Annotated in this window: 48 protein-coding genes (1 of these 48 running past the window's edge); 18 read left to right on the top strand and 30 right to left on the bottom strand. The window is 39.5% G+C overall.

The window, feature by feature from the left end:
* The 4 genes from I6F54_RS12870 to I6F54_RS12855 form a co-directional block, all read right to left on the bottom strand.
* Window positions 1–664 carry the 5' portion of a hypothetical protein gene (locus I6F54_RS12870; protein WP_197141666.1) on the bottom strand. Its footprint begins 155 nt before the window's first position, so 664 of the gene's 819 nt are visible here — the first part of the coding sequence; the start codon lies at window positions 662–664; the stop codon falls past the left edge of the window.
* Between the two features lie 127 nt (window positions 665–791).
* Window positions 792–1,295, bottom strand: coding sequence for a hypothetical protein (locus I6F54_RS12865; protein WP_197141664.1), 504 nt, complete (start codon window positions 1,293–1,295; stop codon window positions 792–794).
* A 22-nt stretch (window positions 1,296–1,317) separates the two neighbouring features.
* Window positions 1,318–4,470, bottom strand: a complete 3,153-nt coding sequence (locus I6F54_RS12860; RefSeq protein ID WP_197141662.1) for a DUF3427 domain-containing protein — start codon at window positions 4,468–4,470, stop codon at window positions 1,318–1,320.
* Between the two features lie 882 nt (window positions 4,471–5,352).
* Complete coding sequence (locus I6F54_RS12855) at window positions 5,353–5,703, bottom strand: hypothetical protein (RefSeq protein WP_165728779.1); 351 nt, start codon at window positions 5,701–5,703, stop codon at window positions 5,353–5,355.
* A gap of 487 nt (window positions 5,704–6,190) precedes the next feature.
* Here I6F54_RS12855 and I6F54_RS12850 point away from each other — a divergent pair, with 487 nt between their 5' ends.
* Both I6F54_RS12850 and I6F54_RS12845 read left to right on the top strand, forming a co-directional pair.
* A complete protein-coding gene (locus tag I6F54_RS12850) occupies window positions 6,191–7,066 on the top strand; it encodes a nuclease-related domain-containing protein (RefSeq protein WP_197141660.1) in 876 nt (291 codons plus the stop codon).
* 296 nt (window positions 7,067–7,362) lie between these two features.
* Entirely contained in the window at window positions 7,363–8,457 is a 1,095-nt protein-coding gene (locus I6F54_RS12845; RefSeq protein WP_197141658.1) for a Fic family protein, read from the top strand.
* Between the two features lie 292 nt (window positions 8,458–8,749).
* Here the strand turns inward: I6F54_RS12845 and I6F54_RS12840 are convergent, their stop codons facing one another.
* The 3 genes from I6F54_RS12840 to I6F54_RS12830 form a co-directional block, all read right to left on the bottom strand.
* Complete coding sequence (locus I6F54_RS12840; RefSeq protein ID WP_197141655.1) at window positions 8,750–10,249, bottom strand: phospholipase effector Tle1 domain-containing protein; 1,500 nt, start codon at window positions 10,247–10,249, stop codon at window positions 8,750–8,752.
* A gap of 110 nt (window positions 10,250–10,359) precedes the next feature.
* Window positions 10,360–12,456 (bottom strand): cupric reductase, encoded by a 2,097-nt coding sequence (locus I6F54_RS12835; protein WP_197119824.1) that lies wholly within the window; start codon window positions 12,454–12,456, stop codon window positions 10,360–10,362.
* 131 nt (window positions 12,457–12,587) lie between these two features.
* Complete coding sequence (locus I6F54_RS12830; RefSeq protein ID WP_165741260.1) at window positions 12,588–13,892, bottom strand: NAD(P)/FAD-dependent oxidoreductase; 1,305 nt, start codon at window positions 13,890–13,892, stop codon at window positions 12,588–12,590.
* A 274-nt stretch (window positions 13,893–14,166) separates the two neighbouring features.
* Between I6F54_RS12830 and I6F54_RS12825 the strand changes: the two genes are divergently transcribed.
* On the top strand, window positions 14,167–16,095 hold the full coding sequence (locus I6F54_RS12825) for a RecQ family ATP-dependent DNA helicase (RefSeq protein ID WP_197141653.1): 1,929 nt from the start codon (window positions 14,167–14,169) through the stop codon (window positions 16,093–16,095).
* Between the two features lie 45 nt (window positions 16,096–16,140).
* Window positions 16,141–16,449 (top strand): YkgJ family cysteine cluster protein, encoded by a 309-nt coding sequence (locus tag I6F54_RS12820; protein WP_010554993.1) that lies wholly within the window; start codon window positions 16,141–16,143, stop codon window positions 16,447–16,449.
* Between the two features lie 71 nt (window positions 16,450–16,520).
* Here the strand turns inward: I6F54_RS12820 and I6F54_RS12815 are convergent, their stop codons facing one another.
* The 4 genes from I6F54_RS12815 to I6F54_RS12800 all read right to left on the bottom strand — a co-directional run bounded on the left by I6F54_RS12815 (window position 16,521) and on the right by I6F54_RS12800 (window position 20,758).
* Complete coding sequence (locus I6F54_RS12815) at window positions 16,521–18,140, bottom strand: methyl-accepting chemotaxis protein (protein ID WP_197141651.1); 1,620 nt, start codon at window positions 18,138–18,140, stop codon at window positions 16,521–16,523.
* A gap of 239 nt (window positions 18,141–18,379) precedes the next feature.
* On the bottom strand, window positions 18,380–18,997 hold the full coding sequence (locus I6F54_RS12810; protein ID WP_010554991.1) for a glutathione S-transferase family protein: 618 nt from the start codon (window positions 18,995–18,997) through the stop codon (window positions 18,380–18,382).
* 50 nt (window positions 18,998–19,047) lie between these two features.
* Window positions 19,048–20,076: an NADP-dependent oxidoreductase gene (locus I6F54_RS12805; protein WP_165741712.1), complete on the bottom strand. Its 1,029-nt coding sequence runs from the start codon at window positions 20,074–20,076 to the stop codon at window positions 19,048–19,050.
* A 181-nt stretch (window positions 20,077–20,257) separates the two neighbouring features.
* Window positions 20,258–20,758 (bottom strand): GNAT family N-acetyltransferase, encoded by a 501-nt coding sequence (locus I6F54_RS12800; protein ID WP_007583462.1) that lies wholly within the window; start codon window positions 20,756–20,758, stop codon window positions 20,258–20,260.
* 149 nt (window positions 20,759–20,907) lie between these two features.
* On the opposite strand from I6F54_RS12800, the gene I6F54_RS12795 reads away from it, so the two are divergent.
* Complete coding sequence (locus tag I6F54_RS12795) at window positions 20,908–22,113, top strand: anhydro-N-acetylmuramic acid kinase (RefSeq protein ID WP_197141649.1); 1,206 nt, start codon at window positions 20,908–20,910, stop codon at window positions 22,111–22,113.
* 41 nt (window positions 22,114–22,154) lie between these two features.
* Here I6F54_RS12795 and I6F54_RS12790 read toward each other — a convergent pair whose 3' ends face one another.
* Window positions 22,155–22,640, bottom strand: a complete 486-nt coding sequence (locus tag I6F54_RS12790; RefSeq protein WP_165728771.1) for a hypothetical protein — start codon at window positions 22,638–22,640, stop codon at window positions 22,155–22,157.
* A 491-nt stretch (window positions 22,641–23,131) separates the two neighbouring features.
* Between I6F54_RS12790 and I6F54_RS12785 the strand changes: the two genes are divergently transcribed.
* Window positions 23,132–23,779 carry an Abi family protein gene (locus I6F54_RS12785; protein WP_197141647.1) on the top strand — a complete coding sequence of 216 codons (648 nt, stop codon included), beginning with the start codon at window positions 23,132–23,134 and terminating at the stop codon, window positions 23,777–23,779.
* A 397-nt stretch (window positions 23,780–24,176) separates the two neighbouring features.
* On the opposite strand, the gene I6F54_RS12780 is transcribed toward I6F54_RS12785, so the two are convergent.
* A complete protein-coding gene (locus I6F54_RS12780) occupies window positions 24,177–25,304 on the bottom strand; it encodes a zinc-binding dehydrogenase (protein WP_166377571.1) in 1,128 nt (375 codons plus the stop codon).
* A gap of 84 nt (window positions 25,305–25,388) precedes the next feature.
* Complete coding sequence (locus I6F54_RS12775; RefSeq protein ID WP_197141645.1) at window positions 25,389–26,066, bottom strand: glutathione S-transferase family protein; 678 nt, start codon at window positions 26,064–26,066, stop codon at window positions 25,389–25,391.
* A gap of 173 nt (window positions 26,067–26,239) precedes the next feature.
* On the opposite strand from I6F54_RS12775, the gene I6F54_RS12770 reads away from it, so the two are divergent.
* The 4 genes from I6F54_RS12770 to I6F54_RS12755 all read left to right on the top strand — a co-directional run bounded on the left by I6F54_RS12770 (window position 26,240) and on the right by I6F54_RS12755 (window position 30,444).
* Window positions 26,240–27,166: a LysR family transcriptional regulator gene (locus tag I6F54_RS12770; protein WP_197141642.1), complete on the top strand. Its 927-nt coding sequence runs from the start codon at window positions 26,240–26,242 to the stop codon at window positions 27,164–27,166.
* Between the two features lie 119 nt (window positions 27,167–27,285).
* Entirely contained in the window at window positions 27,286–29,253 is a 1,968-nt protein-coding gene (locus tag I6F54_RS12765) for a hypothetical protein (protein WP_197141641.1), read from the top strand.
* Window positions 29,254–29,383: 130 nt separating this feature from the next.
* Window positions 29,384–29,842 carry a TlpA family protein disulfide reductase gene (locus tag I6F54_RS12760; protein ID WP_197141639.1) on the top strand — a complete coding sequence of 153 codons (459 nt, stop codon included), beginning with the start codon at window positions 29,384–29,386 and terminating at the stop codon, window positions 29,840–29,842.
* A 215-nt stretch (window positions 29,843–30,057) separates the two neighbouring features.
* A complete protein-coding gene (locus I6F54_RS12755) occupies window positions 30,058–30,444 on the top strand; it encodes a hypothetical protein (RefSeq protein WP_165728764.1) in 387 nt (128 codons plus the stop codon).
* A 65-nt stretch (window positions 30,445–30,509) separates the two neighbouring features.
* Here the strand turns inward: I6F54_RS12755 and I6F54_RS12750 are convergent, their stop codons facing one another.
* Window positions 30,510–31,388 (bottom strand): LysR family transcriptional regulator, encoded by an 879-nt coding sequence (locus I6F54_RS12750; RefSeq protein WP_197141637.1) that lies wholly within the window; start codon window positions 31,386–31,388, stop codon window positions 30,510–30,512.
* A gap of 121 nt (window positions 31,389–31,509) precedes the next feature.
* Between I6F54_RS12750 and I6F54_RS12745 the strand changes: the two genes are divergently transcribed.
* A complete protein-coding gene (locus I6F54_RS12745) occupies window positions 31,510–32,586 on the top strand; it encodes a YeiH family protein (RefSeq protein WP_197141635.1) in 1,077 nt (358 codons plus the stop codon).
* A gap of 26 nt (window positions 32,587–32,612) precedes the next feature.
* Here the strand turns inward: I6F54_RS12745 and I6F54_RS12740 are convergent, their stop codons facing one another.
* Together I6F54_RS12740 and I6F54_RS12735 are read right to left on the bottom strand one after the other, a co-directional pair.
* Complete coding sequence (locus I6F54_RS12740; protein ID WP_165740661.1) at window positions 32,613–33,932, bottom strand: DASH family cryptochrome; 1,320 nt, start codon at window positions 33,930–33,932, stop codon at window positions 32,613–32,615.
* A gap of 132 nt (window positions 33,933–34,064) precedes the next feature.
* Complete coding sequence (locus I6F54_RS12735) at window positions 34,065–35,792, bottom strand: DUF885 domain-containing protein (RefSeq protein WP_165740662.1); 1,728 nt, start codon at window positions 35,790–35,792, stop codon at window positions 34,065–34,067.
* A gap of 228 nt (window positions 35,793–36,020) precedes the next feature.
* Between I6F54_RS12735 and I6F54_RS12730 the strand changes: the two genes are divergently transcribed.
* Window positions 36,021–36,608, top strand: a complete 588-nt coding sequence (locus tag I6F54_RS12730) for a DUF4202 domain-containing protein (protein WP_165740663.1) — start codon at window positions 36,021–36,023, stop codon at window positions 36,606–36,608.
* 35 nt (window positions 36,609–36,643) lie between these two features.
* Complete coding sequence (locus I6F54_RS12725; RefSeq protein ID WP_197141633.1) at window positions 36,644–37,147, top strand: TFIIB-type zinc ribbon-containing protein; 504 nt, start codon at window positions 36,644–36,646, stop codon at window positions 37,145–37,147.
* A gap of 80 nt (window positions 37,148–37,227) precedes the next feature.
* Here the strand turns inward: I6F54_RS12725 and der are convergent, their stop codons facing one another.
* The 9 genes from der to ndk all read right to left on the bottom strand — a co-directional run bounded on the left by der (window position 37,228) and on the right by ndk (window position 47,961).
* Entirely contained in the window at window positions 37,228–38,694 is a 1,467-nt protein-coding gene (gene der, locus I6F54_RS12720; protein ID WP_024592997.1) for a ribosome biogenesis GTPase Der, read from the bottom strand.
* Between the two features lie 74 nt (window positions 38,695–38,768).
* Window positions 38,769–39,947, bottom strand: coding sequence for an outer membrane protein assembly factor BamB (gene bamB, locus I6F54_RS12715; protein WP_197141631.1), 1,179 nt, complete (start codon window positions 39,945–39,947; stop codon window positions 38,769–38,771).
* 10 nt (window positions 39,948–39,957) lie between these two features.
* A complete protein-coding gene (locus I6F54_RS12710; protein ID WP_165740736.1) occupies window positions 39,958–40,578 on the bottom strand; it encodes a YfgM family protein in 621 nt (206 codons plus the stop codon).
* Window positions 40,579–40,597: 19 nt separating this feature from the next.
* On the bottom strand, window positions 40,598–41,878 hold the full coding sequence (gene hisS, locus I6F54_RS12705; RefSeq protein WP_007583429.1) for a histidine--tRNA ligase: 1,281 nt from the start codon (window positions 41,876–41,878) through the stop codon (window positions 40,598–40,600).
* 398 nt (window positions 41,879–42,276) lie between these two features.
* Window positions 42,277–43,395 carry a flavodoxin-dependent (E)-4-hydroxy-3-methylbut-2-enyl-diphosphate synthase gene (gene ispG, locus I6F54_RS12700; RefSeq protein WP_007583427.1) on the bottom strand — a complete coding sequence of 373 codons (1,119 nt, stop codon included), beginning with the start codon at window positions 43,393–43,395 and terminating at the stop codon, window positions 42,277–42,279.
* 5 nt (window positions 43,396–43,400) lie between these two features.
* On the bottom strand, window positions 43,401–44,270 hold the full coding sequence (locus tag I6F54_RS12695; RefSeq protein ID WP_007583424.1) for a RodZ domain-containing protein: 870 nt from the start codon (window positions 44,268–44,270) through the stop codon (window positions 43,401–43,403).
* Window positions 44,267–46,105, bottom strand: a complete 1,839-nt coding sequence (gene pilW, locus I6F54_RS12690) for a type IV pilus biogenesis/stability protein PilW (RefSeq protein WP_197141629.1) — start codon at window positions 46,103–46,105, stop codon at window positions 44,267–44,269. Before pilW ends, I6F54_RS12695 begins: the two co-directional genes overlap by 4 nt.
* Window positions 46,106–46,231: 126 nt before the next feature.
* On the bottom strand, window positions 46,232–47,362 hold the full coding sequence (locus tag I6F54_RS12685; RefSeq protein WP_007583420.1) for a bifunctional tRNA (adenosine(37)-C2)-methyltransferase TrmG/ribosomal RNA large subunit methyltransferase RlmN: 1,131 nt from the start codon (window positions 47,360–47,362) through the stop codon (window positions 46,232–46,234).
* A 167-nt stretch (window positions 47,363–47,529) separates the two neighbouring features.
* Complete coding sequence (gene ndk / locus I6F54_RS12680) at window positions 47,530–47,961, bottom strand: nucleoside-diphosphate kinase (protein ID WP_007377442.1); 432 nt, start codon at window positions 47,959–47,961, stop codon at window positions 47,530–47,532.
* Between the two features lie 279 nt (window positions 47,962–48,240).
* On the opposite strand from ndk, the gene trhP reads away from it, so the two are divergent.
* Entirely contained in the window at window positions 48,241–49,626 is a 1,386-nt protein-coding gene (gene trhP / locus I6F54_RS12675; RefSeq protein ID WP_197141627.1) for a prephenate-dependent tRNA uridine(34) hydroxylase TrhP, read from the top strand.
* Between the two features lie 244 nt (window positions 49,627–49,870).
* Here trhP and I6F54_RS12670 read toward each other — a convergent pair whose 3' ends face one another.
* Window positions 49,871–50,251: a GreA/GreB family elongation factor gene (locus I6F54_RS12670; RefSeq protein ID WP_197141625.1), complete on the bottom strand. Its 381-nt coding sequence runs from the start codon at window positions 50,249–50,251 to the stop codon at window positions 49,871–49,873.
* A gap of 630 nt (window positions 50,252–50,881) precedes the next feature.
* Here I6F54_RS12670 and I6F54_RS12665 point away from each other — a divergent pair.
* Window positions 50,882–51,754: a DMT family transporter gene (locus I6F54_RS12665; RefSeq protein ID WP_024591184.1), complete on the top strand. Its 873-nt coding sequence runs from the start codon at window positions 50,882–50,884 to the stop codon at window positions 51,752–51,754.
* A 44-nt stretch (window positions 51,755–51,798) separates the two neighbouring features.
* Here I6F54_RS12665 and I6F54_RS12660 read toward each other — a convergent pair whose 3' ends face one another.
* Both I6F54_RS12660 and I6F54_RS20510 read right to left on the bottom strand, forming a co-directional pair.
* Window positions 51,799–52,692 carry a LysR family transcriptional regulator gene (locus I6F54_RS12660; RefSeq protein WP_197141623.1) on the bottom strand — a complete coding sequence of 298 codons (894 nt, stop codon included), beginning with the start codon at window positions 52,690–52,692 and terminating at the stop codon, window positions 51,799–51,801.
* 587 nt (window positions 52,693–53,279) lie between these two features.
* A complete protein-coding gene (locus tag I6F54_RS20510) occupies window positions 53,280–53,447 on the bottom strand; it encodes a helix-turn-helix domain-containing protein (protein ID WP_007583405.1) in 168 nt (55 codons plus the stop codon).
* 537 nt (window positions 53,448–53,984) lie between these two features.
* Between I6F54_RS20510 and I6F54_RS12650 the strand changes: the two genes are divergently transcribed.
* Both I6F54_RS12650 and I6F54_RS12645 read left to right on the top strand, forming a co-directional pair.
* Window positions 53,985–54,377, top strand: a complete 393-nt coding sequence (locus I6F54_RS12650) for a hypothetical protein (protein WP_197141621.1) — start codon at window positions 53,985–53,987, stop codon at window positions 54,375–54,377.
* Between the two features lie 198 nt (window positions 54,378–54,575).
* Window positions 54,576–55,043, top strand: coding sequence for a hypothetical protein (locus I6F54_RS12645; protein ID WP_231609705.1), 468 nt, complete (start codon window positions 54,576–54,578; stop codon window positions 55,041–55,043).
* A gap of 293 nt (window positions 55,044–55,336) precedes the next feature.
* On the opposite strand, the gene I6F54_RS12640 is transcribed toward I6F54_RS12645, so the two are convergent.
* Window positions 55,337–56,212, bottom strand: a complete 876-nt coding sequence (locus I6F54_RS12640; protein WP_197141619.1) for a hypothetical protein — start codon at window positions 56,210–56,212, stop codon at window positions 55,337–55,339.
* 818 nt (window positions 56,213–57,030) lie between these two features.
* On the opposite strand from I6F54_RS12640, the gene I6F54_RS12635 reads away from it, so the two are divergent.
* Window positions 57,031–57,240, top strand: coding sequence for a hypothetical protein (locus I6F54_RS12635; RefSeq protein ID WP_197141617.1), 210 nt, complete (start codon window positions 57,031–57,033; stop codon window positions 57,238–57,240).
* Window positions 57,241–57,671 lie beyond the last annotated feature (431 nt).

Here is a 57,671-nt window from a genome sequence, read left to right as displayed (position 1 = left end):
CATAACTTTTGAGATGTTGCATTTTGAAGGTTAAGCACTCACTCCAATAATCGTTTTTATCACCACAAAGATTACTTTTATAGTGCTCAATTCTAGACTCGGCGACACTTTTGCCATGTTCAAAACCAATCATTGGAAAATAAACCCAAATAAATAAGAAAATCGGGAGGAAAAGTAAAAAAACTAAAAAGAAATAAGAAGCGAAGAAAGCTATCAACGATTGCTCTTTTAAAATTAACCAGCGGATTGGAATATAGACCGAGTAAAATATAAGTTTATGCTTTACTTTGTAATGATATATTTTCTTAAATAGTTTAATGTTATTTTTTTTCCTAGCCTTTAACTGGTTATTAACTTTCTTTTTTGAAGTCTCCACCCAGATTCTAGATAGTAAATACACACTACCAAATAAAATTAAAAGTATTTGAAGTTTAAAATTAGTTATCACTTCTATAGAGCTTGCACCCAATTCTCTACTTGCATAATAAGTCCAAAAAAGAACCTCGGTACTGGGTAAGGGAAAAAAATCATACTCAAACCCTAGTCTATTTATATAGCCTTCATAATAAGCTAGCCCATGTATATATAGTGCGTTACTTAATAAACCAGAGCCAATGATAACAAGTAACAACTTCTTTAAAACTCTTAGTAATGAGTCTTCCATTTATTATGTAGTCCTTTAAATTAGTAATTAGCGTAGTGGATTTTATTTTGTGGATGGATAGCACCAGCAAGGTAAGTTATAACTCACCATTATTGACTTTAGTCCATAATCCGCCATTTATAATAGCTCACCTGTCAGATTCTAAATCATCTAGTATTTTGAATACTTGCTCTGCAAGCTTTTCGAGAACCAAGTTAAGAGTCCACTTTTTATTTCGTTCTTTTCCTTTTAATACTAGATCTATTTCACAGCCTGCAGGAACAAAATCTCTTGGATAAATGAGTTTTTCTACTGAGTCAGCATGTATTATCTTGTCGCATACTTGTTTGAGGGTGGCAGGGAGTTCTACTAAAGGTGATGCGTCGTCATAATAGATTGTCGCACCCTCCTTAAGTTTAAAGTGGGTGCTGCTTATATTTGATTGATAAATGTTAACTCTTATTGCGATGGCTAAGTTTAATAAGTTACTCGAAAGTAAGAGCTGCAATGAGTTTTCAAGGTTTTCAGATAAAACTGTTTTTGCCTCACCTTTAGAAAATGAGCTTGTTGTGAGGCCTAAGCCATGGCATGTGAGAGCTAAGCGTCTAATCTCGTTAAAATCTACTTTATGATTTGATATTAAAGGTTTCATCAATTTCCTTATTTTAAAATTATCACCCAATCGCCAATTTCCCCGCCTCATGCCACATTTCACTTGGCATGGGGCTTGTTAATTCCCACGTTATATTCATCGGCTGGCTGCCGTTGTGATTTTGGTATTTAACCTCGCCGTAGTTTACAAACCCCATGGTGCGGCCGTTTTCGTCTTTACCTTGTTCGCGTACAAATAGCAGGATGGTTTTGCCTGTTTGCTGGTGCTGAATATAGCTTAGGCCGCGGCCGTGTTCAGGGCGGGCGCTGTTTTGCGTTTGCCAATGAAACAAGGTAGGGCTGATTGCGTAGTCGTGATACAGCGTGGTAGGCGAGTAGTTTTTTTCGCACTTATTAAGTGTTACAAATAACAGCTCTAGGTTTTGTTTTTTAAATTCTAAAACGCCTTCGCGGGCGGTCGATTTTTTATCAAACGAGTGCGCCCCAAACGCAGCGAGTATTTGCTGGCGAGTATAGCGGCTGTGTAATTTTATTGCATGATTAGGTAAACACACTAAATCGCTTTCTTGCTGGTGAATACGGTTTATTAATAGCGTAATTACTTGTGCGAGTTCCTGCTGTAGCTCTTTGTGTTTAAGTGCTTGTAAGCTTTGCTCAAGGGTTTTAAAACCTAAGCTTGTGCCGGTGTTATCCCAAAAATTGTAATGCGCCATAAGCGCGTACTGTTGATTTTTTGGCGTTGGCGTAAAGCTAAAGTCGTTGTTACATAAATCACGTATAAAGCATAAGTAACTGAGCGAGTTGCAGCCAAGTAACTGGGTGTTGATAGCGCGGTAATACGCGGCGTAAATATCGGCTTGTTTTGCGGGTATTTCATCGCCTTTAAGCCAGTGCCAGCCGCCGAGTCTACCGGCTTTAGGTTTGTAAATATCTTCCAGCGTGACTTGTGGGTTTATGCGTAAAAAATTACTGAGCGTTAGCGCGTCATTAGTGTGTTGCGAATAGCTATTTATCAGCTGTTGTAAACGGCGTTTAGAGTTTATAGCTTGCTGAATATTTTTTAATATTGTTTGTTGTGTGCGTTTTTGTAGCTCTATACGGCAACCCAGCGGTAAATGCGGGAAGTTGTTTTCAATCTCAGTTTTTATTGGCTGATTACTTTTACCAATCAGTGCGCGGAACTTACTCGCAAAGTCGTATTCTGGGCGCGCATTTCCTACAAAGTCGAGCACGGTACAGCATTGCTTTTGACTGTTGTCGGGTAAACGCAAACCACGACCTAGTTGCTGTAAAAACAGCGTTAGGCTTTCGGTTGGGCGTAAAAAAAGCAGGGTATCGACTTCTGGAATATCGACCCCTTCGTTAAAAATATCAACCACACAAAGTATTTGTATTTCGCCTTGGCGCAGTCCTTGTTGTTTGGCCGCGCGCTCATTGGTGTTTTTGCTGGTCAGTACATCAGCATTTATGCCCGCTAAGTTAAATTTAGACGCCATAAATTCAGCGTGTTTTTGGCTCACACAAAATGCCAGCGCTTTAATTGCGTGAACATTGGTAACTATATCAGCAAGGCTGGATATAATTTTGTTAGCGCGGCTGTTTTCCCCTGTATAAAGGTTACTTAGCTCGGTTATATCGTAACGGCCACCTCGCCATTTTATTTGGCTTAGGTCGGTGTCGTCATCCAATCCAAAGTATTGAAAAGGGCATAAATGGCGTTGATTTATTGCCTCTGGTAAGCGAATTTCAGCGGCTATTACGCCACAAAAGTCATCCAATATATTTGCGCCATCCTGTCGCTCTGGTGTAGCGGTGAGGCCAAGTAATATTGTGGGCGTAAAGTGGTTTAAAATAGCGCGATAACTTGCAGCGCTTATGTGGTGTACTTCGTCTATCACTATGTAGTCGTAGTAATCATTGGTTAAATTGAGCGATTCAATTTGGCTGTTTAGCGTTTGGATTGACGCAAATAATTGGTTATAGCGCTGTGGTTTGTAGTTACCGACCCACAGCTCCCCAAAGTCATTGTTTTTGAGTACGCCGCGGTAAGCGCTTTGTGCTTGTTTTAGTATTTCTTCGCGGTGGGCTACAAACAAAAAGTGGGCGTTTGGGTTTTTATCGTAAACGGTTTTAAAGTCAAACGCCGATATAATGGTTTTACCCGTGCCCGTTGCGGCGACCACTAAATTTTTAAAGCGATTATGCACGCTACGTTCAACGCTTAGTTTTTCTAAAATAGCGAGTTGGTGGGTTTTAGGTGTTATATCAAAATAGAACTGGCTGCTTGCTTGGCCAACACTACGTTGTTCTTTAAGTGAATTAATGAGCTTTTCTTTGCATTCAGCTTTGCCAGTAAATAATTCAAAATCTGGCGACTGCCAATAAGTTTCAAAGGTACTTTTGGTTTTAGCTATGATGTGCGGAATTTCTTGCGCGGTAATTTTTAAGTTCCACTCAAGGCCGCTGGTAAGCGCCGAATGCGATAAATTAGACGAGCCAATGTAACCGGTATGAAACCCCGTATTACGCATAAACAAATATGACTTTGCATGTAAGCGTTCTTGCTGGTTGTTGTAACTAAGTTTTACCTCGGTATTTGGTAAGTTTGTTAAAAACTCAACCGCTTTCGCATCCGTTGCCCCCATATACGAGGTGGTAATAACTTTGAGCTTATTGCCGCTTTTGGTAAAGGCTTCAAGCTCATTTTTAAATATGCGCAGCCCCGTCCATTTTATAAATGAGACAAGCCAGTAAATAGTGTCTGATGATTTAATCTCGCGCTTTAGCTCGGTTTCGAGCGATATACCTGCATTAGCGCCGCTAAATAACTCGCTTTGGGTAAGCCCTGTTAGCGGAAAAATATCGTGAGAGTAGTCTTTAAGATTTGCAGCAATAGGGTTTTGAGTATTAAACAGTGCAGTAAGAATACGGCCTTGGCTGTCGATAAGGTTTTCGTTGATCAGCTCGTCATCGCGAATATGATCTTTAAGCCACAGCACAAGGCTGTTTGCGAGGTTTATTTGCTCTTGTAAACGCTCATTCGAATTAGGAATAGCATTTATCGCATGTTCAACAAGTTTACCTAAAAAGCGCGAAAGCCACGTAGCTGCCTCAGCCGATTCTAGCTGGCGTTCGCCCACATAAAACTGGTCACGATTTAAGTTCTGCTCAATTACTCGTGTAATTAACTGCTCGTAAATACCAATTTGCTGCATTAAATCGCTCCCTGTTTGCGAGCATTCAGTTTACTAAAATATGCAATGTAAACAAGCATTAACTCATTATTGAATTAAAGGCCGCTGCCAAGAAAATTCCCCCCGTGATCACACCCGAAATTGAATTAATGATGAGTAATAGCAGCGTATGGATGCGCGTTAAGCGATGCTTACACACGGACGTGTTTCATCGCGTTTACGTTCATATCATTAATTTAAATTGAGGAAATAGTGCGATCCTCGGGGCGCCGTGGGGTTCCAAGGGGCGGTCGGCGGTATCCGCCCTTTGGTTGCCATCGCCAACGCGATATTTGTAAATTATTTTAAAAGCTACGCTTTTCGCGCAAGCAAGCTTTGCGCCTACAGCAAATTTTATGGCCGCTGCTAAGAAAGTTCTCCCGTGTTCACATCCGAAATTAGATTAATGATGAGTAATTAATAGCATGGCGGAATTTTGTTCCCGACAAATTCCAAGTACCTAAATCCCTTTAGGCAATGCTGTTAAAGCGTAGCTTGGCCATGGATGGCCTATCTACGCTGGTTACGTTCATATCATTAATTTAAATTGAGGAAATAGTGTGATCCTCGGGGCGCAGTGGGTGACGAATGACCAAAGCGTAGCTTTGCAGCTTGAGGAAGTGGAAGCATGGATGCTGACAGGAACCCGGTTTCAGGGATGAATTATTAGCAGCAGAGCTTATTTGAAGAAGGCCGCCCCTTGGTTGCCATCGCCAATGCGACATAAAGAAGAGGCCTAGCAAGCTTTACGCATACATTGAGTGTTAAAAGCAGAGCTTGATGAAAGTTTGTAGACGCGCAACTTGTAGGCGTTAAAAGCGAAGCTTTTACATATAGCCATATGATTTATGTATTTATTATGGACTAGTAAAAAAAAGCCTCTAAAATCATCATAGAAAAAACACTTAATATAAAGCCAGTAGTAGAAATAAGGTGTAAAAAAGCTAAAACCTTGTCTATTGGTCTTGCATGTTTTGCAACATGACTTCCATCAAATAGTGGTGTTGGTTTACGTGCCCTTTTACAAAAAATAGCCATAGCATAAAATGGCGCACTTGCACCTATACCTCTATCCCAACTTGGGGAGCTAATTCCATCTTGTAGCATTTTTCTATCAATGTATTTAATTGAAATACGCGGAAATAAAACAGCCATTATCATTAGATAGATAAAAAAGAAGATGCTGCTGTATAGTAGTATTTCTAGAAAAGGCATTAAAAAAATTCCTGTTTGCGAGTAGTTAGTTTACTAAAAAATTCAATGTAAACAAGCATTAACTCATTACTGAATTAAAGGCTGTTGCTTAGGCCACTCCCCCGTGATCACATCCGAAATTTAATTAATGATGAGTAATTAACAGCATGGATGCTGTTAAAAGCGTAGCTTGGCCATGGATGGCCTATCTACGCTGGTTACGTTCATATCATTAATTTAAATTGAGGAAATAGTGTGATCCTCGGGGCGCCGTGGGGTTCCAAGGGGCGGTCGGCGGTATCCGCCCCTTGGTTGCCATCGCCAATGCGATATTTGTAAATTAAATTACAAACCAAAAGCGCGAGGTAAACTCCCGCCTACGGCTTTTCGCGCGAGCAAGCTGAGCGCCTACAGGTGTTTGGGTGAGCTTTGTAGCGTGAGTTTGAATAATGCGACATGTACCTTTTTTTAAGGTATAAAGTAAACATTATGATTATAGGAACTCATCATGGATGATTTATTAAACCAAGGTTTAAGCCTTTTATTTGTTATCGGTAGTGTTTATTCGCTATTAGGTGTTTTGTTTTTCAAAATATGGCTTCATCAAAAGAATGCAAAATTACCTGTAGATCGTAAAAAGCTTAAACGTGTTGCAGCGCAAACATTAAACGAACAAGTAAATGACAAGATTGTTGAGGTAATTGGTCTGATTTTTCTCTCTGCTTTAATAGTTACAATGCCTTTTGCTATTAAAGGAATTGCTGAAATGTTTGCCAGTGGCAAGCTCAATTACTTTTTAATTATCGTGATCGCATTGGGTTTAATCTATGTGGCACGAAAGCTTTGGGTTAAATCTAACGACTTAATAAAGCTAAAACTAGGGCGTGATGCAGAGTTAGCAGTCGCTTCAGAACTTATTGAATTACAGTCACACGGATACCAAGTATTTCATGATATACAAGCAGATGGTTTTAATATTGATCATTTAGTTGTTGGGCCAAATGGGGTATTTGCTATTGAAACCAAAGGCAGACATAAACGAATAAAAGACGATACAAATTACAAAGTTAAATTTGAAAATAACCATTTAGCATTTCCTTCTTGGTTTGAAAGTAAACCGTTAGAGCAAGCCCAAAATCAAGCCAGTTGGGTGAATAAATGGCTCTATGAATCTACCGGTTTTAATACTCCGATTTTACCTGTTTTATGCTTTCCTGGTTGGTTTGTAGAACTAAAGCAGAGATCAATTTTCCCAATCGTTTCTCATAAACAAATAGTTAAAACTATCCTTTCAATGCGACAAGTTAGCTTAAATCAAGAGCAGCAGCGTGCTATTTGCTATCAAGTCGTGCAGCGAGCCTTAAACGATAGTAAAGCAATTTAAAAGCTTCGCTTTTCGCGCGAGCAAGCTGGGCGCCTACAGGTGTTTAGGTGGGCTTATTTAAAAGCCAAAGCGCGATATAAAATTGCACCTACGGTTTTGATGAGAGTGGTGTTCGCATTGATGTAGGTGAGGTTTTATACCTCGCTTATAAATGGATTGTTTTCACCATTGAAAAATGCATTATTGCTCTATGTAGTGCTTAAAAGTAATGAGGCAATTAACCCTGCTATTCGCCTCATTGCATGAGGCAAATAAATAACATAGACTGAAGCTAATTACCTTTAGGACTAAAGACTATGTGGATATGGCAACAGCAAAATTGGCCAAACTTTACGTGGGATGCTGCAGCGCTTGCTCCTTTACTAAGGGATCTTTCATATAATCAAGGTTTATTAGTAGGGCGTATGGGCGCGCAAAGTGCTCAACAAAAGCAGCAAGCTCTAGATACTTTACTAGCAAATATTATTCACTCCAGTGCGATTGAGGGTGAAAAGCTTAATGCATTTTCGGTTCGCTCTTCTCTTGCTAAAAAGCTCAATATTAATGAGCAACCTTACCCAACAACAGTGCAAAGCGATAATCTTGCAGAGATTATGCTTGATGCAATAAATAACACAGACTCACCGCTTAATTTAGAGCGAGTGCTTAATTGGCATCGCTTATTGTTTGCAGGTGAGCAAAGCTTATTTACTAAAATTGAGGGCGGGCAATTGCGTGCTGACGAGCCAATGCAAGTGGTATCGGGGCGCTTAGATAAACCGGTATTACATTTTACGGCGCCTCCTAAAGAGCGAGTAAATAAAGAGCTTTCGCTATTTTTTAACTGGTTTAACAAAACGCAAAACGATCCTCAAATAGACCCCTTTATTCGGGCAGCTATCGCACATTTATGGTTTGTAACAATACATCCACTTGAGGATGGTAATGGGCGTATTACACGGCTTATAACCGACCAGGCATTAGCGCAAGAACATGCTGAGTCGATTCGGTTTTACGCTATGTCGGTGGCTATTTTAGAAGACAGAAAAAGCTACTACGAGGTGCTTGAAGCCACTCAACGTGGAGATCTTTGTATTACAAAGTGGATTAAGTGGTTTTTACGTACGCTTAATAATGCGATACACCATACGCTTAATAATATTGAGCAAACAATTTTTAAAACCAATTACTGGGCAAGTAAAGATCAAACAAAGTTAAGTGAGCAGCAAGTAAAAGTGCTTAATAAGTTACTTGATGGCCAATTTGAACAGGGTATTAGTGCGAGTCAGTATCAAAAGGTGGCTAAGGTTAGCCGTGCAACCGCAACACGCCATTTATCGGACTTGCAAACGCTTGGATTTTTAACAAAAACCGCCGCAGGTGGGCGTAGTACACGTTACAAAATTGCCTAATGAGGCAATTACTCACATTATTCACCTCATTACGTGAGGCGAATAGGTGTTTTAAATTGTTACAGGTGAGGTTTTATACCTCGCATGGTGTTTTTATAAAGCGAAAGCGCGATGTAAAATCGCACCTACGGTTTTGTTGATTGTGGTGTTTGAGTTGTTGTAGGTGAGGTTTTATACCTCGCGGGTGTTTTTATAAAGCCAAAGCGCGAGGTAAACTCCCGCCTACAATTTAAACGCTTCGCTTTTGCGCGATGTAAAATCGCACCTACAATTTAAAAGCTTCGGGTACCTCTTACCCCAACCGCGTTACTTTCACTTTTATTTTACCCGCATTAGCGCCATAAAAGCGGCTTAGGTCGTTTGCAAATGGGCAAAACTCGCCTGATTTATCTATTTTAATATCGGCACCGTCGGCTATTTCAAAAAGGTGGTCGTCGTTTTTATTAATAGCACCAATGAGTGAAAACCATTGCGCGCGAGGAAATCGTCTAAATGGTTCGAGTACGGCCATTGGGATTTCTTTTACGCCAAGTTGTACGTTGTCGCGGTTCCAGCCTAATGGCGTGCACTTTATGCCATCGTCAAACCAGTATTGATTTGGATATGGGGTAAAGCGGTACGTAGCGCCTTGCTCTAGCATGAGGCCGGTTGCGTTGTATTGCTCAGAGGCAAATACCATTACATCTTGGCTTTGGTTAATGCTCAGCACACTCATGTTTTGATTAGCCAGTTCTATATGTTGGCTTAAACCAATAAAACTAAGCGTGGTGTTGTCGTTGTAGCTAATTTTGTAATGCAATTTTTTAAGCGACTCTGGGCGGTAACTGGTTAGCTTATTAATGCGTTCGGCTACGCTGAAGTGCACTAAGGGCTCAAGGTTGCTGGCTTGATCATCAATTAATACATAGCACTCTCTATCTACTAATTTAAAAAACGGGTTAAACCAAAAGTAATTTTGTTGATGACTTAATGCGAGCGGATCGGGCGTTACTGTTACGTCATCTTGTGCTACTAAGTTGCTATCGGGGAGTAGGGTTTCGTAATCTATATCGTGGCTAGTGAGTAACGATATATTAAGCGGTTGTTCTATTAACCACTCAAGTGCATAGCGCAAGCTAATATCGGCTAGGCCATCGCGGTAGTAACCACCGCCAATGTCTGAATGCGCACCTGCAAACCATAGCTCGGTAATATTGTTTTGATGGTTCATGAGTGTGGGTTCAAAGGCGCGGCGTTTTTCGTCAAGGGCTACGCAGTGCAGCGCTTGAGTAATGTTGTTGGCAATGGTGTGGTTTTCAAAAATAACGTGCTCTGCGCCACGAGTGGCTTTACTTACTTTTGATAAGCCAATAGAGGCAACGGTATCAAACACACATACATACACGTTGTTGCTTATTAAGGGTTCTAAACATTTAGCAAAGCGTCTGGCAAGCGCAGCGCCTCGGCTAAAACCTGTTAGCAGTATGGTATCGCCTAATTGATAGTGAGCTTTAAAGTCGCTTAACGCTTGATTTAAAATACTGGCTACGTCGTCACCACGAGGTGCAAGGGTTTGGTTTAAAATACGTTTAAGGCGGCTGCCTTTGGTACCAATACCTTGATAATAAAAACTGAGTTGGTTTAAAAATGGAGTAATTGGGGAGTCTTCTAATTTACCGCCAAGCAGCAAATGCAATTTTAAAATGTTGGTAATATTAGAGTCTTCTTTAAAATGATCTGAGCTAAACTGTTCTGCGTCACGGGGCTCGTTTCCTGTGCCGTCAAAGTTAAAAATTAGCGTTTTACCCGTCATAACCCAATTCCCTTAGTTGTTTTAAATACTCTACACAGACAATGTTAAAAATTAAAGACAATATTCATCAGGTAATGACGAGCTAATTTATGGCTCGCCTGCTATGAAGATCAGTGATTATAAAAAGTATAGCTATTTAATGTTGTTTCCTCTAATGGTTTAAGCGCAGAGTTAAGTTGTACCAACTGCTGATAAACTTCAGGGTAAAATATTTTTAATCGGGCAACGCGAGAAAAGTGGTTTGGTTCAAATTTTTCAACAAGCTGCAAAGCTAAAGGAACCATTGGGCTTAACTCACCTTTGGTGTAGCTTTGTTCTAGCGCTAAGTCGAGTATATCTACGCCAAGTTTACTGGGAACAGTCGGTATTTTGTTATCAATTAGAAATTGGACTGCTTCGACAGAAGACGACGCAGCTTGTGTATAAACGTCGCGTCCATGTATATCGGTAATCGAAAAATCAAAACCAAGTTGTGCAAGTTCTTGCCATTGACTAAGCGGAATCCAGCTTAGTCTAACCAACTCTGTTGGAGGGATAGGTAGCGTTCGACTATTCCAAATAGGCACTAAGTCATATGGATTCTTAAGTAACCTAATAAATAGCACGTTTGTCTCTGTTTGATTTAGTGGAGTTGTCTGGCTGTATTCATGTGCTTTTTGAAATTCTTTTTTAGCTAAATACTCACGAAATACACTATCGCTTCTATCTGAAGAGGTACGGCGGGCAAGAGTGTTCCACCAATAATTAACTAAAACAGGGTCTATATTTTGTAATACGTCTTCAAAGTTACTGCCATACTCTTTTTCAATTTTGCGCACTTTGTCGTAAGCATCACTATCTCGTATGAGCTTTTGGGCTGCAAACAGCTTTTCTGTTAATTGATTACAATTGCTTGAGGCTGAATCTAGGTCTTCTTTTTTATGTTGTAGCTCTAGTAAAAATTGAGATATTTCAGAGTTATCTGGCTCAGTTACTCTAGGCAGCATAGAGTTTTCAATTATAGATATTTGGCTAAAGTAGAGGTAACTTAAAGGGTTTGTTTGCTCACTAATAAAAGTACCTTGTTGATATTTAAATTTGTTTTCAAAAAGTAGAGTCTTATCTGATGAATTTTTATAATTAAACTCACCATGGGCTTTATATCCTTCGGCGATTAAGTAATCCATCATATCAGTCTTACTTTTATCTAAATCTTCTAAAGTTAAGTTTCCGTTTTTAGGTAAATTAATTATGGCAATATCTAACGCTGTAAATAGGCCTGCTTTATTGGTTGGCGAGACTCCTGCTTGTTTTAATGCTTTTACTAAGGGTAAATTAAATTGGCTAATAGCTAAATCGGCTAAGTTATATAAAACGGTAAAATTGTCATAAATAGGCATATCATTAAGTGAAGGTACTTGCTTCATTAACGCAAAAATATACTCATTAGGTAGACCGTTATTTATAGCTACTGCGAGTTCATTTACCGTAAATTGATTTACTGCGATTACATGCTCAAATTCGTCAATTGAAAGTTTATTTGCATTGAGCATAAGTAGCGTGGCGGGAGAGATAACATTACTACCTTCAATACGAATAAACGACTGCAAATAAGTGGTAAACGTGTCGGAATTGTTTAATAGTGCATAGAGGGTTTCTTTTTTTACATTTTCATCAAGTGGAACGTTAAATGTTAAACCAGCAGGGCTTTGGGTAGCCGAACCTAACTGCTGCACCATCTCTTTTACTTTATCAGTGGTGAAATTTTGAATAGCTTCAATGCCTTGCCAGTCAGCTAAAATAGCTATGCTTTCAATTATTTTATAGTCTTTTTTTTGTTTATCTTTAATCGCTTCTTTAAGTAGCGTTGTATATGACTGATAAGATGCCTCGTACAAACCTGAATACATTAATAGGTCGGCGACAGAAGTACCTTTGTTGAGTTCATTTTTAAAAAATAAAGTAAGCGATTGGTTTATTTCATTTATTTTGTATGCTTTATCAGCCGATTTATTTTTACAAAGGCTAATTTCGTGTTTTAGTTTTACTACTTTCTGTTGTGGGGATGCTTGAACGATCTGCTTTTGTTGTTTTATTTTGGGCTGAACTATATTTGAGGCAGGTTTTAAATTTTGCTTTACTACTGGTGAGCTGGATTGAGCTATAAATATATAAGTTGCCAATACAACCGTAGCAATGGCAATAAGCGCCAGGGGTCCTTTTTTCATAAACGTTAATCCTTTAGGTTCACTATTTCAATTATCCACATGGTACTATTTTAGATACTAATAGTGTAAGAGGCTTTAATAAAGTATTAATTTATTAAAGCCATTTTATAGGCTGCTAATTCAGTTTGCTTTTAATGCAATTTCATTTTAGGGCGCACTACTCGCAGTACTTTTTCGCTTATCCATAATGCAAAGGTTTTTGCGCTACCGTGTATGGCGCGTTGGTGCATACGATATAAAGATATATACATAAAGCGGGCAATTTTACCTTCAATAAAAAAGGTATTGCTGGTTAGGTTGCCCATTAAGTTACCTACCGTGCTGTAGCTCGATAAGTTAACTAGCGAGCCATGGTCGCTGTATTTAAAGCCGCGTAGTGGTTGCTGCTTTAACGTGGCGATGAGATTTTTTTCGACGCATAACGCCATTTGATGCGCCGATTGTGCGCGTGGTGGTACTTGCTTGCCGTCGGCTTGGGTAAATGCGCAGCAATCGCCTAATACAAAAATGCTTTCGTCAACGGTGCTTTGTAAAAACTCGTTTACTTGAATTTGGTTGCTACGAGTAAGCTCAAAAATACCTAAGTCTTTAATAAAATCAGGTGCTTTTACGCCTGCCGCCCACACCATAATATCGGCATCAATGTGTTCTTCATCTTTGGTGATAAAGCCTTGTGCGGTGCCTTCTTTTACTTGCGTTTGTTCGCGCACGTTTACGCCAAGCTTTAATAGCTCGCGTTTGGCACTTACGGCAATACGCTCTGGTAATGCAGGTAAAATACGCGGGCCGGCTTCAATTAAATGAATATGCAAACGCTTAGACGACATATTTGTTAAGCCATAAAGCTTTAATAGCTCAGACACATGGTAAAGCTCAGCTGAGAGTTCAACACCCGTAGCACCGCCGCCTACAATGGCAATATTAAGTGATTGCTGTTGGTTGTCGTCTTGATGAAGGCGGGTAAAGCTGTCGAGTAATGAGTGCTGAAAGCGCTCTGCTTGTTGACTTGAATCTAAAAAGTAGCAGTGCTCTTTTATACCAGGGGTATTAAAGTCGTTACTTACGCTGCCGATGGCAATAACAAGGTGATCGTAGCGTACGGTACGCCCAGGTAAAATAGTGTGGCCTAACTCGTCGTTTAATGGGGAGAGGGTAATTGTTTTATTGCTTTGGTCTATATTGCAAAAGGTACCAAGTTGAAAACGATAATGATGTTTTGCGGCATGGGCTGAATACACAACGCCATCTAAATCAGGGTCAATAGAGCCTGTCGCTACTTCGTGCAGTAACGGCTTCCATATGTGGGTACGGTTTTTGTCTATTAACAGTATATCTGCTTGTTTTTTTTTCCCTAGCTTATGCCCCAGTTGGGTTGCAAGTTCTAATCCGCCAGCACCACCGCCAATAACGACGATTTTAGGTATTGTAATACTCATAACGTTGCCCTTAAAAATAATATACCCAAGTGATCTGTATTTTTATTAGTTTTTTAAGGTGACTTGGGTATCAATAAATTATTTTGGCAACAAGTAGTTACTACTCATTTTATGGGTGCCTAGTTTGCGCCTAAATAAAACCGATGTCAGCAATAAATAATGTTATTTGTTGTATACTGAGTTGCAAATATTTCATACACACCGAGTTGCAAATATTTTATCTACACCGCATTTTTATAAGCATGACTATTGTTTAGCCATCAAAAGGACATTTATGACCACGCCACTAATTCAATCACTTGAGCAGCACTTTGGTTTTAGCCAGTTTAGAACAGGGCAACAACAAACTATAGAGCAGCTTTTAAATGGTCAATCGTCGTTGGCTATATTTCCGACCGGCTCGGGTAAATCGTTGTGCTATCAATTAACTGCGTTGCATTTACCAAATTTAACCTTAGTGGTTTCGCCTTTACTTGCATTGATGAAAGATCAAATTAGCTTTTTAAATAGCAAAGGTATTTATGCTGCCAGCCTTGATTCGAGCCAAGATCAAATGCAAAGCAGCACCGTAATGAGTGATGTGCGAAACGGTAAAATTAAAGTATTAATGGTGTCGGTTGAGCGCTTTAAAAACGAGCGTTTTAGAGAGTTTATAAGCCAAGTGGCGCTTTCTATGTTAGTGGTAGACGAAGCGCACTGTATATCTGAATGGGGCCATAACTTTAGACCCGACTACCTTAAACTGCCGCGTTACCGCGAAGAGCTTAATATTCCTTTAGTGTTGTTACTTACTGCAACGGCCACTAAAAAAGTAAAACGCGATATGGCAGAGCGCTTTGCTATTGCGCCTGAGTGCATTGTGCAAACGGGCTTTTACCGCGCTAATTTAGATTTAAGCGTGCTGAGCGTTAAAACCGCCGATAAAAACACCGAGCTTGCCAACATTGTACGCGCGCAAAGTGGCCCTGGTATTGTGTATGTAACGCTACAGCAAAGCGCTGAGCAAGTTGCTAATGTGCTAAGTGCGCAAGGTGTGCATGCCGTTGCTTACCATGCAGGGCTTGAAGATACGCTACGCTGGCAAATTCAAGATGACTTTATGGGCGGTAAAATTAACGTTGTAGTGGCAACCATAGCCTTTGGTATGGGCGTTGATAAATCTGATATTCGCTTTGTTATACATTACGACTTACCTAAATCGATAGAAAACTACAGCCAAGAAATTGGCCGAGCAGGGCGCGATGGCGATCCATCAAATTGTTACACGCTTGCTAACCTAGACGGCCTAAATACGGTAGAAAACTTTGTATATGGCGACACCCCTGAGCTTAGCGGTATTGAATACGTAATTAACGATATTCGCCAAAGCCACCAGCAATGGGAAATGCAAGAATACAGCTTATCGAGCGAAAGTAATATTAGGCAACTGGCACTTAAAACCTTACTTGTACAGCTTGAAATGCAAGGCGCTATAACGCCGCAATATGCCTACTACGCCGATTTTAAATACAAATTTTTGGTTGATAAAAACGAGCTACTTGGTCATTTTGATGAGCAACGCCAAGCATTTTTAACACAAATATTTAGCCATACCGATTTTAAAAAAATATGGGGCACGCTAAATTTTGACTCCCTTACGCAAGCCGCGCAGGTTGATCGCAAACGCGTAGTGGCTGCTCTTGATTACCTAGCCGAAAAAAACCTAATAACGCTCGAAACCAAACGTATTACCCAAGTATACAAAGTGCATAGCGAGGTTATAAATAACCCAGAACTTGCCCAGCAACTTCACGACTACTTTACCGACAAAGAACAAGCCGAAATTAAACGTATTGCTGCACTTGTGCGCTTTTTTGAGCTACAAAGTTGCTTAAGCTATAACTTAGCGCGCTATTTTGACGATCAAAATGCACCTGAGCAATGTGGGCATTGTAGTGTGTGTAGAGGGCATGCGGTTAAGCTTGAGTACTCTATAGAGCCTGCATATATTGACGATCAGCTTATTTATCAAAAAGTTGATGAGTTTTTAGCGCATATGGCGGGCAAGGGTAATAATAATGTGGGGATTGAAACCCAATGCCGCTTTTTAGCGGGGATGAGTGTGCCGTTATTTGCGCGTAATAAAGTACGCCAGCTGAGTGGTTTTGCACTGTGTGAGCAAATGCGTTACAGCGATATTAAAGCAAAACTACTAGCGCGTTAAATTAGTTACTGTATCCTAGTGGCTTATTCAAAAAAGTAAGCCACTATGCCTCATATTGTTATCCCCGTTGAAAATATTTCTACTACCCCAGAGCCCGTTACGTGTGCTAACTGCCAAGCCTGTTGTTGCCAATTAGAAGTGCGCATAGTAACCGACACTGGCGTGCCTTTTAACTATATAGAATACGATAAATGGGGCAGTGAAGTAATGAAACGCGCTGACGACGGTTGGTGCCAAGCACTCGACCGCAATACGCTTATGTGCTCTATTTACGAAAACCGCCCATTAGTATGTCGCGAGTTTGAAATGGCGTCGGGTGAGTGTATTACCGAGCGCGATTTAGCGGGTATATAGTCCGCTATTATTAAAGTACATAAACAACAAAGGGGCTTAAAAGCCCCTTTGTTTATTGCTTACTATAAAAATTAAACTTTAAAGTAGCTAATATACTTTTTAAGCGTGTTTGAAAGGTCAGCTAATGCAACGGCTTCTTGTGCGTTACTGTTAAGCGACATGCTGGTTTCTTTGGACATACTGGCAATTTCTTCTACGCCAGTACTAATTTGCGCCACGGTGGCTACTTGGTTTGATGTTGATTCAACAATTTCAAGCACGTTACTTAATGAGTCATTAGCTTGTTGCTGTATTTGATGCAGTAGCTCGTTTGCTTCGTGAGTAAGCGTTAAGCCATTTTCTACTTGTGGTACTGTGGTTTCCATAGCTGTTACCGACGCTTGCGTGTTTTCTTGTACTTGCAAAATCATCTTTTCAATATCGCCTGTTGCATCACCAGTACGCTGGGCAAGTTGTCTTACCTCGTCAGCAACAACAGCAAACCCTCGGCCTGTTTCGCCTGCTCTTGCAGCTTCTATTGCTGCATTTAGTGCAAGCAAGTTTGTTTGATCAGAAATACTGCGGATCACACTTAAAATATCGCCAATGTGTTTTACATGTTCTTGCAGCACGTTTACTTGGGTAACTGTGGCTTTTACGGTTACTGAGATTTGCTCAATTTCGGCGGCAACTTTTTGCACTGCAATACTACCTTGCTGTGACAACTGCGCGGTTATTTTTGAGTTATCTTCTGTTTGCCTAACTGAATCGGCTACAGCATGAATACTACGGCTCATTTCTTCTAGGCTGCTTACTGCCGAGTTTGTATAAGTTACTTGTGCGTCAGCGGCACTAAGTGCTTGCTGCGAGCCAGATGCTACGCTTGCAGAGTGCGTAGAAAGCTCTTCAGATGAGTTAATAATGCTATCTACAATGGTTTTTAATTTAGATTGCATCACCCCTACAGAAGCCATCATGCTATTTGGGCAACACGACTGCACATCACCTCTTAAGTCGCCTTGTGCAATAAGGGCAATTACTTCGGCGGCTTCTTGTGGTTCGCCACCTACTGAATTTCTGATCAGTTGGCTAATAACATACGCAACGCTTATGCCTATTAAAAAGGCAAGTGCGGTGAGCGAAATCATCCAAATTTTAAACGAGCTGGCAATATCGAGAGTATCAATAGTGGTGGTTTGATTTGCTTGCTCTTGCAGGTTTATAAATTGGTTTATAACATTTAGCCACTGGGTAAATGCAGGGCGCGCATCGGTTAATAAAATACGTTCAGCTTCGTTTAGGTTTCCTGCATTTTTAGCGTTTATAACACCTTGAATAAAAGGCTGAGTGCGCTGCTCTATTTGATTTATTTTATTAATTAAAGCGCGTTCTTCACTATTCATATTACCCATTAGCTCGGCCATAGACCGGCTTGACGTTTGGTAAAATGCGTTTAGCTCTTTTATGCTCTTTAACACGGAGCTTAAACTGCTTTGATCGGTAATTAGCACTACATCGCGCACGGCTATCGCTCTGTCGTGTACGCTGCCTCTAAAGTTAATAGCGTAACGCTGCTTTACCGAGTTTACGTCGGTCATGTGGGTAATGTTATTATTAATAAGGCTAACGCGCGAAATGCCAATAATGGTTAAAATAAGCATCATTGATAAAATTACGCCAAAACCGGTCGCTAAACGCATGTTTATTGTCATGGATGGTTCCAAGTTTGAATTAATACCAGTAAGGGCAGCCAGTATTATTAGTGATTATTCTAAAATAATAGCAGCATTATGCCTTATTAATTAAAGTTTTATTAGCAATAAGGGGTTGTTTGTTAATTTAGTTTACAAGCGTAACTTTAATGAGGAGTGTTTTTCAGGCATTAAAAAAGGGGCTAAATGCCCCTTGATGTTGTATAAAAAGATTATACAAAAAGATTATATAAAAGTAGTTAGTCGTACTTTGCTTCTAGCTCATTAGCTGTATGAAACTTCTCATGACTTTGTAATTGCTCGTCGTATTTAACGAGGTTTTTAAAGTGCGCTAATTGACCTGAGTTTTTAACTATTTCAACAATAAACGACATCATAAAATCAGCTCCCGTTAGGGTATCGCCCACTAAATAACGTTTACCTTCAAGGCGGTCGTTAAAGTAGCTAATTACTTTAGCTGTTTCAGCGTCAGCATAGCCTTCTAAAAACTGCGTTTTAGCGCCGTCTTTTAGTACAAACATTTTAAGTAAAAGCGGTAAAATTGCTGAGCTTTCTGCAAAGTGCAGCCATTGCTGGTAGTCAACATATTCAGCGGTATCTACTTTTGGAGCAAATTTACCATTGCCGTATTTAGTAATAAGGTAATCGGTAATAGCGCCTGATTCAGCAATAATTAAACCGCCATCTTCAATTACCGGTGACTTACCAAGTTGATGAATATGCTTTAATTCGTCAGGGGCTAGGAAGGTGTCTTTATTACGCTGATAAGCCACAATTTCGTAGTCAACATTTAGCTCTTCTAAAAGCCAAATTACGCGTTTAGAACGTGATTTATTTAAATGGTGTAGTTTGATCATGTCAGTCCTTTTGTGGCTTGTAAGGACTTGGCCTTACAAACCGTTTAAAATTAAAGTGGGTTATTAATTTTAACCACAGTTTTACCAAAGTTTTTACCGCATATCATGTCGTTGAACGCGCCTACTGTATTTTCGATGCCTTCTACCATGTGCTCACGGTATTGAATTTTTCCGTCTTGTAGCCATTTTTGCATGTCTTGTGCAAACTCGTCGTAACGGTCGCCGTAATCATCAAAAATGATAAAGCCTTGCATTTTAATACGCTTAGTAAGCAATTGACCCATTAGCATACCTAAACGGTCTGGGCCTTCTGGCAAGCTAGTAGCGTTATATTGCGATACTAAACCACACAATGGTACGCGCGCTGCGGTATTTAGTAATGGTAGTACGGCGTCGAATACTTTACCGCCCACATTTTCGTAGTAAACATCAATGCCTTTATCACAGGCTTTTTCTAACTGCTCTGCAAAGTCATCAGCTTTGTGATCAATACAGGCATCAAACCCTAGTTTTTCAACTGCGTGTGCACATTTTTCGCTACCACCAGCAACACCCACTACTTTACAGCCTTTAATTTTAGCTATTTGACCAACCGTTGCACCTACTGGGCCTGTTGCTGCTGCAACAACTACGGTTTCGCCTTCTTTAGGCTGGCCAATATCAAGTAAACCCATGTAAGCAGTAAAGCCAGGCATACCCATAATACCTAATGCGTATGAAGGGTTTGCAGGCTCTTTACCTAACTGCATTAAGCCTTCGCCATTGGTAATGGCGTAATCTTGCCAACCTGTGTAGGCAAGTACCCACTCGCCTTCGTTAAACTTATCGCTTTTAGACTCTTCTACTTGGCACACGGTTGCGCCAACCATTACATCGCCAATATTAACAGGGTCAGCGTACGACTTAGCATCGCTCATACGACCACGCATATACGGGTCTAGCGATAGGTAAATAGTGCGTAGTAAAACTTCGCCGTCTTTTAATGCAGGAAGCTCTACCGTTTTTAATTTAAAGTTTTCATCTGTTGGAGCGCCATTAGGGCGTGATTCAAGAGTAAGTTGGCGACTAGTCGTAGACATAAAAGATCTCCTATTAATATAAATAAACTACTTACCGAATGTTTACGCTTTAAAAATCGTGTTCAGCTAAACAATAATGCGCGGCTAAGCAGTATGGATATGTACAATGCGTACCTTAATAAAGGAGTTTTGGGCGGGTGGTTGATAATTCAACCTTTGCAGAGTATTTATTCTAAATGGTTTATTTTAGCTTGCTAAAAATATGGCTATTGTAAAACACCCCGTTTTTATAAATGGCCTGTTTAAGCACAGCCTCTTGCTCAAAGCCACTTTTAATAAGTGCTTTCATAGAGCCGGTATTACCAGCAAACACAGCGCCAAAAATTCTGTTTAAATGTGAGTTTGCAAACGCTTCTTCGCATATAAGTTCAATAGCGCGAGTAATAATGCCTTGCCCCCAATAGGCTTTATTTAGCCAATAACCAATTTCGCCACTGTGGCTGTATTCAAATTCGCCGGGAGTTATGCCAATACAGCCGGCAAATTGTCCATTAACCTCAATGGCCTTAGCCGTTGCATCAATTACGCCGTTTTTTGAGCCTTGGTTTATCCACCAATCAGCATCGGCTTGCGTATAAGGAAACGGAATTTTTGACGATAAATAACGCGTTACCTGTTCATCATTTAAGGTGCTAATAATAAAAGGCGCGTCTTGGGCTTTAAACTCTCTGAGGGTGATCATATTTTTTCATAAATTTTTAGTATGCATACTAACTTAACAATCATTTTAACGTTAAACAATCAGAACCTAAATTAAACGGTTTACGGCTATTACTTTGTTTTAAAGTCCTCTAATATAAGCAAAATATTACACCTATTTTAGATGCCATTATGCACCCTCACATTAAAGCTCTTTATAACAGCGCCCAAAAACCAAGCCGTTTAATTATTGGTTTAATGAGCGGTACCTCGTTGGACGGGCTTGATGTTGCACTGTGTAAAGTAACGGGAGCGGGCTTAAATACACACATTGAGGTTTTAAATTTTACTACTGTTGATTACAACGACGATTATAAAACTAAAATAAAGCAGGTATTTGCCAAAAGAGAGTGTGATTTAGAGCTTGTTACTTTACTGCACCCGTGGGTAGGTAAACTCCATGGCGATATGGTTAACCAGTGCTTACATACTTGGCAGGTAAACCCAGCAAGTATTGATGTAATAGCAAGCCACGGGCAAACCATTTACCATTGCCCGCAGTCGCAGCATAACCACAAAAGCTTTACTAATGGCACCTTACAAATTGGCGATAGCGACCAAATAGCCGTTACTACGGGTATTACAACCATTGGTGATTTTAGGCAAAAACACATAGCCGCAGGAGGCGAGGGCGCACCACTTGCTGTGTATGGCGATTATTTGTATTTTTCGAGCGCTGCTGAGAGTCGGATTTTGCTAAACATGGGCGGCATAGCTAACTTAACGTTCCTACCCAAAAATGGCGATGCAAACGGTGTGTTTAGCGCCGACATTGGCCCCGGTAATACCATTATGGATGCCTACGTACAGCAACATTTTAAAGATATGCATTATGACGATGGCGCAAAAATAGCAAAAGCAGGCAAGGTAAATACACCATTATTGAATGCATTGTGTAATAACGCATTTTTTAAACTCCCAATGCCTAAAACTACAGGGCCTGAGGTATTTAACTTAGCGTATTTAAACGCCGCACAGAAGCTTACAAACACCCACCATTTAAGCCATGAAGATGTAATGGCCACCTTAAATACCTTTACTGCAACTGTTATAGCAAATGCATTAAACGAGTGTGCAGAGCGCGCACAAAATTGTGTGGTGTATGCAAGTGGTGGCGGTATTCATAACCCGTTACTAATGGCGCAACTTACAGCGCTTTGCCCACTTATTAAGGCGTTTAAAAACACCGACGATTTAGGTATAAACCCCGACGCAAAAGAGGCCGTGTTATTTGCTATTTTAGCAAACGAATGCCTAGCAGGAGAGCAGCAACACCTAAGTAATACTGCACAAGGTATTGCGGGAGTTACTATGGGTAAAGTAAGTTTTGCAGATTAATAACTTATAGGTCGCGTCGCGTAATTTTAGTACAGCCAGCACTAAAACAGTGATAAAAACGTAGATCCCATACTCGCAAAGTAGCTACGAACGCCCTGAGGCTTAGCATGTTCAGTTGTTATGTGTTCAGGAATATAGCCTTGCTCAAATGCTTTAATGTACACATCGAGTTGTTGGCTTTCTTTTAAGGTCGTGTTTTTTCCGTGCAGCATCATTTGCACTACAAAACATTGGCTTTGTGTAATGTTACTTAAAGTAAGGTTTACAGTACCAGATTCAAGGTCGTCATTGCTTAGCATTTTTTCAGTAAAATACTGCGCCCCACGCGCACTGGGCTGCGTAGCACTTAGTGAAATAACATCGCTCTCATTTGCGCCATCAGGCAACACACACTGCAGCGTAATGTTATGCGCAGCATTGGCTTTTAGCGATAGCTTTTCATATTCCATAGCGTGGCTCATCGCCGCAGACATAGAATCATCAAATGATTGCTGTGCAAATGTTAGTTGCACTAAGGGTGTACTCATCTTACTTAGTCTTCTTGAGTTTATTCATTTATCGGATAGAGATTATCGCGGATCAAGGTTACAGATTTATGACTAATTGCACTAATTAGTACAATTATTGAGTGGTTTGATCAAAGAGGATCTTTGCACTTCTAATATGAAAACAGTTTGTGATACATTTAGAGTAGATAGTCATATACAGCAAAGTCAGGCGAGTGAGTATTGACTAGATAAAGCCGCTAACCAGTAATACTATGTAAAATGAGTAAATAAAAAATATAATGTAAATTATATTTTAGTGTAAACACTTTATCCCACAGTAAAAAATAATTTAAACTCAAGCAACTGGCATCAGAACGAAAAAACCCACGCCTAAGCATGGGTTTTTTCTTTATCTTTTGTCTTTGGTGGGCTGCATAAGCAGGGATATCCAAAGCTCTCAATAAACATATTACCAGAAAATGTATTATGATCAACCAAAGATAAAGAAAAACTTATAAGATGGAAAGTTAATGCGATACAAAGCAATTGAAAAGACCATATCAATTAGTCGATTTACAACATACAGAAATGCTGTCATTGCGAGTACTGGTGTTGATTGCGGTATAAAAGCTCTCTCGCTATATGAATGGAATGCAAATTTATCATCTGATTTTTTATTTCCTTTACATATATATGAAGTGGTATTACGTAATGCTATTAGTGAAGCTATTGCAAAAAGATATGGTACTGATTGGCCTATTAATACGGTATTTCAAAACTCACTGGCTTATAAAAATAAAAGAGAGCTATTAAGCATTGTTAGCAATAATTACCAAGGGTTAGGCAAGGTGTTACCAGAGTTAAAGTTATCTTGGTGGGAAGAAATGCTAACGCGAAGGCATGATGGGCGTATTTGGAACGTTCATATTCAGACTGCATTTCCAAATGCTGATAACCTAACTGCGGCGCAAATTAGAACGCTATTAAAAGAAGCTTGCTTTGTAATAAGAAAAATAAGAAATCGAATCGCTCATCATGAGCCTATTTTCAATCACAATAAGTTACTTGATATTTATCCTTTAATTGAAACTACTGTGGCAATGCGATGTAAAGAAACAAAAATATGGTTGGGTGAAATAGAAAAGGTTAATAATTTACTTTTGAACCCAGTTATATGAAAGTATTAAAAAATTTATTTGGCACATAAAAGGGAAAACTGAGTCTAAAAAATGAGAAAAAGTCATAACTCCATCTATGCCCAAAGATCTCTCACCAAAACAAAGTACATAGGCTCATTAATATTTTTCCTCTCATAGTTTTGAAGATTGAGCGGATACAGTTGATTAGCTCACACACTTGACTATTTGTAGCGAGCGGAAAGTACAATCTTAGTTGAAAGCTGTCTAGAGGAATGCTAGAAATCCACGAGTGTAATTTATTAGCCAAAGTAAATACTCCGAGCTAGTTTTTACAACGACCAAATAAAAAGCAGATACCTAATTAGCATCTGCTTTTATATTTAAAAACCACAGTGCTAAGTGCTGCGGTCTTTAATACTTAATTAAACCTATTTAATTAAGCTTGAGGTTTAATTAAATACTTTTCGCCTGTAGCTTGCTTTGAATAAGCGGCAATTGATTGTAAATGTAATACCTCAGCTAGTGACACTTCGTGCGTGTAGTTGCTCGCAAATGTTGTGGTGATTTCGTCTGCAATACGTTTGCGCATTTTTATTACTGTATCTGTGCCTAATTTACCTAAGGCATTAAATAACAAGAATCCGTTTACACCCCATGCAAAACCAAAGTTACGGTTTATTGTGATAGGGCCTCGGTTTAATGCACCATAAATATACACTTGTTTGTAAGTGTCTGAGCCATAAACGCTGTGCTCTTTCATATCGCGTGCAGCTGCAACTTCCATACAGTTAAGAATATCACTTGTTAGTTGGCCGCCACCGATTGGGTCGAACGCTATAGTTGCACCCGTTTCAATTATTGCAGCGGTTAGATCAGCAAGAAAAGTGTCGCTGCTTGAGTTAACAATATATTTTGCACCCATATCGCGCAGTAATTTTTCTTGTTCTGGTTTACGAACAATATTAATTAAATCAACGCCATCAGCAATACAAATACGGTTTAGCATTTGGCCAAGATTAGAAGCTGCAGCCGCGTGAATAATAGCTTTATGACCTTCAGCGCGCATGGTTTCTACCATTGCTAGTGCGGTAAGTGGGTTAACAAAAGATGATGCACCTTCTTTAGCGGTAGTCCCTTCTTTTAGCTCTAGGCAACTTTGTACATTGGCACAAATAAATTGACGATACGTACCACCGCCAATTACAGCAACGGTTTTACCCATTAATGCTTGTGCGGCTGGTGATGAACCTGCTGCTACAACGGTGCCTGCGCCTTCATTACCTACTTGTGTGGCTTTACCTACGCGTGTTTTAAGTGATGGCATAAATTGAGCTGGAACATCGGCAGTAATTACTGGGTTTTCATCAGTACCCGATTGCTTTGCAGTAGACATATCAGCTGCGCTGAATAAAACGCCTAAGTCTGATGGGTTTAATGGTGCAGCTTCAATACGAATAACCACTTCATCGGCACTAGGCTTTGGCATCTCGATGTTTTTTAAGGCAAGTGTTAGTTTATTGTCTTCGCTGATAGTTGAAGTAAGTTGGATATTTTTATCTGTCATTATGTTTGCTCCCACAAAAATGAGTATTGATTACTGTTATAGCTAAGGGCTGTTATAGCTAAAGGCTTCTTATATAGCTAAGGGCTATTTAGCGTTTACTGCTTGAATTTGAGCTTTCACTTTTTGCATAAAGTCAGCCATATTTGCTTGGCGGTCGGCCTCTATGCTTTGGGCAATGGCTAATTGGCTCATTGATTCGCTCCACTCCTTCATGCCGGGAACTTGTGCTAGTACATCCCAATCAAGCTGAGTAGAGCCAAAGGCGCTAACAATGGTGTTTACGTAATAAACGTAAATGTCTGCCATTGTGAATTGCTCGCCTGCAATCCAAGGTGAAAACTTACCTAGCTTGCTTAATGCAGTAACGCCGCGAGTTAATACTTGGCGTACTTCTGTTTTAAGTGCCTCAGGAACTTCATTACCCGAAAATACATAAGGGATGAATCGTCTGCTTGGCAGTTCAAAATAAAGCTCTGCTATTTTCATAATTTGACGAACAACTGCGCGCTCACCTGCACCTTTAGGGTATAGCGGAGTTTGTGGGTACGACTCTTCTATAAAGTCGCAAATAACACTCGACTCAGAAATATTAAGGCCATTAGCTGTTGTGATTGCAGGCACTTTGCCTGCAGGGCTGATTGCTAGTAACTCTTCACTACCGCCGTAAACAAGGTGTTCTTTAAATGGCAGTCGTTTGTGTAAAAGTACATGTTTAACTAGGTTGTAATAATTGCTAGCAGCAAAACCGTGCAAAGTAATCATAAGTCAGCTTTCCATTATTAACGTGAGGATACTCATTGCCAAATAATGCAATTTGGTCCCCGTGTTTAAGTTGAGCCTATTATTACTTGTTTTAATTTGCTTATATATAAGGGAAAATGCGAATCACTTTTGTCTTTAAGACAATAAAGCATTTTATTTAATGGAGAGGCGACTTGGATCAACTAAAAGCCATACGGTATTTTATTAAGGTGGTTGAAACAGGCAGTTTTACCAAAGCCGCAAAAGCATTTGGTGTGCCGCCTTCGTCGTTGTCGAGGCGAGTGGCCGATTTAGAAAAAAGCCTAGGGGCTACGCTTTTAAAACGCTCAACCCGCATAGTTAAGCTGACCGAAGTAGGGCAAATTTACTACAGCGATGTACAAAAAATAGTGAACCAGCTTGAGCAAAGCCACGAAACGGTTCGAAGTTACCAAACAACCCCAAAGGGGCGTTTATCTATAAGTTGCATGGTAGGTTTTGGCGACAAAATGCTCATGCCGCTGCTTGATGAGTTTAGCGCGTTATACCCCGAAATAATACTCGATGTAAGCTTAAGCGATGAGCTGTCGACACTTGGCCGTGACGATGTTGATATTGCTATTCGTGGTGGTTATGCACCCAATGAGCGCGTGATAGCAATAAAACTTATGGATAATGGCTTTATACCTGTGGCGTCCCCCTGCTATTTACAAAAACACGGAGTGCCAAGTAACGCCATGGAATTAAAGCACCATAATGGGCTTTATTTTAAAACGCCTTCAGGGCCAACGCCGTGGTTATGTAAAGTAGATGAGCAATGGCATGACGTTTCTGGGCCTGCGGTCGCTATTTCAAATAACGGGTCGTGGCTTGCCAAAAAAGCATGTAACGGGGAAGGTATTTTAATGTCAACTCGATGGGCACTGGCTTCATATCTTGAGCTGGGTGAGTTACAAGAGCTTAAGTTTGAGCATGAGGTGGCAATAACTCAAAATTCTAATATGGCTGTTTATTTGTTGTATCAAAAACAACGTTATTTGGTACCAAAGGTAAAAGCGGCGGTCGATTTTTTAGTACAAAAAATAAAAGAAACAGGTGAAGGTAGTAAGCAAATAAAATAGCCCTTAAGAGTAAGGCCGATTATTTGTATAAATAATAGGTAAAAAATGCGCCTTTAGCCTAAAGCTTTTAACTAAGCGCCCGATACATTACTTAATAGGTTTAGCGATTAAGGATAATCATGGTTAATAATATATTTGGCAGTCAGGCTAATCTAAGCACTGTGCTTGCCCAATCAGTTAATAACGCGAACCAAACATCTGCGACACCTTCACTACACAGCAGTGGCGACCTTCAAGCTATTAATGATTTACAAATTAATGCGCCTAAAATAACCGACGAGTTATTAAGCCAGCTAAATGATGAAACACTTTACGAAACAATAACTAGCAATCAAAAAGTAGGGGATATTTTACAACAGCAACTTACCTCGCTATTTACTATTTCAAGCACACCTAGCACGCTTAACTATAAACTCTCCGATGAAGAACTCGCCCTGCGCACCGTAATAAGCTCTCAGAATGAGGGGTTATTAAAAAATGAAAACAGCACCCAATTAATTGAGCGATTAAATACGTCAGTTAAAAATATTCAGGGTGCTTATGCTAATACTAGCGATATTTTATCGAGTTTAGGTCAGCTTGGGTATGAGCAAAAAACGTTTTTAGCCTCAAGCCAGCAACGTGTTGAGCGCTCACTTAATCCATACATGGAAAGCCTTAATCGCGCAAAATACGAGGATGACAATAACTACCTGTTTGAGCTCTCGGTAAAAACTAAAGAAGGCGATGTTATAAACATTACCTTTAACTCATCGCAAGGGTACGATGAAAAAACAGGTGAAGCGATAGATGGCTTTGGCATAAGTTACGAAGTAAATGGCGATTTATCTGAGGCTGAACATGCGGCTTTAACGCAGGTTATGGCGGGTGTTGGCGAAATGGCCGATGAGTTTTTTAAAGTGAGTGAAAACTCATTTAATCCTATTATAGTGCCAAACCAAACAGACATGAGTTTAGACTTTTTAGCAGGCTTTAATAGTGAGCAGCTAGCGGGTTTTAATGTGTCGTTTTCAACAACGCAAAATGATGCGCTTGATACAGGCGAAAACACGCTTGATTTAAGTTACTCAATAGATGAAGCGACAAATCAACAAGCACTTGTGTTTAAGGCTGAGAATGGGAAAAACGAAATCGACTTTGCACTCGATATGTCAACCATTGGCGCTAAAGACACACAGCAAATGCAGCAGTATTTAGCGTCCCTCGATCAAAGCTTAGAAGATAGCCGAGTAAACAGTACCGAGGATAGTAAAGACTCAGCATTTGGTCGTAAAGGGGATGAGACAATGCAGCAAGGTTTTGCATTATTTAAAGGCGCTTTTACAAGTATGTCGTCAGCGGCTGAACGTTATAGCAATATTGAGTCGCTTGCAGATAAGCAATTTAATGACGGGCGCGCTATGGTTGCCGATTTAGTTGATAACATGATCGCAAGCGATCCCCGTTACCAAGGGCTTGGTAATAAAGCACCCAATACATTGGGGGCGGGTATTTCTAAGCTCGCTGATTTTGATGCTACGTTTTCTTACGCACTGGATAGCGGTGACTATCAGCCTAAAAGTACCATTGAGCTAAGCCAAGCGACTGAGCAAACCCAATTAGGCGAGCTTAGCGGTTTAACACAAAGTAAAAATGTAAGTAGCCACTTTGATTATCAATACAGTCGCCCCGACTACTACGACAAAGAAGAGAGTTATAACGTAGGTACCGCAGTTAAAAATAAAGAGCTTGTGGGGCTTGATCAGTCTCACGAAGTTGATGTTGATACAAAAATGTATGCGTTTAACCCTCAAACAAATCAATACGAGCTGCAAATGGCGATGCAAGAGCAAACCATTAGTAAAAGTGACATTCGCTTAATTGACGATATTTGGCTTGAAGAAAACGAAAACAGCTACAACATGAATAAAAAAGAGCGTGTTGAGAGCGACGAAAAGCAAGACGACTTTAAAACAACCAGCAGTCATTCTCATAATAAGTTAGTTACCTTAATTGGTGATTTAGACAAGCTGGCTGAAAATAAAGACGTAAGACGCGAGTATTTAACTAACTTATCGCAAGTTAACTTTTTTATGGATAAAAAGTAACGGTCTTGAGCTGTTCACTCCACACTTAATATTGGGTATAGTCGTTTAATACCTAAATTAATACCTAAATTAATACCTAAATTAATACCTAATTTAATACTTAATTAAATACCTAATTAAAGAGTACCTTATGTTTAAACAATTAATTTTATTGTGTGCTTTAAGCATGCCGCTTGTAAGCTGCGCTGCTACGGCGCCATTTTCGGGCGAGATAAGTACGCAAGAACTGCTAAGCGACTACAACAAGTTTAACGAGCAATACAAAGCGTATACACCAACAGCACAAGATATAGCCCTAATGCAAAAGCTAGAAGGCAAAGAGCTTATTGTATTATTTGGTACGTGGTGCCACGACAGTGAGCGCGAAGTACCAAAACTCATTAAGTTACTTTCTACGTCGAAAGTACAACTTGCAAGCATTGAATATGTGGCCGTAGGTTACAACAAGCAAGACGATGCAGGCATTGCAGAAGCTCACGACTTGCAATACACCCCTACGTTTATAGTAAAAGACGATGGTAAAGAGTTAGTACGCGTAATTGAAAAGCCAACGGGTACATTGGCACAAGATTTAACACAGGGTTTGTAAATAGAGCTTGTTCGTATTTGGGGTTAACGATTTAGCAAATAGGTTTATAAGTTAGCTGTTGGGCTGCTATGAGTAGTCTCCTGATACTTTAATGTGTAAGGCCAAAATTTTCCCCCTTTGGCTGAGCCAAAATAGGAATTCAGCTATGGTTTGCATATCAATTAAAACAAATAAAAAACTAATTAATCTACAAGCTCGTTATGGTGTTTCTTAATATGTCTAAGGATCTACGTAAAAATTTGATTGCTGCGATTCTTAGTCCTTTAATTGCGTTACCAATCCTTGGTTTTTGTTATTTTTATGCGGGCATAGAAAACTATACTTCTGTGAGTTCGTTAATTTTAGATGTTGGTTTTGGTGTATCAATAGGGATGGGAAGTTTATTTTATTTCTATCCTTTAATGTTCATTTACGGATTACCTATTAGCTTATTACTCCAAAAGTTAAATTTATTTAAATTACCTGTAGTTTTAATCTTAAGTATACTTCCAGTTTTTTTACTTAGTCTTTTTAGTGAGTTTGATCGTGTAACATTGGTTCTTCATTTATTAGTACTTTCAATGGGTTTAACTAGTTGGCTTATATATAATAAATTAAGGTAACACCACAACAAGCGATTAATGTTACACAACCGTTTTCTTACTCGGCTTACAGCTCAGATTAAACATTATTCATTAAACAGGCTTTTTCCGAATGCTTGTGCAGCATGCGAAGAGGGCCTGTCTTTATAATGTAGTTGATACAGTGGCCGAGAGAGTTGCTCGTTATTTTTTTGACTCAGGCGTGTTAATTTACCAAGCTGCACTAAATCCTCAGTGACTACATTAGGCAATAAAGCCACGCCCATTCCTTGTGCTACTGCCCTTGCTATTGCCTCGTTGCTGCCCAATTGCATACTGCACTCTGCTATTACGCCATGTTGGGCTAATAACTTAACCGACATTTCTAAAGTGCCCGAGCCCGGCTCGCGCAGTAGCCAAAATTGTTTGTTTAACCATGCTTTTAAGTCTTTCGTGGGCTTAAAGTTACTGGGTATAACCACACTCATTAAATCGTTTTGCCAGTGCTTACTTATTATATGCGACTCAGTCGGCGTGCCTTCAACCAGTGCTAAATCTATAGTGCATTCAAGTAATGCGTGTTCAATTTGCGCAGTATTGGCCACTTGTACTTCCACTTTTATATGTGGGAACTGCGCGCAAAATTTAGCTAAGTAAGGAGGCAGCCAATAGCTGGCAATCGTTGTGCTGGTGCCAATAACAAGTGTGCCGCGCTTAAGCCCTGTGCGCGATTTAATATCTTCAATGGCGGCTTTTTCGATAGCAAAAATACTACGCGCATGTTCAAAAAGCGCTTGCCCGCCTTCACTTAAAGTGAGTTTTTTGCCTTTAGATGCACGTTCAATAAGTTGTATGTTTAGTTGATACTCAAGCTCTTTTAGCGCTTTAGATACCGCCGGCTGGCTTATAAAAAGCGCCTCGGCTGCGCCTGAAAAACTACCAAGCTTTGCTACCGTATAAAACACCCTAAGTGCATGTAAATTCATTGTGCCTCTCAAATTACATAACCTTAAGTTATCGAATCATGATTTTAATATATTGGAGTTATATTTTGGCCTTTATTAAAATGAAGTCAACTAATTAGAGTTGTTTGATTGAGGGAATATCATGCTTAGCACTATTAAAAATGGGTTACAGCCTTTAGGTGTTAACACTAAACAGTATGGTGACTCTCGCTGGTGGATTGGCATGTTACTGGTTATTGTACTTGCGGGCGTTGCTGTTGCGCTTAGTAAATTATCAATAATGCAAACTGCGCAATTTAGCTCACTCACTATTGGTATTGTGGTTGGTATTATTGTGGGTAACAGTATTTTTTCGCGTATAGCGACTCATACCGATGTGGGCGTTGATTACGCTAAAAGTATTTTGCTCAAAGCGGGCGTTGTGTTGTTTGGTTTTAGAATAACCTTTACGCAAGTAGCGGGCGTTGGTTGGAGTGGCTTACTAACCGACATTGTTATGCTTGTTGGTACATTTATATTAGCAATTCAACTTGGCAAACGTGTATTTAAGCTAGATGAGCAAACAACTATATTAATTGGCGCGGGTAGCTCTATTTGTGGCGCTGCAGCGGTGATGGCAACCGAGCCTGTTATAAAAGCACAGGCGCATAAAGTATCAGTAGCGGTAGCAACGGTGGTGGTGTTTGGTACGCTAAGCATGTTTGCCTACCCAATAATGTTTGAGTACATGGGATTGAGCGAGCACGCGTACGGTATTTTTGTAGGCTCAACCATTCATGAAGTAGCGCAAGTGGTTGCGGCGGGCACTGCGGTAAGCGCTAACGCGGCCGACACCGCTGTAATTGAGAAAATGCTAAGAGTGATGATGCTTGCGCCATTTTTAGTAGGTTTATCATTTTGGCAAAGTAAAAAGCATACAAAAATAAACGCACATGGCGGCGAGCAAAAAGCGGGTATTACAATCCCTTGGTTTGCGGTGTTATTTATAGTGGCCAGTGGTGTGCATTCACTCTCTATTATTCCTCAAGTGACTACAAACGCAGTTGTTTGGTTTGATAATATATTACTCACCATTGCGATGGTGGCTTTGGGTTTACGCACACATGTTGGGGCAATTCGCCAAGCGGGTATTAAACCGCTGTTACTGGCACTGTGTTTATTTTTGTTTTTAACGTTAGGCGGCTTTGCCATTAATATAGGTATTGCTGAGCTGTTTTAAACGTTATTTGGTAAAAGTTGATTGGCTTAAATTGGCCAATCAACTTCGTTTAAGTCATCCAGCTGCGCGCTGGTATTTTTATTACCTTGCCATTTATTAGTGTAAATACCGAGCGGATCAAACTGTAACGTTTGTTTTTCAATATTAAAGTGCCTACCGCCACGCGGATCTACACCTACGCCCGCTATGTATTGCCAGTTGCCCCAGTTTGCGGCTACGTCGTAATCAATCAATTGCTGTTCAAAATAAGCCGCGCCATAGCGCCAATCAAGGCCAAGTTCGTTAACTAAACAACTTGCCGCAACTTGCCTTGCTCGGTTTGATATATAACCAGTGGCATTAAGCTCATTCATAATGGCATTGACCAATGGGAAGGGTGTTGAGCCATTACACCACGCAGCAAAGCGGTTTGGCATAAACGTTGTTAGGGGTTTGGTTTGTTTTTGGCCTTTAAAGCTAAATAAGCTGTTGCCCGCATTGAGTGCATGCCATTTAAAATACTCTCGCCATAGCAATTCAAACTTAATCCAATAAGTAGATTCGTTGACGATATGTTTATGTTCGTACTCTTCAACCGCTTTATAAACTTGCCGTGCACTTACACAGCCAAAGGCAAGCCAGGTACTAAATTTTGTGGTGTTATTAAAGCCATCAAGCTCGTTTCGAGTTGTTTTATAGGTACTTGGCAGTAAGCCCGAAAAGTACTGCGCTAAATGAGCTTGCGCACTTTTAAATCCGCCGTGCATTATCGCGTTGTTGTCATCAGTATGTTCAGTAAGCTCAATTGGTTTGGCCGCACATAATGTTATAGGTTGAGGGAGTAAACCTTCAGGTAACATTGAGAGAGTTATAGGTATATTGGCTGCCTCTACCTTTTTACGAAACGGCGTAAAGCTTTTAGGCAGCTCGTTTAAATTAAAAGGTAGGTCGCTTTGTTTAAATAGGGTGTCTTGCAGCACGCCTGTAAATTCTGTATTTGGGCAATGCGCTTTAAGTAAACTTATTTGGCGTTGCTCGTACAAACCGATTTGCTTGCTAAATACAACTTCATCAATGTTTAGATCATTTATACGCGCTTTTAAAAGCGCTATTGGTTCACCTTCAAGCACGTGCAGTGTTTGTCCGCGTTCAATAAGCGTCTGCTGTAGCTCAAATAAGCTTTGCATTAAAAACTGTTGTTTATGCACGCCATATGGTTTTTGTTGGTAGTTATTATTTTTGAACCAATGCGGATTTATTACAAATACAATATCGAGTGCGCATTGCTGCGACGCAAGGTCACTAAAAATAGTGTTGTCAGTGAGGCGTAAATCGTTTTGTAGCCAATATAAAATGCGTTTGCTCATAGGTTTGCTCAGGTTTTTTTAATCATTAACTTTACGAAGCAAAAGCGGGTAGGGATTAGTTTTGAGATGGTTAATAGACTTTTAAAAAGAGGCGATTATTAAACCGCCTCTTAGCTTATTGAAGTATTGTTTTTAAATAGCTGATTTTTGCTCTGCTATCCAATCGTTTATTACATCCTCAAGTACTGACATAGGCAATGAACCTTGGCCAATAACGGTGTCGTGAAAGCTGCGAATATCAAATTTAGCGCCTAGTTCTTTTTCCGCTTTTGCACGTAGTTCGCGTATTTTTAGCTCGCCCATTTTGTACGAGAGCGCTTGGCCTGGCCATGAGATATAACGATCTATTTGATCCTCCACTGCGCTTTGTGGCAATGCAGTGTGATCTGCTAAGTAGTCTATTGCCTTTTGGCGGCTCCAGCCAAATGCATGAATACCGGTATCAACAACAAGCCTCACTGCGCGCCACATTTCGTAACCTAAACGACCAAAGTCGCTGTATGGGTTTTGATAAAAGCCGGCTTCTTTACCTAAGCGTTCAGTGTAAAGTGCCCAGCCTTCGCCAAATGCTGAGTGGCTAAGTGTGCGTCTAAACTCAGGTACGTCTAACTCCATTGCAATGGCGTTTTGTAAATGATGCCCTGGTATTGCTTCGTGTAGGCTTAGTGCTTCTAAATTATATAAAGGTTGTAGCTTAGGTGTTGAGGCTAAAAAGTAAGTACCCGGCGAGCGGTTATCAGCCGGTGGCATATAAAAAGCGCCACGACTCGCTGAGCCTTTTATTGTAAAGGTGTTACGCGGTAAATGATTAAAGTAGGTTGGTAATTTGCCATACATTTTTTGCGTAATAAAGGCTGTTTTTTCAAGCAGGTCTTGCGCGTCTGTTGCGTAAAATTGCTCATCGGTTGCTAAAAATTCTAAAAAATCGCTGTAAGTGCCGTCAAAACCTACTTTATCAATAATGTTTTGCATTTGCGTTTTTATACGCGCCACTTCTTTTAAGCCAAGCTCGTGTATTTGCTTGGGTGTTGCATTGGTTGTGGTGTAATAATTTACCGCATATTTATAATACTCAAGCCCGCCTTTAACACTTGAAATACCTGGCTCTGCTCTACAGTTAGGCATGTAATCGTTTTCAAAAAAGTCGTAAAAGTGCTGATAAGCTGGTACTACTTTTGAGCTAATTAAGGCTTTAGCTTTGTTTTGGTATGTGGCCTTTTGCTCTGCTGTAAATGTATTTGGTATACGGGTGAAGGGCTCGTATAAGGCGCTATTTTCAGGTTGCTTAACTATATGAGCGTTAATGCTCTGGCTGTAATTTTCAAATGTTTTGCAGTAGTGGGTGTAACCCTTTTCAATGCCTTCCTTCATCAAGTTAATGTTTTCTTGATTAAAGCGAGGGTAGTCGGCAAGGCTTACTAAAAATGCGTTGTAATCATCAGGTGTTAAAAATGCCATATTAGCCGGTGCTTCGGCAAAGTAGGTATGCCAGCCACTTAAAAAGTTAACCTGAAAATACTTATCTTGAAAAAGGTAACTTTGCTGCTCTGTTTCTCGCTCGTATTTAAATAAACGGTAGTTCATTAACTGCGAGCTGCTCAGCGTTTTAGGATCTATTTTACTTAAGTTTTTTAATACATTGTTATTATAAGCTTGGCGCTTTGCAATGGCTTGTTCGGTCCAATTTGGTAATGTACCACTGGGTTTCCAACCATCAGGGTCGGTACGAAAGAATATTTTTTCGGCTTTTGCATTTTGCCAATGGTTATCAATAATGGTTTTTAAATCTGCATTGCTATCGGCTGCGCTCGGCAGTGATGCTACAGCTAAGCAAATAGCTAAAATTGTTTTTTTGAACATATTATTCTCATTTTTAGCGCGTTAATTTTTATTAGTGTACGCACATTTATCATTTTTGTTTTTAATATAGTACCAAGTTAACTTTATTAATGCGCTTACTTTTATAACCAGTATCAATTGGTTTTACTTTTTGATTGAACAAATTTCACCGCTGAAGTGAGTGGGCCACTAGTTTATTGTTTTATCAGCGTTTAGAATGATTAAAACTAATTACAATAAAAGACCGTCATGTTTAATAAAGTAATAACGCTGATTGATGAAGCTAATAACCAAGACCCTAATACTGAGCAGCACAATGGGCAAAGCTTTCCAAAAGAAAGCTTATACGGCTTGCGTATGAGCGAAATGCTAACTCGTTTTAAACCAGATGCCGATGAACTCATGCAAGTTGCAGTGCGTGCACAGCATATTCAGCGTTGGAAGTCGCCACGTAGTGACTTTGAAATGAACAAGCAGGGTTATCATCAATGGCGCAGCGCACTTTATATTTTTCATGCGTCACTAGCCGTTGAATTAATGAAACAAGCTGGGTTTAACGATACGGACCAAAACCGTGTTTATAACGCTGTTGCTAAAAAAGATATTAAGCGCAATCCAGATAGCCAATTAGTAGAAGATGTAGCGAGTTTGGTGTTTATTGAACACTACATGCTTGGGTTTGCCAATGCAAAACCAGATTACAATGAAGAAAAATGGATTGGTATTATTCGCCGTACATGGCAAAAAATGTCAGATGAGGCACACGAGTTTGTACTTACAGGTAATATTACGTTACCCGCGCCGCTAGTTGGGCTTATTCATAAAGCGCTTGAATAAATAATAAAAGTATAAAAATAAAAAAGGAATTTTAAATGTATTGCCCTAGAACTAATACGCCACTTGAGCCTTTACTTGTTGGCGGTTTTACTGTCTTTACGTCAGCTCAAGGCGGCGTATTTTTTGATAACAGCCAAATTTTTAAGTTTAGCTCGCCAGAGTTAAAGCACGGTGAGGTATTACTTAAATATTTGAGTGATCATATCGAGAGTGAATACGATGTATCGCTACGAATTAATTGTCCAAAGTGCATAAGCATTGTGATGATGCGCAGGTATTTTTCGCCAGTAAAGGCTGTCGAAATAGACGAATGCCCAGGCTGTGCAGGCATATGGCTTGATAGCGGCGAGCTGGCAAAAATACACGAAAACCATTTAACACCTCGAGAGCGTAAACTGTTAGCCCACGAAATGGCAACCAATCATGGGTTTATAACTATTAAATTACCTGCTTCTAGGTTTACGCCAACTAATAAAAATAAAAGTGCGCATGAAGCCACGGTGGAGAACTTAGTGCGCTTAGCTTTACTTGGTTTGTAACTCTTAATCACATATTAAAACAAAAACGGCGTACTAAAAAGTACGCCGTTTTTATTGTAATAAACTAACTCTTGAAAAGTTTATTTATTACGGTTTTCTTTGGCAAACGCACGTATTTTACGTTTTTGCGACAGTGTTACTTTATTAACACGGCCAGCAAATGGGTTTTCACCTTCTCTAAATTCGATTTTGATAGGGGTGCCCATAATTTTAAGCGCTTTACGGTAATAGTTCATCAGGTAGCGTTTATAGCTATCTGGTAAATCTTTAACTTGGTTACCGTGAATAACAATACGTGGTGGGTTATAGCCACCGGCATGGGCATATTTGAGCTTAACACGGCGACCACGAACAAGTGGTGGCTGATGATCGGCTTGAGCCATGTCCATAATACGACGTAACATTGCAGTACTTATACGTTTAGTAGCTGATTCATACGCTTCGTCAACAGACTCGAATAAATGACCAACACCTGTACCGTGTAGTGCAGATATAAAGTGTAGGCGTGCAAAGTCAATAAAGCCTAAACGGCGATCGAGCTCTGATTTAATACGATCTTTAACGTAATCGTCTAAGCCATCCCATTTGTTCACTGCAATTACCAATGAACGACCTGAGTTAAGAGCAAAGCCTAATAAGCTTAAATCTTGATCTGAAATACCATCGCGAGCATCAACAATCAATAACACAACGTTACAATCTTCGATTGCTTGAAGCGTTTTAATTACTGAGAACTTTTCAACAACGTCGCTTACTTTTTTACGCTTACGAACACCTGCGGTGTCAATTAACACATACTCTTTTTCATTTCGAGTCATCGGAATGTAGATAGAGTCACGTGTTGTACCTGGCATGTCGTATACAATTACGCGATCTTCACCCAGTATACGGTTTGTAAGCGTTGACTTACCAACGTTAGGGCGACCAATAATTGCAAGCTTTACAGGTTTGTCTGCAAATGCCTGGTGATCGGTATCGCTGTCTTCATCTTCTTCGTAAAGATTAATAAGCTCTTCGTCATCGCCTGTTACGTCTTCGTCTTGTGCAGCTAATTCAGCAATAAGCGGCTGAAGTGTTTGCTCAAGTAATAACGTAATACCACGGCCATGCGATGCAGCAATATGATGAATTTCACCTAATGATAATTGGTAAAATTCAGCACAGTTTGAATCTGCATCAATACCATCGGTTTTATTAGCAACAACAAAACACTTTTTATCTTGCTTGCGCAAGTGATTAGCAATTGCTTGGTCAGCTACGGTCATACCTACACGAGCATCTACTAAAAACAGAACAATGTCGGCTTCTTCAATGGCTAGCAGAGATTGATCTGCCATTTCGATTTCGATGCCTTCTTCTGAGCCATCAATACCGCCCGTGTCTACCACGATAAATTCATAGCCATCGTAACTAGCTTGGCCATATTTTCTATCTCGTGTTAAACCTGGAAAATCGGCTACGAGTGCATCACGAGTACGTGTTAAACGGTTAAATAATGTGGATTTGCCCACATTGGGTCGCCCAACTAGAGCGATCACGGGAAGCATAAACTACCTCTTTAAAAAACAACAAAAGGCTTCGCAGTGCGAAGCCTTAAAAAAACCATATGACTATTAGTAACTTAGTTTGGTATTTTTACCATACTAACTTCACCATCACGGGTGTATAAAATTAGCTTATCGTCGGCAACAACTGGCTCAACAAAAAAGCCCGAGCTGTCAAAGTCTTCACGAGATACTAGCTCGCCAGTTTCTTTATTTAGCCAATGTAGGTTACCTTCTTGGTCGCCTAAAGCTAAGTGGTTACCTGCAACTGCAGGCCCTGTTAGGTACCAACCACGTAGAGCGGGTTGGCTCCAACGTTCAATACCTGAATTTTTATCTAATGCGTAAATAACACCATCGCTATCTACTAAATAAATTGTTTGTGCATCCATCGCAATTTCGCGGTAGCTGCTGTACTCACGTTTCCATACAACATTGCCAGAGCGAATATCTACAGCAGCTAAGTTGCCGTTGTAAGCTATAGCGTAAGCGTATGGACCGCTAATAAGTGGTTGAGTGTCTACGTCAACTAGGCGTTCAAATTCTGATGCGCCTTTAGCAACCGCAATTTCTGCGCTCCATGCTGAGTAACCACTGTCTGAAATTAATACGCTTAGCTTGCCTGTTTCAAGGCCTACTAATACACCACCGTTAGCAACGGTTGGCGAGCTTTGTCCGCGTAATGTTAGTGGTGGAACTTCTTGTTCAAAGCTCCAACGCTCTTCGCCTGTATCTGGGTGAAGGGCTAACAATTTACCAGAGCCTAAATTTACAAATATTAAGCCATCGCCTGCTGTTGGTTTAGACAGTGATTCGCCTGGTACGTTTTTACGCCAAACTTCTTCACCGGTTTCGCGATCAAGAGCAATAATAAAGCCGTGTTCAGAACCTATATAAATTTTACCATAGGCTTGCAAAATACCACCTGATAATTTTGCATTTCCGTTGTTAGCCCAAGGCCAAAATGATAAGTCTTGGCGTACATCGGTTTCCCATTTTGTATCGCCATTATCAAGCGAAAGCGCTTCTACTTGGCCTTCGCGGCTAGCAACATACACAGTATCTTTGTAAACTGCGGGTGTTAAACGAGAAAAATAATGCTCTACGCCATCACCTACAGATTCTTGCCAAACAACGTCAGTTTCAAATTGGTTTACAATTTCAGGAAGTACTAGTTCATCTTCATCATCACTTGATGAACAACCCATCAATGTTGCCATACATAGGGCAAGAGCTGCTGTTGTAAATTTTTTCATGCCTAAAACCTTATGCCGCTGGGCTAGTTACTGCTAGGTCATCTAACTTAATTTGTAATAGTGGGTTACTTGTTAATCCACCCGCATCTATTGCTGCTTGGTATGCAGTACGTGCTTGATCTTTATTACCTTGCTCAGTGTAAATGTCGCCTTTAAGCTCGGCCACGTTTGCATTGAACGCTTCAGGTAATGGTGCATTTAATGTCGTTAATGCATCGTCATATTTAGTTTGCGCAATTTGAACACGTGCTAAACGTGTAATCGCAATTGCTTTTAATTCTGTATTTGGCGTATTAGACACAACCCAGCTTAGCTTTTCGCTTGCTACGTCTAGTTTTTTCGCTTCTACTGCGTCTTTTGCAGCTACAAATGCTGCAAGTGTTGCGTAGTTTGTATCTTTATTTTCGCTAATAAACGCATCAGCTGAAGATAATACATCATCGCTTTCAACAAGTGTTGTATATGAATCTGATGCTTTTTCAGCGGTAGTAATTTGGTTTTGGTTATATGCTTTCCAGCCATATAAGCCACCTAGGCCAACAAGTATACCTAGCGCAAGTGAAATGCCGTTTTCACGGAAAAAGCGTTTAATGGCTTCTGCTTGTTGTTCTTCTGTTGAATAAATGTCCATTCTTACCTCTAATGTTCGCTTAGCCGTTAATAAGCTCAGCTAATAGCGCTTTAGCTTGTTCTAATTCTAATGTGACTTGTTCTTTACGCTCGCGTAAATACTTGATGGTCACAACGCCTTTTTCTAATTCATCTTCGCCAATAATCACTGCAACAAGTGCATCGCTTTTATCAGCACGTTTTAATTGTTTTTTAAAGTTGCCGCCGCCCGCATGTACCATAACGCGCAAACCCGGTACGTCTTTGCGTAGTTGCGCTGCAATTGCAGGTGCTTGAATGCTTGCTTTGTCGCCCATTGCTGCTAAATATACATCAGCATTACGACGAATGTCACCTACACACTCAAGTGCTTGTAGTAATAATACTAAGCGCTCTAGACCCATTGCAAAACCAACTGCTGGCGTTGCTTTGCCGCCAAGTTGTTCAACTAAGCCATCGTAACGTCCGCCAGCACATACAGTGCCTTGTGCACCTAAACTGTCGGTTACCCATTCAAATACAGTGCGGTTGTAGTAGTCTAAACCACGTACTAACTTTTCATTAACCGTATATGAGACGCCAGCAGCGTCTAAACGTTCACATAAATTTGCAAAATGTTCTTTTGATTCAGCATCTAAATTTTCAGACAATTTAGGCGCATCAGTTAAAATTGCTTGTACGTCTGGATTTTTGCTATCAAGTACGCGTAATGGGTTTGAATACATACGACGTTTTGAGTCTTCATCAAGCACATCAATGTGTTGCTCAAGGTAGGCTACTAACGCATCACGGTAATCTGCACGCGCTTCGTTAGACCCTAAAGAATTTAGCTCTAAACGAACGTGGTCAGTAATACCAAAGGCTTCCCATAGTTGCGCTGTTAATAAAATAACTTCTGCGTCTATATCTGCTGTAGCAATACCAAATGTTTCTAAACCAAATTGGTGAAACTGACGGTAACGACCTTTTTGCGGACGCTCGTGACGAAACATTGGACCCATGTACCAAAGGCGTTGTTCTTGGTTGTATAGTAAGCCATTTTGGTTGCCAGCACGTACGCATACTGCGGTGCCTTCTGGGCGAAGTGTTAATAAGTCGCCATTGCGATCGGCAAAGGTGTACATTTCTTTTTCTACTATATCGGTAACTTCACCAATAGAGCGTTTAAATAAGTCGGTTGATTCTACAATAGGAAAACGAATTTCTTGATAACCGAACGATGCTACTGTCTCGCGTAAAATGTTTTCTACTTTCTGCCAAACTTGTGTATCGCCCGGCAGACAATCGTTCATACCGCGAACTGCCTGAATTTGTTTTGCCACTGATAAATCCTAAATGCTGTTTTTTTGTGTAATGAAAAATGCTTACACAACAAGAATGCTAAAAATTGACCCGTCATTATATACCCAAATGACCCCATGATGCGAGTTTCAGTTGGAATTAAAAGCGATTTAGGCAAGGCATTGATTGAAAGTAATAGTGGTTCTATTGTTAAAATCAATAACGCAGTATAAATCGCTTTTAAACCAACCCGTTGGGCGGTTCACAGACACTTACTCTCATCGTTGTTACTTTTTAAAAGGGATTGCCATTCTTGCAAAGTAACGCCTTGATATTAAGAGCCTGTGAAACGCTGAATTCTGTATCTTGGGGTCGTTTGGGTATCCACTAGCTATAAAGGTAAACGGCAAACCACGGGGTTTGCCACCTTAAACGGTATTTATTCGACTATTTTTATGTCAATCGGTGTTTGGCTCTGCTTTTTTTCTATAAAGTCGCGTACATAACCTTCAAGCTGATCAACAATGTTGTTGTTATCAATGCGCGCTTTTTGGCGTTCGCCATTTATATACAAACCAGAGCGACGATTTGCACCGGCAAGCCCTATATCACTCACAAGCGCTTCACCTGGTCCATTTACAACGCAACCAATTACCGAAACTGACATAGGTTCGATAATATCCTCTAAGCGCTCTTCAAGTTGGTTCATGGTGCTTACTACATCAAACTCTTGGCGTGAGCAGCTAGGGCAGGCAATAAAGTTAATTCCACGCGAACGAATGCGCAATGAATTTAAGATATCAAAGCCGACTTTAATTTCTTGAACAGGATCGGCAGCAAGTGATACACGCAGGGTATCGCCAATACCTTCGGCTAATAACATACCTAAACCTACTGCAGATTTAACAGAGCCTGAGCGCATGCCGCCCGCTTCGGTAATACCTAAATGTAGTGGTTGGTCTATTTCTTTAGCGAGTAAGCGATATGCTCCTACAGCTAAAAATACGTCAGACGCTTTTACTGATATTTTAAATTGGTCAAAATCAAGGCGGCGCAATATATCTACATGGCGCATTGCTGATTCTAATAAGGCTTCTGGTGTTGGTTCGCCGTATTTTTCTTGTAAGTCGCGCTCTAGTGAACCGCCATTTACACCAATACGAATAGGAATGTTATGCTCGCGTGCTGAGTCTACTACGGCTCTAATACGCTCTTCACTACCTATATTCCCTGGGTTTATACGCAGGCAATCAACGCCGTATTTTGCCACTTTTAAGGCTATACGGTAATCAAAGTGAATATCGGCTACTAGCGGAATCGTTACTTGTTCTTTAATACTTTTAAACGCTTCGGCTGCATCCATTGTTGGTACTGATACACGGACTATGTCGGCACCTGCATCTTGTATTGCCTGTATTTGTGCAACAGTTGCATCAACATCCATGGTGTCGGTGTTGGTCATTGATTGCACTGCAATAGGGGCACCATCACCAATAGGGACGTTACCTACATTGATTCGGGTGGATTTTCTGCGTTTAATTGGAGATTCTGAAAACATAGCGACTACTCTGCTAGTGGTAATGTAAATTTGGCTAAACGGTTTTGAGGAAATGCAGAAACATCTACAGGTTCACCGTTTAAAGTAATGTCTACAGCGTCATGCTTACCAAGCACAACTGAAAAAGGAGGCGTACCGCTTACGGTCATAATGTAGCCTGCTTTTTTAACGCCGAATGCTATTTTCTCGCCTTCGCCGTCGTAAATTTCAACCCAACTTTCGCCATTAAAGTTCATGACAATTGTACTGCTAGCATCGTCTTGACTTGCGCTGTTAGAAGCAATAGGAGCCGTTTCTTTAACTATTTCTGGGCTTGTTGATGTTTCACTAGACGTGCTTTGTGATTCTAATAATGATTCATCGTCAATTTCGGCTTGTTGCTGTTGCTCTGAAATACTGGGTTGAGCGGCTTGGCGCTCGCTCATTTTTGAGTTGGCAACGTTTATGTTACTCGTTTGCTCTTCAATAGGTGTCGCGTTTTGCCAAAACCATAAAGCAGATGAGCCAATAACAATCGCTAAAATTAAATAGCTAAAAAACATTAAGCGGCTGTCGTTTGCTTCTTTTTCTGTACGGCGTGAAAAACTCTGCATATTAGCGGGTTTAGCCGGCTCCGGTGGGGCTGGCATCATTGCTAATATAGGTGCGCTATCTACTTTTAATTCACGGCAATAGTTTTTTATATAGCCTTTAACAAAAGTAATAGGGCCTAGTAATGTAAATTCATCATTTTCAAGGCGTTTAATTTGAAGTTCAGACAGCTTTAACGGTGCAGCAATAGTCGCTATGCTAACGTTCGCTTGTTCTCTGTGATTTTTTAATATCTGGCCTACAGTTGGCTGTTCGCTCTGTGTTTGCGTATTTTCTTCATTCATAATGTGTATGAGTCTGGATCCACTAGTAAAAGTTTGTGCCCTGGTTTTAGTGCTATATCAGGACTTAATTTATTCCATCGCATTAATTCATCAATTAATACATGCCGCTGGGTAGCTATATCGTAAAGGGAATCACCAGCTTTAATTTCGTAATAAATATTTGGATCGTTTAGGTATATTTTACTTCCATTCATTACCCGATCCGACTCTTTTAGACCATTCCATTGCAGGAGCTTTTGTAGTTTAACATTGTATCGCACCGAAATGCTAAATAGGTTTTCGCCAACAGCAATTACGTGAAATGGCACGCGTAAAGGCGATACTTTAGGGTTAAGCATTGGGAGCTCTGTTTTTTGTACTGCTTCGTAACTTTTAAATTCAATATCTGCATCATTTTGATAGCTGCTATTTTTAAATACAGTTGTATTTTTAGTCGCTTCGTAGAATACCACGTCACTACTATTTTTTTGAGCGGTAACTGCAGGAACTGAATTACTATAGTTACTAGTTTGCTGCGAATTAAACTGGCCTGTTTTAGGTGCGCCAAACGAAATTATTGTAACTTCGTCATCGGCTTTAGCTGGTTGTTTTGTTGCTATAACTTCTTTTTGAGGTTCGTAAACGGACTTAGCTTTTTTAGGTGCAGCTACTACGGAATCTGCAGAGTCGTGCTCAGTAGTAAGTGCAAGCATAACAGCCGTTGTATCGGTAGGGTTGCTTGGTGCGACGACTTTAGGAGCTTCTTCTTTTTGGGTTGTTACTTGTTTTGCTATTACGGTTGCTTCGTCGGCTTGCTTACTGACCGTGTTTTGTACCGCCTTAGCTTGCTTTTCTCTTACTATAACTGGATTTACATCTTGGTTATTTGCTGTTGCGAGCTTTTTATCTGTTTTTTGTTCGTTGTTTGTTACCAAGCTTGTTGAACCGTCTTGTGGTGAACGTTTCTTTCTGATTACTTTTATTTTTGGTTTTGAACTAACGTGCGCGCCGCTTTCGTCATTTTTTAGTTCTTTTAACTGCGCTTTGCGGTATTTTTCTCGCAGTATTTCAAACTCATTAAAACGTGTTCTTTTCTCTTTTAATGCATAGGCTTCGTTACTGCTAGAGTAAGTTTGTAAAATAGTGCTGGAAATTTTTTCAGCCTCTTCTATTCTGCCCATTCTGTTTTTTACAAGGTAGCTAAGCATTAATGCGCGAGAAGATACTCGACCTGTGCTTTCGTAGCGTTTTAAAAGTTCACTGGCTTTGTATAAGTCACTTTTTGCGTAATACAGCGCTGCTAAACTAATTAACGTAGATGTACGCTGAGAGCTGTGATTAAGTGCCTGTTGAAAGTAACTTTCTGCATTTTCAAAATCATCAAATTCAATAGCACACAAGGCTAAATTTTCGTAACTTTCGGCAACGCGAATATAACTTGGTACTTCAATGGCTTTTAAAAATTGATCAGTTGCACGATCGTATTCATCAATACCACATAAAAACACGCCGTAGTTATTAAGGGTATTAGGATCGTCAGGCTTTATTTCGAGTGCTTTTTGGTAGGCTTTATCAGCTAGCGGGTTTTCGCCTACTTGTTGATAGTAATAAGCAAGAGAGTAATGTACTTCAGGTAGGTCAGGAGCAAATGCAGCTGCACGTTCTAAATTGTATTTGGCTTGAGAGTTATTACCCGTTTTTAAATACTGTAGGGCTAAAGCAATTCGTGTTCGTGCTGCGCCAGTATTATTAATTTTATTTTCGACGACGGGTTTATTACTGCCGTTATAACTACTTTCGCTAACACAGCCACTTAAGGCAAGTGTTGATAGTGTTATAGCAAGTATAGATCGCATTACCTTATCTCTTTATTTTTAGTCCATGGCGCCTATCTTACCTAAAACCTTTGTTGTTGCATCATTTATTTAAAAATAAACAACTTAACCACCCTACATGACTAATTAACATAGGGTGGTTACAGATTATGCTTGGTGGATATTAACGCTAATTGCGTTATCGTCACGCATTTTCTTTTTAGCTAAACGTTTAGTACGGTCAACTACATCACCTACTAACTGTCCGCAAGCGGCGTCAATATCGTCACCGCGAGTTCGGCGCACAATACAGGTAACGCCTGCTGCTTGTAATACTTTTGAAAAACGGTCAATACGGCTATTGCTTGAACGCGTGTATTCATTACCCGGGAATGGGTTAAACGGAATAAGGTTTACCTTACAAGGTGTGCCTTTTAACGTTTGCACTAATGCATGCGCCTGATCGGTGCTGTCGTTAATACCGTTAAGCATCACGTATTCAACCGTTACATCTTTATTTGCTTTTGAGCCATCGATATAACGACGACACGAGGCTAAAAATTCTTCAATAGGGTACTTTTTATTAACTGGCACTAAAATGTCACGCAGTGCGTTATCGGGTGCGTGAAGTGAAATAGCCAGTGCTACGTCAATTTTCTCTTTTAGTAAATCAAGTGCAGGTACAACGCCTGAAGTACTTAATGTTACGCGGCGCTTAGATAAACCAAAGCCCCAATCGTCCATCATTAGTTCCATTGCTGGCACTACGTTTTTAAGATTAAGTAAAGGCTCGCCCATACCCATCATTACAACGTTAGTTACTGGGCGCTTTTCGCTATGGCCATCAAGGCCTATATCTTTAGCTACACGCCAAACTTGACCAATAATTTCAGATACTTTTAAGTTACGGTTAAAGCCTTGTTGAGCAGTAGAACAAAAAGTACATTCAAGAGCACAACCCACTTGTGATGATACACATAACGTAGCGCGCTCTTTTTCAGGGATCCAAACGGCTTCTACTTCTTGGCCGCCTTCCAGAATAAGTGCGTACTTAATAGTACCGTCGCTTGCTTGTTGGCGCACAGTGATTTCTGGCGCTACAATTTCGCACTCAGCTTTAAGTTTTTCTTTAAGCTTTTTGTTTACGTTGCTCATATCGTCGAAGTTATCTACGCCAAAATGATAAATCCATTTCATCACCTGGTCACTACGAAACGGCTTTTCACCGAACGATGCAAATAGCTCGCGCATTGCTTCTCGGTTTAAATCTAATAAGTTAATCTTTTTTTGCTCGGTCATGAAACAACCTCAATCGGTGACGGTGGAGATAAAATTTACGAGGACGAATTGTACACAATTCACTCACTTTAATCATTAAGTAAAACATCATGAGTTTCTGATTAATACTTTACGTAATGACTAAAAAAGGGCCCGAAAGCCCTTTTCAATATGTTAACGAATTCGAATTAACGAGTACGTGAACAAAGCTCTTCGTCAGCGAAGAAGTACGCGATTTCGCGAGCAGCAGATTCAACAGCGTCAGAACCGTGAACAGCATTTTCGTCGATGCTATCAGCGTAGTCTGCACGTAAAGTACCAGCTAGTGCTTCAGCAGGGTTAGTAGCACCCATGATTTCACGGTTTTTAAGAACAGCGTTTTCGCCTTCAAGAACTGTAACCATTACTGGACCAGATGTCATGAAAGATACTAAAGCACCGAAGAAAGGACGTTCGCTATGTTCAGCGTAGAAACCTTCAGCTTTCTCTTGTGAAAGGTGAACCATTTTAGCTGCAACGATTTTAAGGCCAGCAGATTCGAAACGGTTGTAGATAGCGCCAATGTGGTTTTTAGCAACTGCATCAGGTTTTACGATTGAAAAAGTACGTTCTAAAGCCATCTTTATGCTCCAATAATTTTAAGTAAAAGTGTGAATATTAACGGGCGCGAATTATACGCGTTTTAAGTGAAAAATCCTAATTTTATTAAAAACCAGTTTGGTTGCCGTTTTGTGATCTCGATCAAACGCAAATTATTGACCGCATTTATACTGCCGCGCTTCTGTTTACTTATTTGTTAATGACTAATCTGAATTCTGCTTGGGATAGATTTATTTTTCAGAGTTTAGGTTAACTACTTATGCAACTGGCTTAAACCCAGTTTGATGTATGGAGCGCACATGTCACCCGTTATTTCTTCAATGCCTTTTATTCCTGAATTATTATGCCCCGCAGGCAGTTTAAAAAACATGCGTTACGCGTTTGCTTATGGCGCAGATGCGGTTTATGCGGGGCAGCCTCGTTATAGTTTGCGTGTGCGTAATAATGAGTTTGACCTAGACACTCTGAAAGTAGGCATTAGTGAGGCGCATGCGCAAAATAAAAAGTTTTATGTGGTGTCTAATATTGCGCCGCATAATGCCAAAGTTAAATCGTATTTACGTGATATAGAACCTGTTATTGCGATGCAGCCCGATGCGCTGATTATGTCAGACCCTGGTTTGATTATGCTTGTTCGTGAAAAATGGCCAGCCATGCCTATTCACTTATCAGTACAGGCGAATGCGGTAAATTACGCGAGTGTACAATTTTGGGCAAAGCAGGGAATTGAACGCGTTATTTTATCGCGGGAGCTGTCGCTCGAAGAAATAACTGAAATAGGCACACTCTGCCCAGACACCCAACTTGAAGTGTTTGTACATGGCGCACTGTGTATGGCGTATTCGGGGCGTTGTTTACTCTCTGGTTATATAAACAAGCGCGATCCAAATCAAGGCACATGTACTAATGCATGTCGCTGGGATTACGATGTAAAGCCTGGTGTTGAGAACGAAACTGGCGAAATGGTGCATAAAATTGACCCCAAACAGGTGATTCCTACTCTGGGTGAAGGCGCGCCAAGCAACGATGTATTTATGTTAGAGGAACAAGGTCGCCCTGGTGAGTATATGCCTGCGTTTGAGGATGAACACGGCACGTATATTATGAACTCAAAAGATTTACGCGCAGTGCAATACGTAGAGCAGTTAACAAAAATGGGTGTACATAGTTTAAAAATAGAAGGGCGTACTAAGTCATTTTATTATGTAGCGCGCACAGCACAAGTTTATCGCAAAGCAATAGACGACGCAGCTGCGGGTAAACCATTTGATACTAACTTATTTAAAACGCTTGAGAATTTAGCGCATCGTGGTTATACCGAAGGCTTTTTAAAACGCCACGCTCATCAAGATTATCAAAACTATGAGTACGGTCATTCGGTATCAACTAAACAGCAATTTGTGGGTGAAGTACTTGGGCGCTGCGAAAATGGATTAGTTGAAATAGACGTTAAAAATAAATTTTGTACAGGCCACTCTTTAGAGCTTATGACACCACAAGGTAACTTTACTTTTAAGCTTGAATATATGGAAAACAAAAAGGGCGAAAGTATTAGCGATGCTAAAGGCTCCGGTCACATTGTAAAAATACTGCTAGATGAAGACATTAACTTAGCGCATGCTATTTTAATGCGTAATCTTGAGGAACACCAAGATACTCGTAATCCATTTAAACAAGCTGTTTAGCTACAGCTGAATATAGTTTTTTCAAAAAACTCGGGGTTATAAAAACCCCGAGTTTGCGACTTTATTTAAAATAATATTAATTATTTTTCAAGCTGCTTTAGCTTATCTCTTCGCTCTTTACGTTTTTGTTTTAATGTTTTGCTTGCATGTTTTTTAGGTTTTTCTTTACTCATTACAAATAACTCCAATTAAATATATAAAATTAATAAATAAAATTAATAAATAAAAATTGAAATAATTTACTCTATATTTCCTCCTTAATATTAATGGCTATTATTTCCCAAAGGTGGGATTCCCCAGCTTCTTTATATTCAATAATATGATTTATTTTATGCCCTAAAAGAGCGACCCCAAGAGGAGAGTGAAATGATACGTCATTAATAAAGTGCCTTCGTTGGTTTGGAGGCACTAAAGTTATACGGCGCTTAAAACCGGTGGTTATATTTTTAATAACCACCGTGCTATTAATTTGTACATGCGGATTGAATTTTGACCAAGGCCGCTGTGAATACTCGACTTCTTGTAGTAAATACGCAAGCTTTAACGGTTGTAATAGTACCGCTGCGTCTGTGAAGTCATTTTTAGACAGGAAAGATTTTTTACGCTCGAACAGAAAAGAAAGCACGGACTAATCCCCACAAAAACTAAATCGAATTTAAATATATAAAGGTACAGTGTAACTGCCGAGTGTAAGGGTTACACTCGGCTTAAATTCCGAAGGTGGTATTTGTTTTTAGCAGATATGTGATTAAAGTAAACATATTATCCTCTTTGTTTAAATCAATCATATTGAGTTTAAAAATAAAGTCAATTGAGTTTTAGGTTAAAAATATATTGGCGATAAAATGACAGTTTAAAACTGTTTTTTTTATGTTTTTATAAATTCGTTTTTTTCACTAAATTGTTGTTATTTCTGTGTGTTAGTTGCTCACTATTTGATTGAAGCTAAGCGACTAAATAGTTAAGTGCTATTTATGGGATCTATAGTGCCACTTATGCCTATTTATAATATTTATAGATTAAATATACTGGTGTTGTTGTTTATTAAAGTGTAATTGTGTGGCTAGTATTTTATTATGTGAAGCCTAAGCTGCTTATTTTATAAAGTAAAATTAGGTGTTGGGTAACACTTTTATAGTGGCCACGTTCTCTATCACTTAACCTTTATGTAATAGTCATTGCATTGAACAATGTTAATTAAATAATCACTTCTTATTCGGGTTCATCAAAGTAAATTATAAAGGGTCTCACTTATATGTGGATAATTTTTGCATTACTCGCCACTGTTTTTTTTGGTGCGCGAGGAATAATGTACCAATGGACGTCACAAAAAAAGATTAATCGTAATCTATTATTATTCGGTGTTTTTTTTGTGGGATTTATAATTAGTGCGCTAGGTACTGTGGTGTTTGAGCACACATGGTACGGCTGGGCTGACATTACTGTTGGACTCGCTTTAGGTTTTGGATCTTTTGCGGCTAATGGGTTTTTACACAAAGGGTTTTCGGTTGGGAAAGCGTCTTTAATTAGTATTCTGTCGGGGTTAACGCCTTTATTTGTGCTTTTATTTGCCTTTTTATTATGGCAAGAAACCTTAACTGTTATTCAATTAATCGGCTTTTTTATTATTTTTGGCGGCCTTTATATTATTCGCTACTCCAGCGATATCTCATTAAGTAACTTACAAGGCGCGCAATGGGGATTACTGGCGGCACTGTCCTTTGCATTTAATGATTTAATGGGTAAGCAATCAACGCTTCTTGAGGCGGATACGTTTGCAACTTTAACGTCTATGTTTGGGTTTGGTAGCTTTCTTTTTGCCGTTAGTTGGTTAGTAAAGCGTAAAAAAATGCTAGCAGAGCAAGGCAGCTCTCAAGCGTATTGGTCTGCCGGTAAAACATTCTCATGCGGGTTACTTATTGGTTTAACAAATGTAGCAGGCATGGTTGCAATAATATCGGCTTTTGCAATTGGTAATACAGGGCTTGTGTCGGCAATTTCAGGAATGAACATTTTAATTATTTTGCTGTACTCACGCATAATTCTAAAAGAGTCTTTTACACGCCAAGAAGTTATAGGATTAACAACGGCATTTTTAGGTGTAATTGTACTAAGGCTTAGTTTTTAAAAGATGAATTAGCTTAATTACTTTGCTGTGAAAAGCCTACACTGCTACATTTTAGTGAAGTGTTGCAGTGTATGCTCTATAAGTAATCGCACTCGATAAGGGATTTGTTTTCTGTCGCGATAAAGCATAGAAAATGGCTGCCCTTTGCTTTGCCAATCATGAAGAATGTGTTTAAGCTTTCCTGCTTTAATAAGTGGTAATGCTATATAATCAGGGATGTAGCTAATACCCACACCAGACTCAACTGCTTGTTTCATCATTTGAATTTCATCAACTTCTAATCGAACATGTGTGTTTGGGTTGAAGCTATATTCCTCGTTCGTGTGCTGATTTTTTAATTGCCACGGTACCAACCCAACGCACGTAATTTTTGGTTGCTCTTCTAATTGTTTAGGATGAGTGATAGATTGATAATCATGATTTAAGTGAGTACATAATATATTGTGAGTAAGCTTAAGCTCCCTAATAACCCAATTATCAATGGCAGGATTTCTTACTCTAAACGCTATATCAATCCCTTCTTTTTCAATATCAATAAGGTTATTTGAAAAGCGTAAATCTAGTTGAATATCGGGATACTGCAGTAAAAAATCACAAAAAATAGCACTTAAAAAATGTTTACCCATGTAAATGGGTGCACAGATCCTAATTTTCCCTTTAGGTTGGTCTTTCTCATCACAAAGTGCTTGCTCAATACACTCTACTTCATCAAACAGTTTACGATAGCGATCGTAATATAATTCGCCAGTATGCGTAAGTGTAACTCGATGGGCATCTCGATTTAGTAACGTTAATTGCAGAGCTTGCTCTAATAAACGTATTCTACGGCTCAAAGTTGATAGTGAAATATCAAGGCTTATTGATGCTTTTTTAAAGCTACCTAGTTTTACTATGGTGCAAAAGTAACGTAAATCATCGAGAGAATAATTAGCTGCCATCAGAACTACTTTATTGTTTAGGATGTAGGCAATATTAACAGCGACGCTTTAGAATTTCATTAGAGAAGCCAGAAGTTTTTATTGATAAAGATCAACAAAGAAAAAGTCAATAAAATGCATAATTTAACGCTGTTAATCATATAATTTAAAATAAAGCAGTAAATGTTCTATTTTTTCATTTTTTGTTTTATATGAACTTTAATTGGAAAGGCTAAAAAGTGGCTCTACTCATAAATAGTAAATGCATTAACTGCGACAGTTATAAGGTTTTTAATTAAATACATATAAAACATATGGTTGCTTTGTCGTGCTATGGTTTGTGCTACGATTTTTAGAAATTCATAAGCACCTGGCTAGTATCTTAAAAACAGCCTTAAAAGGCAAATTGTATTAACTACAAAATTAAAAACACAAACTACCATAACCTTTGAATCGATATTATTTAATAACGCTTTAATACCTGTGCGATAGACGTTGGCGCATTCTTGCCTTGAGTTGGCACTTTTGTTAAGTCATATAAACGAGTTAAGTAGTCGAGAGATTGCCACAAAAATAATAGCAGCCTGAATGAAATGAGCCCAGTAACTTCAAACATTTATCGTAGAAGCAGGTACCGTACTTTTTTTAGCTAACGCTTCGCGTGACATTTTTGCTTTTTTGCGACGTTCTTTTAGATGCTCTGCAAAAGCTAGCTGCACATCACCTTCGCTTAATAGTAGGTAATTAATAATATAACCCGCAAGTAAAAGAGACACAGCTGTATCTAAAATGGATTTAAAATAGGATTAATGGATACAATAGTGTCTATTTTTTGCGAGTAAAGCGTTTGAGATGTGTTAATGCCAAGTAAAGTAGATACCGACTAATCTTGTTCAGGTTCCTTATACAATAGAGTGTAAATCAAATTAGAAGCGTAAAAAATTAAAACGCATATTAGCGTTTTACACTTTTCACAATAAAGTGCCCTTTAGGGAACTTCAAGCTGCATTCTAGGCCTTAAAGTGACCTATTGGTCACTTTAACTTACGGCGGTTATATCAAAAAGTTAAACTTTGTTTTTACTTAATCTACTTTTTTAGCTTGTTTAATAAGCTTAATTAGAATTATCGTCAACACAGCAGCCGGTAATAACCATATAAATTCACTCATCTTAAATTCTCAATATTTGAAGTAGTACTTAAACCTTAATGATTTTGATGTGTTTTGCAAATTTAAGTCGTTTATCTATTACCTTTCAATTTTTCTCCTGACTTATGCCTAGTTAGTTTTAGGACAAATAACTAGGAAAAATAATGAAAGATCAAAAATCACCGTTTATACGCCAATATGTACGCGCTAGTAAATCACCGTGGGAAGATGCTTCAACCATTTTGCTGTTAGCAGATGTTGTTGATAAGCAAATACTAGAGCTAGGCTTCACAAATTACATTTATTTACACCGAGATAGCATGGGGAGTGTTTTGGGGATTAGCATTTCTCAACAGTTATTAGCTGTTAACCCTGAGTTCTCACAGAGGTATTTGGAAGGTATTGAGATGTATGCTTTTTTACTTATACATATTGAAGACATTACAAACTTTTGCAGCTTGTTTACTGCAGAATTTGAGCAATTATTTATGCTAAAACCCAGTATATATTTTGCAGCTGCAGAAGATAGTTGGTTGCGGTTAATAGAAAGCTCATAAACTCTGGCGAGCCCGTAGGCTCGCTTTTTTATTTTTAAAAATTTTGATCCAATTGAGTTTTAAATAAATAATTTAAACTCACAAAAAGTCACTATTTCTCCCTGAGAGTGCCTATTTATAAATAACCTCATAATAAGGGGAGTAAGTAATTATTAATGGATAATAATTATCAAAATTAATTTACGATAAGGAAATTCTATGACTTGCAGATATACCTCTACTCTAGACATTATCACCCTGTTAGAAGATGTCAAAACGGTTGTAAGGGATAACGATCATAAAATAAACAAACTCATGCTAAGTGCAGATAACCCTAACTTTAAAGGCTTTTGGGCTATTGTAGAGCCTCAAGTTTTTAATAAAAAACATCTTAATTATCGTGGCGTAAAAGTTCTGATATATAAACTAATGATTTGTTTAATAAACGATGTAAACCAACCCGTACCAGCATATCCTGATTACGATGACGAGTTTTATGAAGAGCCAGAGCAAGCATTTAGTGATGCGCCAGAAGAGCGCTTTGATTCAGTTTTTGGCAGCAAGTTCGAGGATGAATTTGAAGACGACTATAAAAATGATATTGAAAATGAATTTGTTGACGAGTTTGAACAAGATCGTATTGATTGTAATATCCAAGATTCAATAAACAGTCTTCTAAATAAATAATAAAGGACAAATATAAGTTATTTTAATAATAAAATAACTGCCTAATCATTACCCCTAAAATATGCCATGAGTCATTATTTGCAGGCTCACTGCTTAAGCTGAAATCTGGTTTAAGCAGCTCAATCTCATTAATAGAGATTACACCTCTAGGGGAAAGGCGTGATGCAAATATAGCGCCTTGTTATTACTTCACAAAAGCGTGTTTTTAATAATAATGTTGGCAAGGCTGTAAATAGGCCAAAAGCAAAGGGGAATGGATTACTATCCATTCCCCTTTGCTTATCTATCGTTTATTAATAAAACATTTCATTAATTTCTTCACATAATTTAGTACGGAAAATAATAGACGAGCGAAGTAATTCAGCATCGCTTTCACTGAGAAGTGGTGCTCGTGTTTTTTTGTCAAAACGCTGCGGCATTTCCTCAAATAGCTGTTCGTGGAGTCGCTTAATGTCATCAAAAATTTTGACTGATTGGGAGAATAAAAAAATCTTACTGTAATCGCCATCTTTTAACGAGGCCAAATATTTTAGTAAAATTACCTGTCGTGCAGTTTTGTTTTTAAAAGAGTGTTCCACCTCAATAGCGACTATTGAGCCATTAGGAAGTAGCACAGCGCCATCCACTGTTCGTGCAGCGGATAGGCCGTTAATTCGTTGAAATTCTGGCTCGGTAATAAATCCCTTCCACATTGGGGCGTACGTTTCATCACTGTGATAATTATGTATACCGCGCAGCATGACAAATGCGTTAATCAGATTATGCATAACATGGTTATTATTGAACTGCAGCGCTGGGTTTTTATTGCTCCTAAAATATACGTCGATGCCCATCAACTCTTCTGCAAATTTGGCAGCAGTATAGGTGGGTACATAGACTCGACCGTCTGGGCTTCGGTGTGTTTTTACCACACGCAGCAAACTGTCCTTTTCTAGCCGGTTCAGGTGCTCTAATGCTAACCGATGATTAATGCCGTAAAGCCAGCGAATAATCCCTGGTGTAATAATCGAAAATCGAATAGCAATTAAAACGGTTAATCGTGTTCGGTTAACGCCTTTTTGATGGTTATTTGCGCCTGAATAATACCGCATATCAATATCAAAATAGCGAGGGTAGTTAAGTTTTAATGAGCTATTCATCTCTAAATTTTTTGATGGTTGCTGAGTCAATTCACAAAATCCTTTTGGTGAGTTAATTAGTAAAAGTAACTAGCACCGCAACACAAAAATTATCATCATTTTATAATTATATTGCCGTTTTTCATTCCGAGATGCTCTTACAGCATGCACGGAATCATTGTCGCGATAATAATCGCAACAAAAAGCAGCTTTCAGCTGATGGTCTCTCAACTTCGTTGTTCAACCATAGGGCCTAAAACGCCCGCCAGCTCTGGTGTTGCTCCGCAACGAGCTGACTCAACGCGCTTCGCGCTAGCGTTGTAGACCCAGCGCGAATGCACCGTGCTCCGCCCTGTACTAACCGCCATACTGCCGCTACAGACAATGCGATGGGTGCCCCATTATCCGCATTTTTCTTCGCTTTTATTTTCTACGAAAATAGATGGTTCGATCTCAATTTGTGCCAAATTTTAATCGAATTTCGCTGATGCGAAACATTATCGCGGTTAGTACAGACCAGCTGTACATTCGCGCAACTCCATGTGTCCTAAGCTTCGCTTATGCCACATTACGCGCTTGTTGGTCTCATTCTGAGACGCTTTTTTTGCAATTTTTCGTGCCGAAAAATGCCATTTTAAAACCTGTCTTTCAGACAAAAACGCCTTCAAATTAAACGTATTAATGAACTTTTTAGATAAAGAGGAAAGGATTTTTGCTTAATAAAAATTAGGTGGAGTAAGGGAAGGGCGAGTAACTTAATTCAAACTGTTTGTTGCTGAGCTGCGCAGTCAAACAAGTTTGATTTTTATCACGAAATTATTAAATTTGAAAGCATAAATAAATAATTAATGATTAATAAGGTTTAAAAAATGAAAAATAATGACGTTACTGATATTGCTATTAATCCAGCCAGCGGTCTTCCTATTACTAATGCGAGTTGCAATATCGTAGATGTAGGCGGCAATGTGATAGGCCAACACGATAGAGTAATGACTGTTTTCGAGGTTGAAGAATCGATAGCGGATTCAAATGATGGTGGCTGCTTTGATGCATTTGACTCGTTTGATGACGGCTTTTAATGCCCGAGATATTGAAAGCAGTAAGCCGGCATCGAATAGAAATCGTATATTCGACCATTGTATTTGGTGGCTCAGCAGTACTTTCTTTCCAGTACCAATCAACTCAAAATTTTGCTTGGTTTATTACGCTGACCTTATTCTGTACCAAGATGGCTATTGGCATAATTAACTATGAGCAATATCGCCAGAGAAATAACCGAAGTATGAAAATCATGCTCAAATATTTGTTATTTAAATTTGTATAAAACCCGTTTATTTGTCCTAAACGCAAAGCGCTCCTAGTTAATCAGGGCGCTTTTTTTACGTTTTATAGTATGAAAAATGAAATTTTGCATACTATAGATTCATCCAATTCGGAGTTTTTCAAGTTAGTTGTCGCATCAAATTAAATTTTATGCCGCCCGCATTGCTTCTTTTTTCTCTGGATTTAA

Source organism: Pseudoalteromonas sp. SWXJZ10B, assembly GCF_015864475.1.
Lineage (GTDB): Bacteria > Pseudomonadota > Gammaproteobacteria > Enterobacterales > Alteromonadaceae > Pseudoalteromonas > Pseudoalteromonas arctica.
The sequence above is the reverse complement of the archived record's forward strand: the minus strand, read 5'-3'. Positions and strand labels throughout refer to the sequence as shown.

Excerpts from the sequence above, each read along its gene's own strand:
- I6F54_RS12865 (WP_197141664.1), bottom strand. The coding sequence starts at position 1,295 with ATGAAACCTTTAATATCAAATCATAAAGTAGATTTTAACGAGATTAGA.
- I6F54_RS12860 (WP_197141662.1), bottom strand. The coding sequence starts at position 4,470 with ATGCAGCAAATTGGTATTTACGAGCAGTTAATTACACGAGTAATTGAG.
- I6F54_RS12855 (WP_165728779.1), bottom strand. The coding sequence starts at position 5,703 with ATGCCTTTTCTAGAAATACTACTATACAGCAGCATCTTCTTTTTTATC.
- I6F54_RS12850 (WP_197141660.1), top strand. The coding sequence starts at position 6,191 with ATGGATGATTTATTAAACCAAGGTTTAAGCCTTTTATTTGTTATCGGT.
- I6F54_RS12845 (WP_197141658.1), top strand. The coding sequence starts at position 7,363 with ATGTGGATATGGCAACAGCAAAATTGGCCAAACTTTACGTGGGATGCT.
- I6F54_RS12840 (WP_197141655.1), bottom strand. The coding sequence starts at position 10,249 with ATGACGGGTAAAACGCTAATTTTTAACTTTGACGGCACAGGAAACGAG.
- I6F54_RS12835 (WP_197119824.1), bottom strand. The coding sequence starts at position 12,456 with ATGAAAAAAGGACCCCTGGCGCTTATTGCCATTGCTACGGTTGTATTG.
- I6F54_RS12830 (WP_165741260.1), bottom strand. The coding sequence starts at position 13,892 with ATGAGTATTACAATACCTAAAATCGTCGTTATTGGCGGTGGTGCTGGC.
- I6F54_RS12825 (WP_197141653.1), top strand. The coding sequence starts at position 14,167 with ATGACCACGCCACTAATTCAATCACTTGAGCAGCACTTTGGTTTTAGC.
- I6F54_RS12820 (WP_010554993.1), top strand. The coding sequence starts at position 16,141 with ATGCCTCATATTGTTATCCCCGTTGAAAATATTTCTACTACCCCAGAG.
- I6F54_RS12815 (WP_197141651.1), bottom strand. The coding sequence starts at position 18,140 with ATGACAATAAACATGCGTTTAGCGACCGGTTTTGGCGTAATTTTATCA.
- I6F54_RS12810 (WP_010554991.1), bottom strand. The coding sequence starts at position 18,997 with ATGATCAAACTACACCATTTAAATAAATCACGTTCTAAACGCGTAATT.
- I6F54_RS12805 (WP_165741712.1), bottom strand. The coding sequence starts at position 20,076 with ATGTCTACGACTAGTCGCCAACTTACTCTTGAATCACGCCCTAATGGC.
- I6F54_RS12800 (WP_007583462.1), bottom strand. The coding sequence starts at position 20,758 with ATGATCACCCTCAGAGAGTTTAAAGCCCAAGACGCGCCTTTTATTATT.
- I6F54_RS12795 (WP_197141649.1), top strand. The coding sequence starts at position 20,908 with ATGCACCCTCACATTAAAGCTCTTTATAACAGCGCCCAAAAACCAAGC.
- I6F54_RS12790 (WP_165728771.1), bottom strand. The coding sequence starts at position 22,640 with ATGAGTACACCCTTAGTGCAACTAACATTTGCACAGCAATCATTTGAT.
- I6F54_RS12785 (WP_197141647.1), top strand. The coding sequence starts at position 23,132 with ATGCGATACAAAGCAATTGAAAAGACCATATCAATTAGTCGATTTACA.
- I6F54_RS12780 (WP_166377571.1), bottom strand. The coding sequence starts at position 25,304 with ATGACAGATAAAAATATCCAACTTACTTCAACTATCAGCGAAGACAAT.
- I6F54_RS12775 (WP_197141645.1), bottom strand. The coding sequence starts at position 26,066 with ATGATTACTTTGCACGGTTTTGCTGCTAGCAATTATTACAACCTAGTT.
- I6F54_RS12765 (WP_197141641.1), top strand. The coding sequence starts at position 27,286 with ATGGTTAATAATATATTTGGCAGTCAGGCTAATCTAAGCACTGTGCTT.
- I6F54_RS12760 (WP_197141639.1), top strand. The coding sequence starts at position 29,384 with ATGTTTAAACAATTAATTTTATTGTGTGCTTTAAGCATGCCGCTTGTA.
- I6F54_RS12755 (WP_165728764.1), top strand. The coding sequence starts at position 30,058 with ATGTCTAAGGATCTACGTAAAAATTTGATTGCTGCGATTCTTAGTCCT.
- I6F54_RS12750 (WP_197141637.1), bottom strand. The coding sequence starts at position 31,388 with ATGAATTTACATGCACTTAGGGTGTTTTATACGGTAGCAAAGCTTGGT.
- I6F54_RS12745 (WP_197141635.1), top strand. The coding sequence starts at position 31,510 with ATGCTTAGCACTATTAAAAATGGGTTACAGCCTTTAGGTGTTAACACT.
- I6F54_RS12740 (WP_165740661.1), bottom strand. The coding sequence starts at position 33,932 with ATGAGCAAACGCATTTTATATTGGCTACAAAACGATTTACGCCTCACT.
- I6F54_RS12735 (WP_165740662.1), bottom strand. The coding sequence starts at position 35,792 with ATGTTCAAAAAAACAATTTTAGCTATTTGCTTAGCTGTAGCATCACTG.
- I6F54_RS12730 (WP_165740663.1), top strand. The coding sequence starts at position 36,021 with ATGTTTAATAAAGTAATAACGCTGATTGATGAAGCTAATAACCAAGAC.
- I6F54_RS12725 (WP_197141633.1), top strand. The coding sequence starts at position 36,644 with ATGTATTGCCCTAGAACTAATACGCCACTTGAGCCTTTACTTGTTGGC.
- der (WP_024592997.1), bottom strand. The coding sequence starts at position 38,694 with ATGCTTCCCGTGATCGCTCTAGTTGGGCGACCCAATGTGGGCAAATCC.
- bamB (WP_197141631.1), bottom strand. The coding sequence starts at position 39,947 with ATGAAAAAATTTACAACAGCAGCTCTTGCCCTATGTATGGCAACATTG.
- I6F54_RS12710 (WP_165740736.1), bottom strand. The coding sequence starts at position 40,578 with ATGGACATTTATTCAACAGAAGAACAACAAGCAGAAGCCATTAAACGC.
- ispG (WP_007583427.1), bottom strand. The coding sequence starts at position 43,395 with ATGTTTTCAGAATCTCCAATTAAACGCAGAAAATCCACCCGAATCAAT.
- I6F54_RS12695 (WP_007583424.1), bottom strand. The coding sequence starts at position 44,270 with ATGAATGAAGAAAATACGCAAACACAGAGCGAACAGCCAACTGTAGGC.
- pilW (WP_197141629.1), bottom strand. The coding sequence starts at position 46,105 with ATGCGATCTATACTTGCTATAACACTATCAACACTTGCCTTAAGTGGC.
- I6F54_RS12685 (WP_007583420.1), bottom strand. The coding sequence starts at position 47,362 with ATGACCGAGCAAAAAAAGATTAACTTATTAGATTTAAACCGAGAAGCA.
- ndk (WP_007377442.1), bottom strand. The coding sequence starts at position 47,961 with ATGGCTTTAGAACGTACTTTTTCAATCGTAAAACCTGATGCAGTTGCT.
- trhP (WP_197141627.1), top strand. The coding sequence starts at position 48,241 with ATGTCACCCGTTATTTCTTCAATGCCTTTTATTCCTGAATTATTATGC.
- I6F54_RS12665 (WP_024591184.1), top strand. The coding sequence starts at position 50,882 with ATGTGGATAATTTTTGCATTACTCGCCACTGTTTTTTTTGGTGCGCGA.
- I6F54_RS12660 (WP_197141623.1), bottom strand. The coding sequence starts at position 52,692 with ATGGCAGCTAATTATTCTCTCGATGATTTACGTTACTTTTGCACCATA.
- I6F54_RS12650 (WP_197141621.1), top strand. The coding sequence starts at position 53,985 with ATGAAAGATCAAAAATCACCGTTTATACGCCAATATGTACGCGCTAGT.
- I6F54_RS12645 (WP_231609705.1), top strand. The coding sequence starts at position 54,576 with ATGACTTGCAGATATACCTCTACTCTAGACATTATCACCCTGTTAGAA.
- I6F54_RS12635 (WP_197141617.1), top strand. The coding sequence starts at position 57,031 with ATGAAAAATAATGACGTTACTGATATTGCTATTAATCCAGCCAGCGGT.